The 56490-nt window shown below is 55.8% G+C and carries 56 protein-coding genes and 1 tRNA gene (1 of these 57 cut by a window edge); 22 read left to right on the top strand and 35 right to left on the bottom strand.

The genetic code is table 11. The features are described 5' to 3' along the window. Positions 1-126 carry the 3' portion of a peptide-methionine (S)-S-oxide reductase MsrA gene (gene msrA / locus L463_RS16070; RefSeq protein WP_006810351.1) on the top strand. 516 nt of this gene lie to the left of the window's left edge, so only the last 126 of its 642 coding nucleotides appear in the window; the start codon falls outside the window, past its left edge; it ends in the stop codon at positions 124-126. Here msrA and L463_RS16075 read toward each other — a convergent pair whose 3' ends face one another. Further along, on the bottom strand, positions 127-1185 hold the full coding sequence (locus tag L463_RS16075) for a LacI family DNA-binding transcriptional regulator (protein ID WP_023302973.1): 1059 nt from the start codon (positions 1183-1185) through the stop codon (positions 127-129). 192 nt (positions 1186-1377) lie between these two features. On the opposite strand from L463_RS16075, the gene L463_RS16080 reads away from it, so the two are divergent. From L463_RS16080 to L463_RS16105, 6 genes are all read left to right on the top strand, one after another. Next, positions 1378-2529 carry a Gfo/Idh/MocA family protein gene (locus L463_RS16080; protein ID WP_032103140.1) on the top strand — a complete coding sequence of 384 codons (1152 nt, stop codon included), beginning with the start codon at positions 1378-1380 and terminating at the stop codon, positions 2527-2529. A 15-nt stretch (positions 2530-2544) separates the two neighbouring features. After that, on the top strand, positions 2545-3723 hold the full coding sequence (locus tag L463_RS16085; protein WP_017383929.1) for a Gfo/Idh/MocA family protein: 1179 nt from the start codon (positions 2545-2547) through the stop codon (positions 3721-3723). A 2-nt stretch (positions 3724-3725) separates the two neighbouring features. Beyond that, positions 3726-4793 carry a Gfo/Idh/MocA family protein gene (locus L463_RS16090; protein ID WP_032103139.1) on the top strand — a complete coding sequence of 356 codons (1068 nt, stop codon included), beginning with the start codon at positions 3726-3728 and terminating at the stop codon, positions 4791-4793. A gap of 9 nt (positions 4794-4802) precedes the next feature. Next, a complete protein-coding gene (locus L463_RS16095) occupies positions 4803-5825 on the top strand; it encodes a Gfo/Idh/MocA family protein (protein ID WP_032103138.1) in 1023 nt (340 codons plus the stop codon). Positions 5826-5894: 69 nt separating this feature from the next. Further along, positions 5895-7439, top strand: a complete 1545-nt coding sequence (locus tag L463_RS16100) for an MFS transporter (RefSeq protein ID WP_017383932.1) — start codon at positions 5895-5897, stop codon at positions 7437-7439. A 193-nt stretch (positions 7440-7632) separates the two neighbouring features. Then, the gene (locus L463_RS16105) at positions 7633-8970 is read left to right on the top strand and encodes a polyamine export protein PaeA (RefSeq protein WP_006810357.1); all 1338 of its coding nucleotides are present in this window, start codon (positions 7633-7635) and stop codon (positions 8968-8970) included. A 76-nt stretch (positions 8971-9046) separates the two neighbouring features. Here L463_RS16105 and L463_RS16110 read toward each other — a convergent pair whose 3' ends face one another. Beyond that, on the bottom strand, positions 9047-9253 hold the full coding sequence (locus L463_RS16110) for a DUF1107 domain-containing protein (protein WP_003856054.1): 207 nt from the start codon (positions 9251-9253) through the stop codon (positions 9047-9049). A 324-nt stretch (positions 9254-9577) separates the two neighbouring features. Here L463_RS16110 and L463_RS16115 point away from each other — a divergent pair, with 324 nt between their 5' ends. Then, entirely contained in the window at positions 9578-10135 is a 558-nt protein-coding gene (locus L463_RS16115; RefSeq protein ID WP_017383934.1) for a YtfJ family protein, read from the top strand. Here L463_RS16115 and cysQ read toward each other — a convergent pair. Next, positions 10129-10869, bottom strand: a complete 741-nt coding sequence (gene cysQ, locus L463_RS16120; RefSeq protein ID WP_015572488.1) for a 3'(2'),5'-bisphosphate nucleotidase CysQ — start codon at positions 10867-10869, stop codon at positions 10129-10131. The genes L463_RS16115 and cysQ overlap by 7 nt on opposite strands. Before the next feature lie 190 nt (positions 10870-11059). Here cysQ and L463_RS16125 point away from each other — a divergent pair, with 190 nt between their 5' ends. Then, on the top strand, positions 11060-13003 hold the full coding sequence (locus L463_RS16125) for a bifunctional 2',3'-cyclic-nucleotide 2'-phosphodiesterase/3'-nucleotidase (RefSeq protein WP_032103137.1): 1944 nt from the start codon (positions 11060-11062) through the stop codon (positions 13001-13003). Positions 13004-13096: 93 nt separating this feature from the next. Here L463_RS16125 and L463_RS16130 read toward each other — a convergent pair whose 3' ends face one another. Next, complete coding sequence (locus L463_RS16130; RefSeq protein ID WP_023302966.1) at positions 13097-13483, bottom strand: winged helix-turn-helix transcriptional regulator; 387 nt, start codon at positions 13481-13483, stop codon at positions 13097-13099. Between the two features lie 84 nt (positions 13484-13567). On the opposite strand from L463_RS16130, the gene L463_RS16135 reads away from it, so the two are divergent. From L463_RS16135 to L463_RS16145, 3 genes are all read left to right on the top strand, one after another. Next, positions 13568-14416: an SDR family oxidoreductase gene (locus L463_RS16135; RefSeq protein ID WP_017383937.1), complete on the top strand. Its 849-nt coding sequence runs from the start codon at positions 13568-13570 to the stop codon at positions 14414-14416. An 81-nt stretch (positions 14417-14497) separates the two neighbouring features. After that, complete coding sequence (locus tag L463_RS16140; RefSeq protein ID WP_017694662.1) at positions 14498-15322, top strand: AraC family transcriptional regulator; 825 nt, start codon at positions 14498-14500, stop codon at positions 15320-15322. Between the two features lie 75 nt (positions 15323-15397). Continuing rightward, positions 15398-16363, top strand: a complete 966-nt coding sequence (locus tag L463_RS16145; RefSeq protein WP_032673103.1) for a DMT family transporter — start codon at positions 15398-15400, stop codon at positions 16361-16363. 87 nt (positions 16364-16450) lie between these two features. Here L463_RS16145 and L463_RS16150 read toward each other — a convergent pair whose 3' ends face one another. Beyond that, entirely contained in the window at positions 16451-18100 is a 1650-nt protein-coding gene (locus tag L463_RS16150; RefSeq protein WP_032103134.1) for a methyl-accepting chemotaxis protein, read from the bottom strand. Positions 18101-18345: 245 nt separating this feature from the next. Between L463_RS16150 and ytfE the strand changes: the two genes are divergently transcribed. After that, positions 18346-19008: an iron-sulfur cluster repair protein YtfE gene (gene ytfE, locus L463_RS16155; RefSeq protein ID WP_015572484.1), complete on the top strand. Its 663-nt coding sequence runs from the start codon at positions 18346-18348 to the stop codon at positions 19006-19008. A gap of 86 nt (positions 19009-19094) precedes the next feature. Here the strand turns inward: ytfE and cycA are convergent, their stop codons facing one another. Both cycA and fklB read right to left on the bottom strand, forming a co-directional pair. After that, entirely contained in the window at positions 19095-20504 is a 1410-nt protein-coding gene (gene cycA / locus L463_RS16160; protein ID WP_015572483.1) for a D-serine/D-alanine/glycine transporter, read from the bottom strand. Between the two features lie 314 nt (positions 20505-20818). Beyond that, positions 20819-21439 (bottom strand): FKBP-type peptidyl-prolyl cis-trans isomerase, encoded by a 621-nt coding sequence (fklB, locus tag L463_RS16165; RefSeq protein WP_008502892.1) that lies wholly within the window; start codon positions 21437-21439, stop codon positions 20819-20821. Positions 21440-21670: 231 nt separating this feature from the next. Here fklB and L463_RS16170 point away from each other — a divergent pair, with 231 nt between their 5' ends. After that, entirely contained in the window at positions 21671-22309 is a 639-nt protein-coding gene (locus tag L463_RS16170) for an OapA family protein (RefSeq protein WP_015572481.1), read from the top strand. 46 nt (positions 22310-22355) lie between these two features. Here L463_RS16170 and L463_RS16175 read toward each other — a convergent pair whose 3' ends face one another. From L463_RS16175 to rpsF, 5 genes are all read right to left on the bottom strand, one after another. Further along, positions 22356-23285: a DMT family transporter gene (locus tag L463_RS16175; protein WP_017383942.1), complete on the bottom strand. Its 930-nt coding sequence runs from the start codon at positions 23283-23285 to the stop codon at positions 22356-22358. A 152-nt stretch (positions 23286-23437) separates the two neighbouring features. Continuing rightward, positions 23438-23887 (bottom strand): 50S ribosomal protein L9, encoded by a 450-nt coding sequence (gene rplI / locus L463_RS0122630; RefSeq protein ID WP_006810372.1) that lies wholly within the window; start codon positions 23885-23887, stop codon positions 23438-23440. A 41-nt stretch (positions 23888-23928) separates the two neighbouring features. After that, complete coding sequence (gene rpsR / locus L463_RS16180; protein ID WP_000135199.1) at positions 23929-24156, bottom strand: 30S ribosomal protein S18; 228 nt, start codon at positions 24154-24156, stop codon at positions 23929-23931. Positions 24157-24160: 4 nt separating this feature from the next. Then, complete coding sequence (gene priB / locus L463_RS16185; protein ID WP_003856035.1) at positions 24161-24475, bottom strand: primosomal replication protein N; 315 nt, start codon at positions 24473-24475, stop codon at positions 24161-24163. Positions 24476-24481: 6 nt separating this feature from the next. Then, entirely contained in the window at positions 24482-24877 is a 396-nt protein-coding gene (gene rpsF, locus L463_RS16190; RefSeq protein WP_003856034.1) for a 30S ribosomal protein S6, read from the bottom strand. A 340-nt stretch (positions 24878-25217) separates the two neighbouring features. Here rpsF and yjfY point away from each other — a divergent pair, with 340 nt between their 5' ends. Further along, entirely contained in the window at positions 25218-25493 is a 276-nt protein-coding gene (yjfY, locus tag L463_RS16195) for a DUF1471 family protein YjfY (RefSeq protein WP_017383944.1), read from the top strand. A gap of 135 nt (positions 25494-25628) precedes the next feature. Here yjfY and L463_RS16200 read toward each other — a convergent pair whose 3' ends face one another. From L463_RS16200 to ulaA, 6 genes are read right to left on the bottom strand one after another with little or no spacing between them, the layout of a single operon-like run. Next, positions 25629-26315 carry an L-ribulose-5-phosphate 4-epimerase gene (locus tag L463_RS16200; RefSeq protein WP_032103133.1) on the bottom strand — a complete coding sequence of 229 codons (687 nt, stop codon included), beginning with the start codon at positions 26313-26315 and terminating at the stop codon, positions 25629-25631. Further along, positions 26308-27168 (bottom strand): L-ribulose-5-phosphate 3-epimerase, encoded by an 861-nt coding sequence (locus tag L463_RS16205; RefSeq protein WP_023295807.1) that lies wholly within the window; start codon positions 27166-27168, stop codon positions 26308-26310. Before L463_RS16205 ends, L463_RS16200 begins: the two co-directional genes overlap by 8 nt. A gap of 9 nt (positions 27169-27177) precedes the next feature. Continuing rightward, positions 27178-27828 (bottom strand): 3-keto-L-gulonate-6-phosphate decarboxylase UlaD, encoded by a 651-nt coding sequence (gene ulaD, locus L463_RS16210; RefSeq protein WP_017694667.1) that lies wholly within the window; start codon positions 27826-27828, stop codon positions 27178-27180. A gap of 12 nt (positions 27829-27840) precedes the next feature. Then, complete coding sequence (ulaC, locus tag L463_RS16215) at positions 27841-28308, bottom strand: PTS ascorbate transporter subunit IIA (protein WP_017694668.1); 468 nt, start codon at positions 28306-28308, stop codon at positions 27841-27843. A 9-nt stretch (positions 28309-28317) separates the two neighbouring features. Continuing rightward, the gene (gene ulaB, locus L463_RS16220) at positions 28318-28623 is read right to left on the bottom strand and encodes a PTS ascorbate transporter subunit IIB (protein ID WP_003856022.1); all 306 of its coding nucleotides are present in this window, start codon (positions 28621-28623) and stop codon (positions 28318-28320) included. A 12-nt stretch (positions 28624-28635) separates the two neighbouring features. Then, positions 28636-30036, bottom strand: a complete 1401-nt coding sequence (gene ulaA / locus L463_RS16225) for a PTS ascorbate transporter subunit IIC (RefSeq protein WP_015572475.1) — start codon at positions 30034-30036, stop codon at positions 28636-28638. A 359-nt stretch (positions 30037-30395) separates the two neighbouring features. On the opposite strand from ulaA, the gene ulaG reads away from it, so the two are divergent. Beyond that, positions 30396-31460: an L-ascorbate 6-phosphate lactonase gene (gene ulaG, locus L463_RS16230; RefSeq protein ID WP_006810379.1), complete on the top strand. Its 1065-nt coding sequence runs from the start codon at positions 30396-30398 to the stop codon at positions 31458-31460. 110 nt (positions 31461-31570) lie between these two features. Beyond that, positions 31571-32326, top strand: coding sequence for an HTH-type transcriptional regulator UlaR (gene ulaR, locus L463_RS16235; RefSeq protein ID WP_003856014.1), 756 nt, complete (start codon positions 31571-31573; stop codon positions 32324-32326). On the opposite strand, the gene yjfP is transcribed toward ulaR, so the two are convergent. Then, the gene (yjfP, locus tag L463_RS16240; protein ID WP_023302960.1) at positions 32323-33045 is read right to left on the bottom strand and encodes an esterase; all 723 of its coding nucleotides are present in this window, start codon (positions 33043-33045) and stop codon (positions 32323-32325) included. The two genes, ulaR and yjfP, sit on opposite strands and share 4 nt — an antisense overlap. Positions 33046-33182: 137 nt before the next feature. Between yjfP and bsmA the strand changes: the two genes are divergently transcribed. The 3 genes from bsmA to L463_RS16255 all read left to right on the top strand — a co-directional run bounded on the left by bsmA (position 33183) and on the right by L463_RS16255 (position 36038). After that, positions 33183-33512 (top strand): biofilm peroxide resistance protein BsmA, encoded by a 330-nt coding sequence (gene bsmA, locus L463_RS16245; RefSeq protein ID WP_017383949.1) that lies wholly within the window; start codon positions 33183-33185, stop codon positions 33510-33512. Positions 33513-33660: 148 nt separating this feature from the next. After that, the gene (gene yjfN, locus L463_RS16250; protein ID WP_017694671.1) at positions 33661-33936 is read left to right on the top strand and encodes a DUF1471 family protease activator YjfN; all 276 of its coding nucleotides are present in this window, start codon (positions 33661-33663) and stop codon (positions 33934-33936) included. Positions 33937-34106: 170 nt separating this feature from the next. Further along, positions 34107-36038 (top strand): methyl-accepting chemotaxis protein, encoded by a 1932-nt coding sequence (locus tag L463_RS16255; RefSeq protein WP_023302959.1) that lies wholly within the window; start codon positions 34107-34109, stop codon positions 36036-36038. On the opposite strand, the gene L463_RS16260 is transcribed toward L463_RS16255, so the two are convergent. Continuing rightward, a complete protein-coding gene (locus L463_RS16260; RefSeq protein ID WP_023302958.1) occupies positions 36035-37657 on the bottom strand; it encodes an isovaleryl-CoA dehydrogenase in 1623 nt (540 codons plus the stop codon). The genes L463_RS16255 and L463_RS16260 overlap by 4 nt on opposite strands. Before the next feature lie 195 nt (positions 37658-37852). Here L463_RS16260 and L463_RS16265 point away from each other — a divergent pair, with 195 nt between their 5' ends. Further along, a complete protein-coding gene (locus L463_RS16265) occupies positions 37853-39127 on the top strand; it encodes an MFS transporter (RefSeq protein ID WP_015572471.1) in 1275 nt (424 codons plus the stop codon). Between the two features lie 91 nt (positions 39128-39218). Here the strand turns inward: L463_RS16265 and rlmB are convergent, their stop codons facing one another. The 14 genes from rlmB to nnr form a co-directional block, all read right to left on the bottom strand. Next, positions 39219-39950 carry a 23S rRNA (guanosine(2251)-2'-O)-methyltransferase RlmB gene (gene rlmB, locus L463_RS16270; protein ID WP_015572470.1) on the bottom strand — a complete coding sequence of 244 codons (732 nt, stop codon included), beginning with the start codon at positions 39948-39950 and terminating at the stop codon, positions 39219-39221. A 63-nt stretch (positions 39951-40013) separates the two neighbouring features. Next, complete coding sequence (gene rnr, locus L463_RS16275) at positions 40014-42455, bottom strand: ribonuclease R (protein ID WP_032104769.1); 2442 nt, start codon at positions 42453-42455, stop codon at positions 40014-40016. A 38-nt stretch (positions 42456-42493) separates the two neighbouring features. Continuing rightward, positions 42494-42919: a nitric oxide-sensing transcriptional repressor NsrR gene (nsrR, locus tag L463_RS16280; protein ID WP_003855998.1), complete on the bottom strand. Its 426-nt coding sequence runs from the start codon at positions 42917-42919 to the stop codon at positions 42494-42496. Between the two features lie 192 nt (positions 42920-43111). Then, entirely contained in the window at positions 43112-44410 is a 1299-nt protein-coding gene (locus tag L463_RS16285) for an adenylosuccinate synthase (RefSeq protein WP_003855997.1), read from the bottom strand. 103 nt (positions 44411-44513) lie between these two features. Beyond that, positions 44514-44711, bottom strand: a complete 198-nt coding sequence (locus tag L463_RS16290; protein WP_003855996.1) for a DUF2065 domain-containing protein — start codon at positions 44709-44711, stop codon at positions 44514-44516. Positions 44712-44782: 71 nt separating this feature from the next. Then, complete coding sequence (hflC, locus tag L463_RS16295) at positions 44783-45787, bottom strand: protease modulator HflC (RefSeq protein WP_003855994.1); 1005 nt, start codon at positions 45785-45787, stop codon at positions 44783-44785. Positions 45788-45789: 2 nt separating this feature from the next. Continuing rightward, positions 45790-47049, bottom strand: a complete 1260-nt coding sequence (hflK, locus tag L463_RS16300) for an FtsH protease activity modulator HflK (protein WP_003855992.1) — start codon at positions 47047-47049, stop codon at positions 45790-45792. Between the two features lie 56 nt (positions 47050-47105). Beyond that, positions 47106-48386, bottom strand: coding sequence for a ribosome rescue GTPase HflX (gene hflX / locus L463_RS16305; RefSeq protein ID WP_003855991.1), 1281 nt, complete (start codon positions 48384-48386; stop codon positions 47106-47108). 74 nt (positions 48387-48460) lie between these two features. Next, positions 48461-48772: an RNA chaperone Hfq gene (gene hfq / locus L463_RS16310; protein WP_003855990.1), complete on the bottom strand. Its 312-nt coding sequence runs from the start codon at positions 48770-48772 to the stop codon at positions 48461-48463. A gap of 85 nt (positions 48773-48857) precedes the next feature. Continuing rightward, on the bottom strand, positions 48858-49808 hold the full coding sequence (gene miaA, locus L463_RS16315; RefSeq protein WP_032104770.1) for a tRNA (adenosine(37)-N6)-dimethylallyltransferase MiaA: 951 nt from the start codon (positions 49806-49808) through the stop codon (positions 48858-48860). Then, complete coding sequence (gene mutL, locus L463_RS16320) at positions 49801-51645, bottom strand: DNA mismatch repair endonuclease MutL (protein ID WP_032104771.1); 1845 nt, start codon at positions 51643-51645, stop codon at positions 49801-49803. The genes miaA and mutL overlap by 8 nt, the downstream gene beginning before the upstream one ends. Positions 51646-51654: 9 nt before the next feature. Next, positions 51655-52995, bottom strand: a complete 1341-nt coding sequence (gene amiB, locus L463_RS16325) for an N-acetylmuramoyl-L-alanine amidase AmiB (protein ID WP_023295800.1) — start codon at positions 52993-52995, stop codon at positions 51655-51657. Positions 52996-53011: 16 nt separating this feature from the next. Beyond that, positions 53012-53473: a tRNA (adenosine(37)-N6)-threonylcarbamoyltransferase complex ATPase subunit type 1 TsaE gene (tsaE, locus tag L463_RS16330; RefSeq protein ID WP_032104772.1), complete on the bottom strand. Its 462-nt coding sequence runs from the start codon at positions 53471-53473 to the stop codon at positions 53012-53014. After that, positions 53466-54989 (bottom strand): bifunctional ADP-dependent NAD(P)H-hydrate dehydratase/NAD(P)H-hydrate epimerase, encoded by a 1524-nt coding sequence (gene nnr, locus L463_RS16335; protein ID WP_032104773.1) that lies wholly within the window; start codon positions 54987-54989, stop codon positions 53466-53468. The genes tsaE and nnr overlap by 8 nt, the downstream gene beginning before the upstream one ends. On the opposite strand from nnr, the gene queG reads away from it, so the two are divergent. Further along, positions 54988-56127: a tRNA epoxyqueuosine(34) reductase QueG gene (queG, locus tag L463_RS16340; RefSeq protein ID WP_015572463.1), complete on the top strand. Its 1140-nt coding sequence runs from the start codon at positions 54988-54990 to the stop codon at positions 56125-56127. The two genes, nnr and queG, sit on opposite strands and share 2 nt — an antisense overlap. A gap of 270 nt (positions 56128-56397) precedes the next feature. On the opposite strand, the gene L463_RS16345 is transcribed toward queG, so the two are convergent. Continuing rightward, positions 56398-56473: transfer RNA gene (locus L463_RS16345), tRNA-Gly, on the bottom strand. Positions 56474-56490: the final 17 nt, after the last annotated feature.

Genomic DNA, 56490 nt, shown 5'->3' with positions numbered 1-56490 from the left:
GAAATCGCTACCGCGAAACCGTTCTACTATGCCGAAGACGACCACCAGCAGTACCTGCATAAAAATCCGTATGGCTACTGCGGCATTGGCGGCATCGGCGTTTGCCTGCCTCCACAGCAGGCCTGATTACTGCATCAGCGCCACGCGAGCCGCGTGGCGCGTGGCATTACTCACCGAGCCGTAATCAATGACTTTCCCCTGCAACAGCAGGTTAAACACTGGCGCCTGTGGTCGGTTGAGCCGCGTTTGCAGCAAATGCACCGCTTCTATGCCCAAATCCCGACAGGGCACCGTGATCCCCGTAATGGGCTTTTCAAGCCGGTTTGCTAAATTCCACGCAAAATCGGTGGTGATGATGGAGATGTCTTCCGGCACGCGCAGCCCATGCCGCTGTAACGCCTTCAGCACACCCTCGGTCATGCTGGTGCTGTTGGGAAAAATGACCTCAGGCCACTGCGCTCTGTCGTGACGTAACAGCCACGCATCCAGCTCGCGCTCAGCCTCTTCAGCGGTAAACCACTCCGTGACCAGTAAATCCCGCTGCGGCTCAAACGCCACATGAAAATGCCGGTACGCTTCTTTAATTCCATCCAGCCGGGCATAGAGCGTGTCCCGGCGTAAACAGGTGATGGTCAGCACCCGGCGATGCCCCTGCTCGAAAAGATATTGCATCGTGGTAAAGCCGATTGCGCGATGATCGGGCGAAACCGAATCCAGCACCCGGTCCCGGTCGACGGAATTAATTAATACACAGGGTTTATTCAGCGTGCTGGCCAGCTTAAATATGGTGGAATCATCCGTACCAATGATAATTATTGCGTTAATATTTTTATGGCTTGCCTTTTCCATAAATAATTTCACGTCCGCATTTTGTTCCTCTAATCCGCAATAACTGATCCAGACATTATGTGGCGCGCTGGCTTCCGCAATGCCTTTGGTCACTTCCAGATAAAAAATATCCCCACGCCCCTGAAACGTTCTTTCAGGCGCAAATACAGCGATTCCGTTAATTAAAAGCCGTCCGCTCGCCATCGACTCCAGCACGCCAAGCTCCCGTGCGATGCGGACAATGGCTTCCCGGGCCTTATCGCTGGTATAAGACTTGCCGCTCAACACCCTGGAAACCGTGCTCACGGAATATCCCGTCAGGGATGCGATCTCCTCCATTTTTAACTTGCCCGGCATAGTGTGACCTCGCTCTCAATCAGTTTTTGCAAATATTTGCAGAAACAGCGCTTTGATTTTAAAACCAAATTTCAAAATGGTTGGAGTTTACTTATTCACCTTGCGAGTATTCTCACAAAAACACATTGTCGCTACGTCTCGCCTTTCCTATTTTTCGGTCATCACGCTTTTTGGCTGAAATTAAGGTGAGACATGGAGAAGGTACGTTTTGGCATTATTGGTATAGGTAATATCGGTACGGCCCACGCACGCTATTTACTGGCCGGAACCGTCAGCGACGCCTGCCTTACGGCGGTGTGCGATAACGCGCCGGAAAAGCATCCGGCCATTCGGCAGCTGGTTGGCGGCATTCCGCTGTTCAGTGATGCGCAGGAAATGCTCCAGAGCGGGCTTATCGATGCGGTCATTGTCGCCACGCCGCATTACGATCACCCGCACCTGTCGATGCTGGCGATGCGCCACGGCATTCATACCCTGTGTGAGAAGCCAGCAGGCGTCTACACCGCGCAGGTCCAGGAGATGAACGCCTGCGCCCGGGAGTGCGACGTGGTGTTCGGCATCATGTATAACCAGCGGCCCAACCCGCTGTATCAGAAAGTGAAAGATCTGATCGACAGCGGCGAGCTGGGCGAGATCCGCCGCTCCAACTGGATCATCACCAACTGGTATCGCTCGCAGAGTTACTACAACTCCGGCGGCTGGCGCGCCACCAGGAAAGGGGAAGGCGGCGGCGTGCTGCTCAACCAGGACCCGCACCAGCTCGATCTCTGGCAGTGGCTGGTGGGCATGCCGGTTCGTCTGCGCGCGTTTTGCCAGTTCGGTAAGCATCGCGATATCGAAGTGGAAGACGAGGTGACAGCCTACGCCGAATATGCCAGTGGCGCGACCGGCGTGTTCATCACCACCGTCGCGGAAACACCAGGTACCAACCGCCTGGAGATTGTCGGCGATCGCGGCAAAGTGGTCGTCGACGAGGGCAAACTGCGCTACTGGCGGCTGCGCGAATCGGAAACCGAGTTTAACGCTCGCTGGCAGAATGGCTTCGGTGAGCCGGAATGCTGGGAGGTTTCTGTCCCTGTTGCCCCGGAATACAGCGAGCACCACGTCATCACCGCCAACTTCTGCGCCGCCGTGCTGCGCGGCGAGCCGTTGATTGCACCGGGTCTGGACGGCATTCGCGGTTTAACCCTCTCTAACGCCATGCACCTCTCCACCTGGACGGACGACTGGGTTGAGCTACCGCTAAACGAAAAGCAATACCTGCGCCTGCTTCAGCAGCGCATCAGCACCTCTGTAGATAAAGAGGCCACCAGCATCACGCTGGATGCCGCGGGTACCTGGTAACACCGGAGAAAATCGATGTTAAATGTCGCCATTGTGGGAACAGGAAATATCTCCCATAACCATATTCAGGGTTATTTGCAGTTTGGACAGCGCTGCCGGATCGTTGCGCTGGTTGATATCTATCCGGAGAAAGCGGAAGAGAAAAAAGCGCGTTACGGCCTGACGGACGCCCGCGTGTACGCCAGCCACCGGCAGTTGCTGGAGGATGCGCTTCCCATCGATATCGTTGACGTCTGCACCCCTCCCTATGTCCATGCGGAGATCAGCATTGATGCGCTTCATGCCGGCTGCCATGTGCTGTGTGAAAAACCGATGGCCGCCTCGCTGGAGGAGTGTGATGCGATGATCGCCGCCCAGCAGGCCAGCGGAAAAACGCTCTCCATTATTGCCCAGAATCGCTTTACCGATGCCTTCTGGCGCTTAAAAGCGGCGCTGGATTCCGGCCTCGCCGGAAAAATATGCCATGCGCAGGTGGATTCCTTCTGGTGGCGCGGACATTGCTACTACGACCTGTGGTGGCGCGGCACGTGGGAAAAGGAAGGGGGCGGCTGCACGCTGAACCACGCGGTGCACCATATTGACGCCATTCAGTGGATGCTCGGCTTCCCGTCTGAGGTGGTGGCGATGATGACTAACGTGGCCCATGACAACGCCGAAGTGGAAGACCTTAGCGCCGCGATATTCAAATACCCCAGCGGCGCACTCACCCAGCTTACCGCCTCGGTAGTACACCACGGGGAAGATCAGAAGATCATTATCCAGGGTGATAAAGCGCGCATCTCCGCCCCATGGCAGGCTTATGCCAGCGTGAGTGCTGACAACGGCTTCCCGCAGGAGACCAACGATATTGAGCGAGAAGCCCTGCTTGATGCCGTTTTCCAGGCGACGCCCAGGCTCGAATGGACTCTGCACACCGGGCAGATTAACGACCTGCTTCAGAGCATTGAGCGCGGTACGGCCCCGCTGGTGGACGGCGTGCAGGGTAAGCGCTCGCTGGAGCTGATTACTGCGATGTATAAATCAGCCATTACCCGCAGTGTCGTTTCCCTGCCTGTTGGCCGCGATGATCCGTTTTACCGTACCGGCGGGACGAACGCCCTCGCCCCCCGTTTTTATGAAAAATCCGCAAGCGTCGCCAACTTCAGCGAAGTGGGCGCTATCCCTCTGGGTAAAGATCTGGATCGAGGACTGTAACCATGAACAAGAATGACGGAATGAACTACGCGCCGGTGGGCAAACCGCAGCCGGTGGTGCAGGCGGGTGAATTTGTATTTGCCGCCGCCGCGCTCGACCACGGCCATATCTACGGAATGTGTAATGGCCTGATTGAAGCAGGTGCCACGCTGAAGTGGGTTTACGATCCCGATCCGGCGAAAGTGGACACGTTTGTTCAGCAGTACCCGCAGGTGAAGGTGGCTGATTCCCTGGACGTTATTCTCGCCGATGACGACGTGCGCCTGGTGGCCGGGGCGGCCATCCCCTCCGAACGCTGTGCGCTGGGGCTGAAGGCGATGACGGCTGGCAAAGACTACTTCACGGACAAAGCGCCGCTCACCACCCTTGAACAGCTGGCAGACGCCAAAGCGATGGTGGAGAAAACCGGGAAAAAATACGCGGTCTACTACAGCGAGCGTCTGCACGTGGAAAGCGCGGTCTTTGCCGGGCAGCTGGTACAGCAAGGCGCCATTGGTCGCGTGGTGCAAACCCTGGGCATGGGGCCGCACCGGGAAGGGACTGGCCGCCCGGACTGGTTCTACGATCGTCGCTATTTCGGCGGCATCCTTTGCGACATCGGCAGCCACCAGATCGAGCAGTTCCTGTTTTATACCGGCAACCGCGACGCCACCGTGGTCGCCAGCCAGGTGCGCAACGTTAACCACCCGCAGTATCCCGCATTCGAAGATTTTGGCGACGCCATGCTCAAAGGAGAAAACGGCGCCAGCGGCTATTTCCGTTGTGACTGGTTCACTCCTGACGGGCTCTCCACCTGGGGCGATGGTCGCCTGACGCTGCTCGGTACCGACGGGTATATCGAGATCCGTAAATATGTCGATCTCACCCGGGGTGAGCAGGATGTCGTCTACCTCGTCAATAACGAGGGCGAGTTCCGCTATCCTGTGGCCGGGCAGGTTGGGTTCCCGTACTTTGGCGAACTGATCCTCGACTGCCTGCACCGCACCGAAAATGCCATGACTCAGGCGCATGCTTTCAAAGCTGCCGAACTGTGCGTGAAAGCACAAATGCTCGCAAACGCAGCTGACTAAGGGGACGACATGAACATCCTGAACACGGCGATTATCGGTGCCGGGGCTATTCACAGTTGCCATGTGAATGCCCTGAGGCAAATCCCCAATGTCGCGCTGCGCGCGCTGGTCGATATCGACAGCGTCAAAGGACTGAAGCTGGCGATGAACTATCAGTGCCGCTTTTATCAGGATTACCGGGAAATGCTGCTGGATGACAGCATCGACGTGGTGCATATCTGCACGCCCCACTTCGAGCACAAAAACATGATTCTGGCGGCGCTGGCCGCCGGGAAACATGTCTTTTGCGAAAAACCGGTGGGCATGAACAGCAGCGAGCTTGCCGACATTGCCTCTGCCGCCGCTCAGGCACCCGGCAGGCTCGGCGTCTGCTACCAGAACCGGCTCAATCCGACCAGCCTGCGCATTCGCAAGGAGCTGGCGGAAGGCGTACTGGGAAAGATGTTAAGTATCAAAGCTGTGCTGACCTGGTCCCGCTCGGGGGCGTATTACACGGAAAGCCCGTGGCGCGGGCAGCTGGCAACGGAAGGTGGAAGCCTGCTAATCAACCAGGCGATCCATACCCTCGATCTGATGCAGTGGTTTGCGGGTGGCGTCACGCGGCTGAAGGGGGTAGTCGACAGCGGGGAACTGGCTGACGTCACGCAAGGGGAAGACAGCGCGATGGCCACGCTTCACTTTACCAACGGTGCGCGCGGTCTGTTTTATGCCAGCAACTGCCACACCACGGATTCCCCCCTCTGTCTGGAGATCCACTGTGAGCGCGGCTCACTGCTGCTCAACGACAACACGCTCTGGCGCATAACGCCCGGCGAACGATTTCGCCTGGAAAGCGATGCCTCTCCCGATGGCACCGCAAAAAGTTACTGGGGATTAGGACACCAGCAGGCGATCCGCCGTTTTTATCACGCTATTCATCACCCGGAGAGTACGGATTTTACCGATATTTGTACCGCCGGAAAATCACTCAAGATTGTGGAGGCTTTTTATCGGTCATCTCAGTTAAGACAATGGATAGATATTAATAATTAGAACGTCACGTGTAGTCCAGCAGTGCAATAAAAATACAACCTCTACATCTACCCTACACTGGATATTATTATGGTTAAACCAACTGAACGCAGAGTGGGTTATGGCGTGGCGCTTGGCTACGGCATAACCGACCTCTTTGGCGGAGGCGCTTTCGCCATTATCGGCACCTGGCTGTTATTTTTTTACACCACCTATTGCGGATTATCCGTCGTGGAAGCCGGCTCTATATTTGCTATTGCCCGCGTCATTGACGCGGTATTAAGCCCGATAATGGGTTACATCACCGACAATTTCGGCGACACCTGGCTTGGGCGTAAATTTGGCCGTCGCCGTTTCTTCTTATTACTCAGCTCTCCCTTAATGTTCCTCTATGCTCTGCTGTGGCTGACGGACATGGGTTACTGGTATTACCTGGGCACCTATCTTTCCATCGAACTGCTTTCAGCGATGGTGCTGGTGCCGTGGGAAACCCTCGCCGCGGAGATGACCAACCGCTATGAAGAGCGCAGCCGCCTGTCGGGCGTACGGATGATCTGCTCGCAATTGGGCGGTTTTCTTGCGGTGTCGGTTCCGGGCGTGATTATGCAATTTACCGGCAAAGATAATTCCTTTACCTACACGCTAACCGGACTGATATTTTCCTGCGTCTTTTGCATCGCGGTATTTATTACCTGGTACAGCACCTGGGAAGCAAAAGATGTGCATCAGGAGTATGACTTCAAAGTTGATACCCAGCGCAGCAGCGGAGTAATTAATCACCTCAAATATCTGGTGCTGGATCTCTTCTCTTCTTTTCGTATTCGCGCTTTCCGCCTGCATATTCTTATTTATATTTTCTCCTTCACCGCGATGGACGTATTTGGTTCAGTCTTTACCTATTACGTGGTGTATTGCCTGAGTCAGGATGCGGCAGCAGTGTCCGGCTGGCTAAGTATTGCGGCGTTTGCCTCCGTGCCGGGCACGTACGGATTTATGCTGTTACTCAACAGGCTGAACATGACCCCTTCCGCCGCACTGCGCCTTTCGTATAGCTGCATTTTCCTAGTGCTGGCATTCCTGTTTACGGTTTATCTCACCAAAACAGAGGTGCCAACGCTGCTGTTCTCCGCCGTCTTCATCCTGCTGGGTGCAGCCCGTTCCGGCCTCTATTACATTCCGTGGAATATTTATAGCTTTATTCCGGATATCGACGAGATCGTCACGCAGCAACGCCGGGAAGGCATTTTCGCTGGCGTAATGGTGTTGACCCGCAAAAGCACCGTCGCCATTGCGATTATGATTATCGGCCTGGTGTTGCAGGAGTCCGGTTTTGTGAAAGGCAGTGGCGCACAGCCTGAAAGCGCGCTGGGAGCAATAATTGGCCTGATGATTTTTGCCACCGCCGCGCTGCTGGCAGTGAGCTTCTTCGCGACCTACAAATTTAAGCTGACCCGCGAGACGCATAAGGTGCTGCTCAAGGAGATCGCGCGTCGGAAGCTCGGTGGCGACTATCGCGACTGCGACGCCAGCACCCGCGTGGTCATCAAACAGCTGACAGGCTATGAGTACGATCAGGTCTGGGGCGGCGATGCCACACGCCTGGCTGTGGGCGAAAACTTATCCACCGTGAAATAGCCCTTCTCGCCGGATCGGCCCCATGCCGGTCCGGCTTTTTTTGCCGAAAACGTGACCTCTGGCAGGTTTACACGTCTTTACGCTATACTACCGCTGAAATAATCGGCTCAACGCTACGAGCTGAGTTCAATGTGTCTTCACACGAATGGTATCAACTCCCCTTCTGAGGATCTGGCGAGAAGCCGGATAAACTATGTTAAACAGTATTTTAGTAATACTTTGTCTTATTGCCGTCAGTGCATTTTTCTCGATATCGGAGATCTCGCTGGCTGCCTCCCGTAAAATCAAACTGAAGCTGCTTGCCGACGAGGGCAACATCAACGCATCACGCATTCTGAAAATGCAGGAAAACCCCGGCATGTTCTTTACCGTGGTGCAGATTGGCCTGAACGCGGTCGCCATCCTTGGCGGTATCGTGGGCGATGCAGCGTTTTCTCCGGCGTTTTATAGCCTCTTTGTTAAGTACATGTCCGTAGAGCTGGCCGAGCAGTTGAGCTTCATCCTCTCCTTCTCCCTGGTCACCGGCTTGTTCATTTTATTCGCGGACCTGACCCCGAAACGCATCGGTATGATTGCGCCAGAAGCTGTGGCTTTGCGTATCATCAACCCGATGCGCTTCTGCCTGTATGTCTTCCGTCCGCTGGTGTGGTTCTTTAACGGCCTGGCGAACGTCATTTTCCGCATCTTCAAGCTGCCGATGGTGCGTAAAGACGACATCACCTCCGACGATATTTATGCGGTGGTGGAAGCCGGGGCGCTGGCAGGCGTGCTGCGTAAGCAGGAGCACGAGCTGATTGAGAACGTTTTCGAACTGGAATCCCGTACCGTGCCGTCCTCCATGACCGGCCGTGAAAACATCATCTGGTTCGATCTGCATGAAGACGAGCAGAGCCTGAAGACCAAAGTGGCGCAGCACCCGCACTCCAAGTTCCTGGTCTGTAACGAAGATATCGACCATATCATCGGCTATGTGGACTCCAAAGACCTGCTGAACCGCGTGCTGGCAAACCAGAGCCTGGCGCTGAACAGCGGCGTGCAGATCCGCAACACCCTGATAGTGCCGGACACCCTGACGCTCTCCGAAGCGCTGGAAAGTTTCAAAACCGCCGGGGAAGACTTCGCGGTGATCATGAACGAATACGCGCTGGTGGTGGGCATTATCACCCTCAACGACGTTATGACGACCCTGATGGGCGACCTGGTCGGCCAGGGGCTGGAAGAGCAGATTGTTCAGCGTGACGAAAATTCATGGCTCATCGATGGCGGTACGCCGATTGAAGACGTCATGCGCGTACTCGACATTGACGAGTTCCCGCAGTCCGGCAACTACGAGACCATCGGCGGCTTTATGATGTTTATGCTGCGTAAAATCCCGAAACGTACCGACTCGGTGAAGTTCTCCGGCTTCAAGTTTGAAGTGGTGGATATTGATAACTACCGCATCGACCAGCTGCTGGTAACGCGTATTGATAGCAAACCGACCGTGCTGGTGCCGAAACTGCCGGATGCGGAAGAGAAGGTGTCGGCGTAATCCTTTGTGTGCCCCACAAACATCAACGGCTCCCATCGGGAGCCGTCTTTTTAACTACTACTGCATAGCACGTTGGTTAAGCCATCTCAGTTTGCAGACGCATAACCTGACGGTTGACTTCGGACATCACAGACAAGTGCTGTTTGTCCTTCACTTTTGGGATAAGGATTTTGCCCTTATCGAACTCAAAAGCGCCAACATCCTTGATGTACAACCGTCCACGGAACAGGATCTTCACGTACTTCGCCACCTGAAGCGGGTTGTAGCGTTGGAAAATTTTCATTCTTGTATCTCCTGCGAATCATACGCTCTTGCGGTGCCACAATCGGCCCGACTGTCCTGAGCGCAAATTTTGATGCCCAATGACTATAGACCAGAACCTCGTACTTACCCAGTGTGCATAAGTTTATTTACCGTTTGATTACAATTATTCAGAATAATCTTTGCAAAGCGTGATACAGCGCAGTATATGCCGTCGTTTTTGCATGGATATGTGCGTTCGCCCGCAAACTGGCATCGGGATTGCGGGAAAAGCCTATTGATCGCACTTATGATTAAAAGCGCATGACCAAGTGGTCGGATCACCTGCTAACAATAAGGAAACACCATGACCCTACGTAACCTCCTGGCAGCAGCTTGCCTGTTGCTGCCGCTGATGGCTTCCGCACACAACATTGAAAAAGGACAACGTGTCCCGCCGGTCGGGATTGCTGACCGGGGAGAATTGATTCTCGACAATGATAAGTTTAGCTATAAAGCCTGGAATAGCGCGCAGCTTGCGGGCAAAGTGAGAGTTGTACAACATATTGCCGGACGTACATCCGCTAAAGAGAAAAATGCCACCCTCGTGGAAGCGATCAAAGCCGCAAAACTCCCGCACGATCGCTACCAGACCACCACCATCGTGAACACCGACGACGCGATTCCCGGCTCCGGGATGTTTGTGCGCTCAAGCCTCGAGAGCAATAAGAAGCTCTATCCCTGGTCGCAGTTTATTGTCGACAGCAACGGCGTGACGCGTAAGGCGTGGCAGCTGGAAGAAGAGAGTTCAGCGATTGTCGTGCTGGACAAAAACGGTCGCGTACAGTGGGTTAAAGACGGCGCGCTGACGCAGGATGAGGTGCAGCAGGTGGTTGCCCTGCTGCATAAGCTACTGACTCAGTAAAGTGATACCCGGAAGCCCGGATTCAGGAATGACTCGCGCGGGGTGTAGTCCAGTGGCTTACCCTGCCAGTCATGCACATGCGCGCCAGCGGCCGCCGCCACCGCATGCCCTGCCGCCGTATCCCAGACGTTCGTCGGCCCGAAACGGGGGTACAGCTGCGCCTGCCCTTCCGCCACCAGACAGAACTTCAGCGACGAGCCAATCGACGTCGTCTGGTGTTCACCCAGCTGTTGCAGATACTCCTCCAGCTCGCTGTCACTGTGCGAGCGGCTGATCACCACCAGCGGAGGACGGGCATCACGCACCTGGATCTGCTTACGCACGCCGCACTCTTCCTTCCAGGCTTTACCTTCCGCCGCGCTGTACATTACTTTCATCACCGGGGCGTAAACCACGCCAAGCACCGCTTTTCCTTTTTCAATCAGGGCGATGTTGACGGTGAATTCACCGTTACGCTTGATAAACTCTTTCGTGCCATCCAGCGGGTCGACAAGCCAGTAACGCTGCCAGTGCTGACGTTCATCCCAGCTCTGGGGCGCTTCTTCAGAAAGGACCGGAATATCCGGCGTCAGGGCCTGCAAACCTTTCAGGATCACCGCATGCGCCGCGATATCCGCCGCCGTCACCGGGGAGTCATCCGCTTTGCTGACAACATCCATCGGTTTCGCACCGTCGTACACCTGCATAATGGCATCACCCGCATCCCGTGCGAGCTGACAAATTTTATCTAACATTCTCCACCTCTTCGTTAACGCAGTGGGCATAACTTATTGTTTTAGTTATATCGTAATGTGAACAATTCCGCTATCTGTGAAGCAATTCTGGTTTCAGCGCCCTTTTTTCTGGCAGCATTCACACTTCTGTAAGCAACAAATACTACATACATATTCTTTTGTGGCTTGGATCGAAAAAAGGACTCCTCAGATGATTAAGTTTAGCGCAACGCTCCTGGCAACGCTGATTGCGGCAAGCGTTCAGGCAGCGACGGTGGATCTCCGTATTCTGGAAACCACCGATCTGCACAGCAATATGATGGACTTCGATTACTACAAAGATACCCCTACGGAAAAATTCGGACTGGTACGCACGGCAAGTTTGATCAACGCCGCCCGCGGTGAAGTGAAAAACAGCGTGCTGGTCGATAACGGGGACTTAATTCAGGGCAGCCCGCTCGGAGACTACATGGCGGCGAAGGGGCTGAAAAAAGGCGAGATCCATCCTGTTTATAAGGCAATGAATACGCTGGACTATACCGTCGGCAACCTGGGCAACCACGAATTTAACTACGGCCTGAAATACCTGCACGACGCGCTGGCAGGTGCAAAATTCCCGTACGTTAACGCCAATATCATCGACGTTAAGACGAAGAAGCCGCTCTTCACCCCTTATCTGATTAAAGAGACCGAGGTTGTCGACCAGGACGGTAAAAAACAGACGCTGAAAATCGGCTATATCGGTTTTGTGCCGCCGCAGATCATGACGTGGGATAAAGCCAACCTCGACGGGAAAGTGACCGTCAACGACATTACCGAAACCGCGCGCAAATACGTGCCGGAGATGCGTGCGAAAGGGGCGGATGTGGTCGTCGTCGTGGCGCACTCTGGCCTCTCGGCCGACCCGTATCAGGTGATGGCTGAGAACTCCGTGTACTATCTCAGCCAGGTGCCGGGCGTGGATGCGATCCTGTTCGGTCACGCCCACGCCGTCTTCCCGGGTAAAGATTTCGCTGATATCAAAGGCGCGGACATCGAAAAAGGGACGCTCAACGGTGTGCCATCGGTAATGCCGGGCATGTGGGGCGACCACCTTGGCGTGGTGGATCTGGTGCTGAATAACGACAGCGGAAGCTGGAAAGTCACGCAGTCGAAAGCGGAAGCGCGTCCGATCTACGACGCAGCGGCCAAAAAATCTCTGGCAGGGGAAGATAAAAAGCTGGTCGACATCCTGAAGCATGACCACGACGCGACGCGTGAATTTGTCAGCAAGCCGATCGGTAAATCGGCTGATAACATGTACAGCTTCCTCGCGCTGGTACAGGATGACCCGACCGTGCAGGTCGTCAACATGGCGCAGAAAGCCTATGCGGAGCACTATATTCAGGGCGATCCGGATCTGGCAAATCTGCCGGTACTGTCTGCCGCGGCGCCATTCAAAGTGGGCGGGCGGAAGAACGATCCGGCCAGCTACGTTGAGGTGGAAAAAGGCCAGCTGACCTTCCGTAATGCCGCCGATCTCTACCTCTATCCCAACACCCTCGTGGTGGTGAAAGCCACCGGGAAAGAGGTGAAGGAGTGGCTGGAGTGCTCTGCCGGGCAGTTCAACCAGATCGTTCCGCACAGCAGCAAACCGCAGTCGCTGATTAACTGGGACGGTTTCCGCACCTACAACTTCGACGTGATCGACGGCGTGGAATATCAGATTGACGTTACCCAGCCCGCGAAATATGACGGCGAATGTCAGGCCATTAATCCGCAGGCAGAACGCATCAAAAACCTGACCTTCAACGGCAAAGCGATTGATCCGAATGCCACTTTCCTGGTGGTGACCAACAACTACCGCGCCTATGGCGGTAAGTTTGCCGGTACGGGTGACAGCCACATCGCCTTTGCCTCGCCGGATGAGAACCGTTCGGTGCTGGCGGCGTGGATCAGCGCGGAGTCGAAAAAGACGGGTGAAATTCATCCGGCGGTGGATAACAACTGGCGACTTGCGCCGATCCACAGCGACACTAAGCTGGATATTCGCTTTGAGACATCTCCGTCCGATAAAGCAGCCGCGTTTATCAAGGATAAGGCGCAGTATCCGATGCAAAAGGTCGCGACGGATGATATTGGGTTCGCGATTTATCAGGTGGATTTGAGCAGGTAGCGATGATTGTGCCGGGTGGCGGCTTCGCCTTACCCGGCCTACCCGCAATCCTCGATCCCGTAGGCCGGGTAAGCGCAAGCGCCACCCGGCATTTCACGCCGCACGCTCGTCCCTATTCGCCATCACCTGCGGCGTATTGACCTCAATCCAGTCGGCCAGCGCGGCCACCTTCTCGCTTACCTCCTGCCCCATCGGCGTCAGGCTATACTCCACATGCGGCGGCACGACCGGATACGACACGCGATCGACAAACCCGTCATGCTCCAGCGCCTGTAAAGACTGAGCCAGCATCTTCTCGCTGACGCCGCCCATCTTGCGGCGCAGATCGCTGAAGCGATGCGTCCCCTGACGTAACGCCACCAGGATCAGCACGCCCCAACGGCTGGTTACGTGTTTGAGCACCTCCCGTGACGGGCACTGTTCCGCAAAGAGGTTGCCATCGCGCATTTGCTCGCTGAGCGTTGGTATTGTTGTTTTCATACTTACCTTTTTGTACGTACTTACTAAAAGTTAGTTATGGTGATAGTGTGCCACAACACCAGACAAACACGAAGGAGATTCATCATGATCGCGATTACCGGCGCAACCGGCCAGCTTGGCCAACACGTTATTGAAGAACTGCTGAAAACCGTTCCGGCCAGCCAGATCGTGGCTATTGTGCGTAACCCGGCGAAAGCCGAAGCGTTGCGTCAGCAAGGGGTCGTTGTGCGTCAGGCGGATTACACCGATGAAGCCGCATTTACCACCGCGCTGAACGGCGTGGATAAACTGCTGCTCATCTCCTCCAGCGAAGTGGGCCAGCGTGCCGTACAGCACCAGAACGTGATAAACGCCGCCAAAGCCGCCGGGGTGAAATTCATCGCCTATACCAGCCTGCTGCATGCTGACAAATCTCCGCTGGGTCTGCACGTTGAGCACGTCGAAACCGAAAATGCCCTGGCGGCCTCTGGCGTGCCTTACGCTCTGCTGCGCAACGGCTGGTACACCGAAAACTATCTGGCAAGCGCGCCGCCAGCGCTGGAACACGGCGTATTTATGGGTGCCGCAGGCGAAGGCAAAATTGCCTCTGCGACCCGTGCGGATTACGCGGCGGCGGCAGCGAAAGTGATTTCTGAAGAGGGTCATGCCGGCAAGGTGTATGAACTGGCGGGTGATAATGCCTGGACGCTGAGCGAACTGGCTGCGGAACTGAGCAAGCAGAGCGGTAAGCCGGTAACGTATCAGAACCTCAGCGAAGCCGATTTCGCCGCTGCGCTGAAAGGCGTTGGTCTGCCTGCCGGGCTGGCGGAGATGCTGGCGGACTCCGACACCGGCGCGTCCAAAGGCGGCCTATTCGACGACAGCCGTACCCTGAGCAAACTGATCGGCCGCCCAACCACATCACTGGCGGAAAGTGTCAAAGCCATCCTGTAGTTGTTAAAAATTGGTTATTTTTTGTGGCATCCCCTCGGGTCATCTCTGATAATGAAGCGATGACCCACAAGGAGGCTTACCGTGCAAGGCGTACCGGAACAGTTCACTGATGAGAGAGACAGCGCGCGCTTTCGCCATCTGGCGCAGTTGCCGGGCCTGGAGCTTTATCACGCCCATATCTCTGACTACGCCTTTGAGCCTCACACTCATGAAGCCTTCGGTATCGGCACCATCGAAACCGGTGCCGAACGCTTCCGCTATCGCGGTACCCAGCATCTTGCCGCGGAAAAATCCGTCGTGACCATGAACCCGGACGAGATCCACACCGGGGAATCCGCCACCGAAGGCGGCTGGCGCTACCGAATGGTCTACATCGAACCCGACCTGCTGGAAGAGGTCACCGGCCTGCGTCACTGGTGGTTTAATGACGTCACGCGCCACGACCCTTTGCGCTCGCAGCAGATTGGCCGGTTAATTTACGGCCTGTGGCACACCAACGATCCGCTGGCGCAGAAGGGGCTGCTACTGGATTTGATTCAGACTTTTCAGCCACTGGCCCATCATGCGCCGGTGGTGCAGGAGGCCGCGCACCGCTTCGAACGCGTTCGCGACTATCTGCACGACAACTATATGCGCTCGCTGACCCTGGACGAGCTGGCTAACGTTGTCTCGCTCAGCCCGTACCATTTTCAGCGCCAGTTCAAAGCCCATTTCCACGTTACGCCCCACCAGATGCTGATGGCCATCCGGCTGTGGCGCGCAAAAGCATTCCTCACCCACGGCATGCCTGCCGCCGAGGTGGCCGCCGCGACCGGGCTGACCGATCAGTCGCATTTAACCCGCGCCTTCACCCGTCGCTACGGCATCACGCCCGTGCGCTACCAGAAACAGGTTATGCCGCGCTAATGCGCAACCTCATACAATACGCGCGCGTTTTGCCCTCCTACACTGATCGCAAAGTGAATCAAGATGGATGGAAAAATGATTAGCGGCGTGTTGTATGCCCTGCTTGCGGGTTTGATGTGGGGGCTGATTTTTGTCGGCCCGCTGATTGTGCCGGAGTACCCGGCAATATTGCAGTCGACCGGACGTTACCTGGCGCTGGGGCTGATTGCCGTGCCGCTGGCATGGCTGGGGCGCGCGCGTCTGCGTCAGCTGGGCCGCCAGGACTGGCTCACCGCGCTGGCGCTGACCATGATGGGTAATCTGATCTACTACGTCTGTCTGGCGAGCGCCATTCAGCGCACCGGTGCGCCGGTGTCGACCATGATTATCGGCACGCTGCCGGTGGTCATCCCGGTTTTCGCGAACCTGCTTTACAGCCAGCGTGACGGCAAACTGGCGTGGTCAAAAATGGCGCCCGCTCTGGTCTGCATCGCCGTGGGGCTGGTGTGCGTGAATATTGCCGAGCTTCGCCACGGCCTTGAAAACTTCAGCTTATGGCGTTACGGCTCAGGGATCTTTCTGGCGTTTATTTCGGTTGTCTGTTGGGCATGGTATGCCCTGCGCAATGCACGCTGGCTGCGGGAAAACCCGGATAAACATCCGATGATGTGGGCGACGACGCAGGCGCTGGTCACCCTCCCTGTCTCGTTGCTGGGTTATGTGGGCGCGTGTGTCTGGCTGGGTAGCCAGCAACCGGCATTTACCCTGCCCTTCGGACCGCGCCCGTGGATATTCGTCGGGTTAATGGTCGCCATTGCCGTGCTCTGTTCGTGGGTGGGCGCGCTGTGCTGGAACATTGCCAGCCAGAAGCTGCCGACGGTGATACTGGGGCCGCTGATTGTCTTTGAGACACTGGCAGGGCTGCTCTATACCTTCCTGATGCGTCAGAGCGTGCCGCCGCTGCTAACGGCCTGCGGGATCGCGCTGCTGGTCGTTGGGGTGGTGATTGCGGTGAGAGCGAAGCCGGAAAAACCGATGGTCGTTCCGGCGTCGGAGGGGTGATTTTTGCCGGGTGGCGCTGACGCTTACCCGGCCTACAAAATAACGCCTCGTAGGCCCGGTAAGGCGTAGCCGCCACCGGGCAAGCCTTTAGAACGTTTCCCAGTTCGCTTCAGACGCCGCCGCGACGGGCTGCGCTTTAGGGGCATAGGTCTTTACCGGCGCGGCTTTCACCGCCTGGTTGCGGGTGATCTTAAACACCGCCACCGCATCGTTCAGGCGTGCAGCCTGATCTTCCAGCGCCGCAGCTGCCGCCGCAGACTCTTCCACCAGCGAGGCGTTCTGCTGGGTGACGCGATCCATCTCCGCCACCGCCTGACCCACCTGGTCGATACCGCGGCTCTGTTCGTCGGAGGCCGACGCAATCTCACCCATGATGTCCGTCACGCGCGTAACCGCATTGACGATCTCCGCCATCGTCGCGCCCGCTTCATTTACCAGCTGAGAACCCGCGTTGACGCGTTCGCCGGAATCATCGATCAGCGCTTTGATCTCTTTCGCCGCCTGCGCGCTGCGCTGGGCAAGGGTACGCACCTCGCCCGCGACAACCGCGAAGCCACGTCCCTGCTCGCCCGCGCGCGCCGCTTCTACCGCCGCGTTCAGCGCCAGAATATTGGTCTGGAAAGCAATGCCGTCGATCACGTTAGTAATTTGCGCGATTTTGCTGGAACTGGTGGCGATTTCGTCCATGGTGCGCACAACGCCCTCGACCACGTTACCGCCCTTCTTCGCGGTGGAGGAGGCGTCCAGCGCCAGACGCGACGCCTGACGCGCGTTATCGGCGTTTTGCTTCACGGTGGCGGTTAACTGTTCCATGCTGGCTGCCGTCTCTTCCAGAGAAGCGGCCTGTTGCTCGGTACGAGAGGAGAGATCGTTGCTGCCCGCCGAGATTTCACCCGCGCCGGTGTAGATGGTATCTGCGCCTTCACGCACCACGCCCACCGTGTTGGCCAGCGCAGTCTGCATCTCCTGAACGTTGCGCGCCAGGATCGCCATTTCATTTTTACCCTCAGCCTGAATCGGCTGGGTTAAATCCCCTGCGGCAATGGCGCGGATATGGTTGATCACCTCTTCCAGCGGCAGCAGCAGCACGCGGCGCATCGCAATCCAGCTGGAAATAATCACCGCGATCACCAGCAGCATCACCGCAGAAAGGATCCACAGAATGCGTTTGTAGTCGCTTTCATTGTCCCGGATCCCTTTGGCGGTCAGCGCGGCCTGCGCCTCACGCCACTCGCGATAAACCTTTTGCATCGCGGTCTGCTTCTGTTCGGCATTTTGTTTGAACATATCTTCCAGATTGCCCTGCCCCAGCAGAACGTTCATTTGCGTCAGCGTGGCGGAGTAGACGCGGTATTGCTCTTCCAGACGATCGGCCAGGTGCTCGTCCATACCCGGCGTTTCCGGCAGCGCGTAGTATTTATCGTAATGGGTCTGGGCATCGGCCAGCAGGTTTTTCGCGGTATTGACCAGCTCGTTCAGCTGCCCGCCGTTAATCTGCGACGCCATGCTGCTTTGCAGGCGCAGCATACCGCGGTTGAGAGTGACGCGCGCCTGGTTCAGGCTGATCCAGGCGTCGGTAAACTCCGCGACGTTCTGGCTGGAAAGCTGAGAAACGGTGAAGTTCTCTTTATCGTTATTGAGTGCGTTAATGAAAATGCCAGCGGAGATCAGCTGCATGATGCCGAGCACAAGCAGCACCGAAATCAAAAGAGTAATGACTTTTATACGTTTAAACATGCGTTGCCTTTTTTATATACAGGTATTGTCTGACCTGTATCTATCGGCACGCGCGGCAGGTTGTTTACTGTTTCTCCACCTTTAAAAACTTTCGAAAGCCCTTTTCTGCATTCAATCAGCAAGTTAAAAGCACGCTTTTTTTTGTGATCCCCTTCTCATTTCACCCTTGCCTCTAAAGGGTTATAGTATCCACTTAAAGATGCATTTAAAATGCATCTTATATTCCTGATGATGAGGTAACTGCTATGGCCTTCCGCGACCAACCCTTAGGCGAGCTGGCGCTCTCTATCCCTCGCGCTTCTGCGCTGTTCCGTAAATACGATATGGATTACTGCTGCGGTGGTAAGCAAACGCTGGCGCGCGCAGCGTCGCGTAAAGAGCTGGATGTGGAGGCTATCGAAGCGGAGCTGGCTCAGCTGGCTGAACAGCCTGTCGACAAAGACTGGCGCACCGCGCCGCTGGCTGAAATCATCGACCACATCATTGTGCGTTACCACGATCGTCACCGCGAGCAGCTGCCGGAGCTGATTTTACAGGCGACCAAAGTTGAACGCGTTCATGCCGATAAACCTTCCGTACCGCGCGGCCTGGCGAAATATCTGACCATGCTGCACGAAGAACTTTCCAGCCACATGATGAAAGAGGAGCAGATCCTCTTCCCGATGATCAAACAGGGCATGGGCAGCCAGGCTATGGGGCCCATCAGCGTGATGGAAAGCGAACATGATGACGCCGGCGAACTGCTGGAAGTGATCAAACACACCACCAACAACGTCACACCGCCGCCAGAAGCGTGCACCACCTGGAAAGCCATGTACAACGGCATTAACGAGATGATCGACGATCTGATGGAACACATTAGTCTTGAGAATAACGTTCTGTTCCCGCGTGCATTATCGGGTAAATAAAAAAGCCCGGTGGCGCTAGCGCCTACCGGGCCTACAACATCCGCGAACGTAGGCCGGGTAAGCGTCAGCGCCACCCGGCAACATGCTTAGCGCATGCCCGCCATACGTTTCTTACCGATAAACAGCCAGCCAAGCCCCAGCGCGATAAACCACAGCGGCGTGACCATCAGCGCCTGTCGGGTATCTTCTTCCAGCGTCAGCAGCACCAGCACGAAGACAAAGAACGCCATGCACACCCAGCACATCAGCTTGCCCAGCGGCATCTTGTAGATCGACTTCTCGTGCAGGTGTGGACGCTGCTTGCGGTACACCAGGTACGAGCAGAGGATGATGGTCCAGACGAACATAAACAGGATCGCCGACACCGTGGTGATCATGGTGAACGCGCCGATTACGCTCGGGTTGACGTAGAGCATCACCACACCACCCAGCAGACAGATGCAGGAGAAGGTCAGCCCTTTCGCCGGTACCGCGCGTTTAGACAGTTTGGCAAACGCGCTCGGAGCAACGCCCTCCTGCGCCAGGCCGAACAGCATACGGCTGGTGGAGAAGACGCCGCTGTTCGCGGAAGAGGCCGCAGAGGTCAGCACCACGAAGTTAATCAGGCTCGCGGCAGCAGGCAGCCCCACCAGCACGAACAGCTCGACGAACGGGCTCTTGGTTGGCACCACCGAGCTCCATGGCGTCACGGACATAATGACGATCAGCGCGAACACGTAGAACATGATGATACGCAGCGGAATGGAGTTGATCGCGCGCGGCAGGGATTTCTCCGGATCTTTGGTTTCCGCCGCCGTGGTACCGACCAGCTCAATCCCGACAAACGCAAACACCGCAATCTGGAAGCCGGCAAAGAAGCCGCTGATACCTTTCGGGAACCAGCCGCCGTCATTCCACAGATGGGCAAACGAGGCCTGTACGCCGGTTGGCGACTGGAAGTGCGTCAGCACCATCACCAGCCCGACGACAATCAGCGCGATGATGGCGACGATTTTGATCATCGCGAACCAGAACTCCATCTCACCGAACATTTTAACGGTGGCGAGGTTCAGGCTCAGCAGCAGAACAATCACCGCCAGCGAAGCCACCCAGTCCGACAGGCCGGGGAACCAGAATTGGGCGTAGGCCGTAATAGCGACAACATCCGCCATGCCGGTAACCACCCAGCAGAACCAGTAGGTCCAGCCGGTAAAATAGCCCGCCCACGGGCCGAGCAGGTCTGACGCGAAGTCGCTGAAGGATTTGTATTCGAGATTCGAGAGCAGCAATTCACCCATTGCACGCATCACGAAAAAGAGCATAAAACCGATGATCATATAAACGAAGATGATCGACGGGCCGGCAAGACTGATGGTTTTGCCCGAGCCCATAAACAGCCCGGTGCCGATGGCTCCACCAATGGCAATAAGCTGAATGTGACGGTTCGTGAGATTTCGCCGTAGCGACTGTTCAGACGTCGCCTCTTCTGCGGCGGCGACTTTGACCTGATCTACCATGTGATATTTTCCTGTTTATGCCTGTCTGTGTTGTTAAGGCTCTTCTGGCCTTTATATACGCCAAATAAATGACGGACCCTGTGTAAGGACTAATCGATAGTAGGTAAGAATCGGCGGGATGAATACTATGATTTGAATATTATGTTAATAATATGTTGAAAGTGAGTGTCATATCACTCATACAGCGCGAAACAGCTCACAAAAATACACGTAACAGTTTCGTTTGCAATACAAAATGTTGATTTCGTCGTAACTCCGGGTTTTATCGCTATTTTCCTCTCCCCGATCGGAGAGAGGAAAATAAGAAAAACCGATTACAGGATTTCCAGCAGCTCGACTTCAAACACCAGGGTGCTGAATGGCGGAATGGACGCGCCAGCGCCACGCTCGCCGTAAGCCAGGTTGTGCGGGATAGTGAGTTCCCATTTGGAACCTACTGGCATCAGGGTCAGGGCTTCGATCCAGCCTGCGATAACGCCGTTAACCGGGAATTCAGCCGGTTCGCCACGCGCGACGGAGCTGTCGAAGACGGTACCGTCGATCAGCTTACCGGTGTAGTGTACGCGAACGTGGTCGGTACGCGCCGGGATTGCGCCATCACCCTGATTAATTACGCGGAACTGCAAGCCGGACTCGGTGCTGTTCACGCCTTCACGCTCACGGTTCTCTTCCAGATATTTCACGCCTTCTGCCGCCATCTCTTCGAAACGCGCGCGACGTACGGCGTCAGCACGTTCGTGGATTTCACGCAGCGCACGGTGCACAACGTCAACCGGCACAGCGGGCTGCTTGCCTTCCAGCGCGTCAGCGATACCCGCCACCAGCGCTTCCGGTAACAGACCTTCCAGGCCGGATTCGCTCAGCTGCTGTCCTACCTGCAAGCCGATGCCGTAGCTTGCCTGCGCTTCGATAGTGTCAAAAGTCGGGGTGGTCATGGGTTTTCCTTCCATCACATTTAAAGTAGCGGGCAGCATATCAGCCATGCCCTTATGGGTAAAACTTTGTCTTAAGTAAAGGTGACAAACTGCGACGAAACGGAAACAATAGTAGCCGTCAGGATTTTCCCTAATATATGTCACGAAAGCTGGCTTTGTTACGCCCATCAGGCAGTTAGCAAACTACACTTCTCAGGACAGGATAAAAAGACGCGGAGCAGGAGGAGAGCCATGCCCGGGCGATTTGAACTGAAACCTACCCTGGCGAAAATCTGGCATGCGCCGGATAACTTTCGCATCATGGACCCGCTGCCGCCTTTGCACCGCAGAGGCATTATTATCGGCGCGTTGCTGATCGTCATCGGCTTCCTGCTTCCTTCCGGCAGTGACAACGTTGATACCGCGCCGGTCAGCCGGAATGCTGAGCTGGATATCCAGTCGCAAAGCCAGCCGCAGCCTGATTCACAGCCGATGCAGACGCAGCTGGTCACACCGTCTAACGATCCGGGCCAGGTTGCGCCGGTTGAACCTGAACCGGTTCAGGAAGATCAGGAGCAGGCCGCCGCCCCTTCAGAGCCACAGGCGCAACAGCCCACCGGCATTGAGCAGCAGTGGCGTTCGTATCGCGTAGAGCCTGGGAAAACTCTTGCCCAGCTGTTCCGCGACCACAATCTGCCAGCAACGGATGTGTATGCCATGGCGCAAGTCGAGGGGGCAGGCAAACCGCTCAGCAACCTGCAAAATGGTCAGATGGTGCAGATCCGCCAGAATGCCAGCGGGGTGGTGACCGGGTTAACGATCGATACCGGAAACGGGCAGCAGGTACTGTTTACCCGTCAGCCGGACGGCAGTTTCATCAGAGCACGTTAATGGCCCAGGCCGGGTAAGGCGATGCCGCCACCCGGCACTTTTGTTCTCAGGCACGCCGTTTATTCACCCACCAGATCCCCGAGCAGACCAGCACCAGCGCAATCGCGTATTTGATGTCCAGAATGTTTTCGCCGAGGAAGATGGCGGAGAGCACCGTCCCTGCTACAGGTATGACAAAGTTGAACGGGGCAATCATACTCACGCGGTTTACTTTCAGCAGCGCGCTCCACAGGGCGAACGCCACGGATGAGAGCAGCGTCAGATACCCCAGCACGGCGACGGCTTTCATGCTGTGCACCTCCAGCGTCCCGCCCGTGGCATAGCCTCCCGCAACCAGTGCCGCCCCGCCTATCCCCAGCTGCCAGCCAGTCATCACCGTCGGGTCAACGGTCTGGGAAATGCGTTTCCCGTAAAGCGTGGCCGCAGAGAGAATAAAGGCGGCCAGCACCACAAATCCGTCACCTTTCCAGACAAACTGGAACTCACTTAACCCGCTGTGGAAGTTCACCAGCATCACCCCGGCAAAGCCCAGAACACACCCCAGCGTTTTGTTATAGCTGAGTTTGTCGTTGTGGTAGATAAAGTGCGCCAGCAGCACGCTGAAGAAGGTCCCGGTGGCATTCATGATGGAGCCGTTCACCCCGGTCGTGTAGGCCAGGCCGATATAAAAGAAGGTGTACTGGAGGGAGGTCTGGGTCAGTCCGAGGATCGTGAGCTGGCCAAACTGCGTGGGCGTGAGCCTGCCAATCGGTTTTCGCTGGGCCAGGGCAAAAAGCAGCAGCAACGCGCCGGCAAACAGAAAACGGTATCCGGCAAAGACGACTTTGGAGGGGATATCATCGGTCGCGATCTGAAAGAGTTCGTAGCCACTTTTAATGGCCGGGTACGAGCTTCCCCAAAGCAGACAGCAGAGCGTGGCGCAGGCATAGGCCACATTGCGACGGGCAAAGACGGGCGTGGGCAGAGCAGTATCCATGACAAATCTCATAAATAAAATTGCGTTTCAATTTATTATCAGAGAATGCGTCAGGAATAGCGACCTTACAAGAGCAAAAGATGACGCAGGGTCACGCTAAAAAGCAAAACGCCGGCACAAGGCCGGCGCTTCGACGCGAGCAGAGTAAAAAATTACTCAGCTACTACGTTAACAACCAGTTTAGCGAACACTTCGCTGTGAACCTGGAAGTCAACTTCGTGCTCACCAGTGGTACGCAGAACGCCGTTCGGCATACGAACTTCGCTCTTAGCCACTTTAACGCCTGCCGCAGTTACTGCATCAGCGATATCGCGGGTACCGATGGAACCGAACAGTTTACCTTCGTCGCCAGCTTTAGACGCGATAGTAACGGTGCCCAGTGCGTTGATTGCTTCAGCGCGAGCGTTAGCAGCCGCCAGAACGTCAGCCAGTTTGGCTTCCAGTTCAGCACGACGTGCTTCGAAAAACTCTACGTTTTTCTTAGTAGCTGGAACAGCTTTACCCTGTGGAACCAGGAAGTTACGAGCGTAACCCGCTTTAACGTTTACCTGATCACCCAGGCTGCCCAGGTTTGCTACTTTATCAAGCAGAATAACTTGCATTACCTTATCCTCTTAAAGTCGTATTAATGGACCGTGCCCGATTACTGATGACGATCAGTGTACGGCAGCAGAGACAGGTAGCGAGCGCGTTTGATAGCGCGAGCCAGCTGACGCTGATATTTTGCACGAGTACCGGTGATACGGCTTGGGACAATCTTACCGCTTTCGGTGATGTAGTTTTTCAGCGTTGCGATATCTTTATAGTCGATCTCTTGAACGCCTTCCGCGGTGAAACGGCAGAACTTGCGACGACGGAAATAACGTGCCATATGGCTAGTCTCCAGAATCTATCAAATCAATCTGCTCGGCATGCAGAACCATTTTGCTCAGGCCGTTCTTTGCCTTGTGGCAAGAAATGAACCCCTGAACGATTACTGCACTACCGACCGTTAAACTGTGAGTAATGGCCTGGTTTTCGTGTCCGCTAATAATTACGGGCATTTGGCACCACGCCTGCCGGTGAAACCCGGCTTCCTCTTGCACAGAACGATGCTCAAGCACGAACTGGCAATGCGGAATTCCTGATGGGCTGACCTTTCGAAGGGGGGTCCTGCACACGGTGCCGGACAACACCAGACGGTTGGTCATCAGAAATTACTCTTCAGAATCCCCAGCATCAGAATCATCTGCGGTTTCGTTTGCGAAATCATCGCGACGCTCACGGCGCTCGTCTTTCGCTTTAACCATCGGAGATGCTTCGGTCACTGCGTGTTTGGTACGCATAACCATGCTGCGGATAACGGCATCGTTGAAGCGGAAGGTAGTTTCCAGCTCATCGATCACTTCCTGCGGAGCTTCAACGTTCATCAGAACGTAGTGTGCTTTGTGCAGTTTGTTGATCGGGTAAGCCAGCTGACGGCGGCCCCAGTCTTCCAGACGGTGGATCGTGCCTTCTGCACCAGTGATGGCAGCAGAGTAACGCTCGATCATGCCCGGAACCTGTTCGCTCTGGTCAGGGTGGACCATAAAAACGATTTCGTAATGACGCATCGAATTGCTCCTTACGGATTATTCAGCCTCCTGTCTGGGTCAGCCGAGGCCCGGGGAGGCAAGGAACGTGTTAAAGGTCGGCTGAAAAATTGACGCGTCATAATACTTGCGCCCCCCAGGAAACTCAAGCTGATTGCACAAATAATTCGCACAAAGGGTAAAGCTGTTCTAAGTGGGTGATTTAAAATCGCACTCATCAGAAGCGCTGTTTTTTTGAACAACACCATCAGAAATGGTCACCCATCGCAACCCGGGTAGCGATTACACTTTAATCAGAGACACTGAACAGAGAAGGAGAACATTACCCCGTATCACAGCACGCAGTCGTGGAGCGCATATCATGAAAAGAATCGCAATCGCCATTTTGGCTGCACTTTTGCTCAGTGCAAACGCGATGGCAGCCATCAGAATAGACAGCCAACAGGCCAGAAACATGGATGATGTGCAGAGCTTAGGCGTTATTTACATCAATCATAACTTCGCCACTGAAAGTGAAGCAGATCAGGCGCTTAATGAAGAAACCGATGCGCAGGGCGCAAAATACTATCACGTCATGCTGACACGTGAGCCCGGCAGCAACGGTAATATGCACGCCAGTGCAGATATTTATCAGTAACGCTTTATCGCTAGCACCAGGAAAGCCAACGAAAATCAAAGCCATATATAATTTGCCCCCTGCCCGGGGGCTTTTTTTATGAATGGCTCCGGAATACCACCGGTTACAACTGTTTCGGTATTCCAGAGCACTTATTCACTTCTGCCCGTAATAAGCATTCGGGCCGTGCTTACGCATGAAATGCTTGTTCATCAGGTAATCATCAATGCCCTGAAGCTGTGGGTTAATGCCGCGCGCAATCCACGCCATTCTGGCCACCTCTTCCATCACCACCGCGTTATGCACGGCGTCATGCGCATCTTTACCCCAGGAGAACGGACCATGCTGGTACACCACAATACCCGGCGTATGCAGTGGTTCCGTCTCACCCAGCGTTTCGATAATGACCCTGCCGGTGTTAAGTTCGTACTCGCCTTCGACCTCAGCCTGCGTTAACGCTCGCGTGCAGGGAATATCGCCGAAGAAGTAATCTGCGTGCGTCGTACCCAAAGCATGGATCGCCAGCCCGGCCTGTGCCCAGGCGGTGGCGTGCGTGGAATGGGTATGCACAACCCCCCCCAGAGACGGGTAACGCTGATACAGCGCCAGGTGGGTTGCCGTATCTGAAGAAGGGCGCCATTTGCCTTCAACGACGTGTCCTTCCAGGTCAACCACCACCATATCGTCCGCTTTCATGGCGTCATAGGCCACGCCGCTCGGCTTAATCACCACCAGCCCCTGCTCGCGATCGATGGCGCTTACGTTGCCCCAGGTAAACGTCACCAGTCCATAGCGCGGGAGATCCATATTGGCTTCAAAGACCTGCTGTTTCAGCTTAAGCATGTTCCGCCTCCATCAGCCCTGCCCGCGCCATGCGCTCGCGCACCCAGTCCCGGGCTTTCGCCACTTCTGCCGCCGGGTCGTCCGCGGTTTCGCTCCACATCTCAATCAGGTAAGGCCCGCAATAACCTGTCTGTTTGAGCGTCTGGAAGCACCGTTCGAAATCCACCACCCCGGTGCCGAACGGTACGTTTTTAAACACGCCAGGACGGGTATCTTTAACGTGCACCGCCACGATATGCCCGATGCCCGCCTGAAGCTCCATCTGTACGTCGTTATCCCATGCCGACAGGTTTCCGATATCCGGATAAAGCTGGAACCATGGGTTGTTCAGATAGTGCGCATAGCCCAGCGCCTTGCTGATGGAGTTCATCAACGGATAATCCATGATCTCCATCGCCAGCGTCACCTGCGCACGGCTTGCCATCTCAACGCTCTCTTTCAGGCCCTCCCGGAAACGACGGCGCGTTTCATCGTTGGCTTCCTGATAGTAAACATCGTAACCCGCCAGTTGGATCACGCGGATGCCGACATCCTGTGCAAAGCGAATGGCTTTACGCATGATCTCCAGCCCTTCGGCGCGTACAGCATCATCTTCGCTGCCAAGCGGAAAACGACGATGAGCGCTCAGGCACATGGATGGCACGCGCACGCCGGTTTCGGCAATGGCGCTCACCAGCGCCAGACGCTGGTCGCGGCGCCAGTCCAGGCGAGAAAGACGCTCGTCCGTCTCATCCACAGACATTTCGACAAAATCGAAACCCAGCTGCTTCGCCAGCTGCAACCGCACCAGCCAGCACTCCCCCGCAGGGAGTGCCTTTTCATAGATGCCAAGCGGGACCTGTTTTGACAACATACCCGCTCCTTAACCCCAAAGCTGAGCGATTGAGCGTTTGAACTGACGCGCCGCTTCCACCGGAGACGCAGCATCACGAATGCTACGACCGGCAATAAAGACGTGAATCGGGATACCCTGGAACAGCGGCAGATCCTCCAGCGCCAGGCCACCGGTGACGGTCACTTTGAAGCCCATATCGGCCAGACGTTTGATCGCGCTGATATCGGCTTCGCCCCACGCCACGCCTGCGGCCTGCGCATCACGGCTACGGTGATAAACCACCTGCTGGATACCCGCTTCGCGCCACTCCTGCGCCTGCTCCCAGGTCCAGAAACCAGTCAGTTCAATCTGCACGTCGCCGTTGAACTCTTTCGCCACGTCCAGCGCGCCTTTCGCGGTGTTGATATCCGCACAGCAGATCACGGTGACCCAGTCGGCATTGGCTTCAAAGCACATGCGAGAGAGGATTTTGCCCGCGTCGGCGATTTTGGCATCCGCCAGCACGATTTTATGCGGATAGAGCGCCTTCAGGTCACGAACCGCACGAACGCCTTCGCCCACGCACAGAATGGTGCCGACTTCGATGATGTCCACTTCTTCCGCAATCAGACGGGTGGTTTCGTAAGCGTGAGACAGAGTCTGGTTATCCAGCGCGACCTGCAACATTGGTAATGACATTTTCAATTCCTCTTAAACGGCCGCCGCAGTGGCGTTATCAATTAAATCCAGCACGTCCTGCGCGGTACGACAGGCGCGTAAACGGTCAAAATTAGCTTCATCATCAAACAGATTGACGATCTGCATGATCCCCACCTCCTGGTGGGTGTTGGCATCGACAGCCGCCATGGTGATCAGAATGTCGACCGGGTCGTTATCTTCGTGGTTGAACACCAGTGGTTTTTTCAACGTCACCAGCGCAAAACCGGTTTTCTTGACGCCCTCTTCGGGACGGCCATGCGGCATTGCCAGCCCCGGGGCAATCACAAAATAGGGTCCAAACTGCGCCACGCCATCCAGAATGGCCTGGTAATAATGCGGCTCGACAACGTCCGCCTTAACCAGCAGGTCCACGCCCAGCTTCACCGCTTCCTGCCAGGTGCTGGCTTCGGCCTGTAAAAGGATGGAGTTATTCTCTGCCAGCGAATCACGTAGTTTCATGTGGCATCCTTACTTCACGTCTTGTGGGAAGTGTTCTTTGATCACTTCCAGCAGCTTTGGCCCGAAATCCGCAGGCGACAGCATGTTGCGTACGCCTACCACGTATTTGTTGCCCGACACGCTAATCTCGCCGGCAATGTGCGTTGAGGCGATGATGATGTCCGCGCCGTTCAGTTCACTTTTGTATTCACCCACTGCGCAGCTGTTCACCGTGTGGTCAATGTTTGACTGGGTTAAAAACTGGTCCACTTTCATCTTCATGATCATGGAGCTACCTTGCCCATTGCCACACACAGCCAGGATACGTACGGTCATAATCGAAACTCCTTAATGAGCAGACACTTCTGCTGTTTGTTTTTCTGCATCTTCTTCAGCCCGCAGCGAACGGCCAGCGAAGAACATATAAGCCAGGGCAATCAGGATGATGACGGCCATAAAGACCAGCCCGACGGACGCAAAGCCCTGCATCATCGGCGGCGCCAGAATTGACCAGTCCGCCATGCCCATCCAGGCGCTCATGCCGGTGAGCTTGACCGCCCACACGCACCCGAAGATTTCAACCATGCCCATCACCAGGCAGATCTTGAGCGCTGCGCGCCATCCGCCGAAGTGGTTAGCAAACACGCCGATAGTGGCGTTGGAGAAGAACATCGGGATAAAGCCAGGAATAATCAGGATTGAGGAGCCACAGCCCACCAGGATGCCGACCGCAATCAGCTGGCCGATGGTGCCCCACATAAAGCCCCAGACGACGGCGTTTGGCGCAAAGCTATAGATAGCCGCACAGTCAATCGCCAGCACCGCGCCAGGGATCAGGCGCTGGGAGATGCCGTTAAACGCTTCCGACAGTTCGGCGACGAACATACGCACGCCCTGGGTGATGATGAAAATGGCCACCGCGAAGGAGAAACCGGTTTGCAGGATATAGACCGTCCAGTGGGTTTTACCCGCCATCGCCTGCACCACGTCAATGCCAAAGGAGAGCAGGATGGCACCGAAGAAGATGGTCATCACAATTGCCGTGGAGACGATGTTGTCGTGGAAGATATTCAGCCAGCCAGGCAATTTGAGGTCTTCAACACTCTCCTCTTTTTTGCCCAGGTACGGCGCAACTTTGTAAGCAATCCAGGAGGCGAACTGCTGCTGGTGACCGATGGAGAAGCCGCAGCCGTCCGTAACGTCCTGCGTTGGCTTATACATCATGTTGGAGGTGATGCCCCAGTAAAGCGAGACCAGTATTGCCGTGCAGATGACGGTGGTCCACATTGGGTAGCCGAAGATATAGAGAGAAACCGCAATCAGCCCCGCCTGCTGGAACATGATGTGCCCGGTGAGCATGATGGTGCGAATACCGGTGATGCGGCGCAGGAGCACGTAAATGATGTTCAGCGCCAGCGCGAGCAGTACCGCATACCCAACCCAGCTGTACGCATCCCCCATACGATCGATGGTGGCCATCATGGACGCGTAAGTGTCAGAGATGGCGCCGTTAATGCCGTACACCTCTGACATTTTGGCAACAACCGGCTTAAACGTGCTGGTCAGAATGCCAGACCCCGCCTGCAACAGCATAAAACCAATGATGGTTTTGATGGTGCCTTTGATAATCACGCTGACGCTTTTGCGCAGCAGGATGTACCCCAGGCACGTCACGATACCCAGCAACAGCGGGGCGTTGGTCATTACCTGATTAAAGAACACGGTAAAGACGTTGTAGAGGATCTCCATAACTCTCTCCAGAAAATGAGAACACGAGGGGCAATCCCTGTGTGGTTGGTGTCATCACTCTATTAATCACAAATAATCATCACAAGATTGCATTTGATTATTTGTGACGGATCACGCAATTTATTTCCATGGTATTAGTAATGATTTTCACTACCAATCCAAACAAATAAATAAATTCTTAAATTTCAATATATTAATCATTTATAATGGTTATCTTAACAACGTCATGAAGTTTTTTCTGTGAGGTGGCGAGGGGAATTTTCCGCAAATCAGCCATTGCAAATCGATTAAAACAGTGCCAGCATTAATCACAACAAGTCATATAGTGATTACTTTTGATTAAAACCAGGAGTCAAACGATGAGTAAAGTGAAAACCATCACCCGTGAATCATGGATTCTGAGTACCTTTCCGGAGTGGGGTAGCTGGCTGAACGAAGAGATCGAGCAGGAACAGGTTGCTCCTGGCACATTTGCGATGTGGTGGCTGGGCTGCACCGGGATCTGGCTGAAATCAGAAGGCGGCGCCAACATTTGTGTTGATTTCTGGTGCGGCACCGGCAAACAGAGCCACGGCAATCCACTGATGAAAAAAGGCCACCAGATGCAGCGTATGGCCGGCGTTGAAAAGCTCCAGCCGAACCTGCGCACCACGCCTTTCGTGCTGGATCCTTTTGCCATTCGTCAGATCGACGCCGTACTCTCTACCCACGATCACAACGATCATATCGACGTGAACGTGGCGGCAGCGGTAATGCAAAACTGCGCGGACGACGTACCGTTTATTGGGCCGCAGACCTGCGTGGATTTGTGGATTGGCTGGGGCGTGCCAAAAGAGCGCTGCATCGTGATGAAGCCGGGCGACGTAGTGAAAATCAAAGACATTGAAATTCACGCGCTGGATGCCTTTGACCGTACCGCGCTGATCACCCTGCCTGCCGACCAGAAAGCCGCAGGCGTACTGCCAGACGGGATGGATGAGCGCGCGGTGAACTACCTGTTCAAAACGCCCGGCGGTTCCCTGTATCACAGCGGTGACTCCCACTACTCCAACTATTACGCGAAGCACGGTAACGAGCATCAGATTGACGTGGCGCTTGGCTCTTACGGTGAAAACCCGCGCGGGATCACCGACAAAATGACCAGCGCAGACATGCTGCGTATGGCCGAAGCGCTGAACACCAAAGTGGTGATCCCGTTCCACCACGATATCTGGTCAAACTTCCAGGCCGATCCGCAAGAGATCCGCGTCCTGTGGGAGATGAAAAAAGACCGCCTCAAGTATGGCTTCAAGCCGTTCATCTGGCAGGTTGGCGGCAAGTTCACCTGGCCGCTGGATAAAGACAATCTTGAGTACCACTACCCGCGTGGTTTCGATGATTGCTTTACGATTGAACCCGATCTGCCGTTCAAATCCTTCCTCTGATTCTGAGGCCCAATCGCCAGACCTTGCGTCTGGCGATGTCATATTTATCTTAGTAATTTCACGCTATTTCAAATATCATCTTTTCAAATCAATTCTTATCGGAATAGCTCATGACGGAAGCGCAACGGCATCAAATTTTACTGGAACTCCTGGCGCAAACAGGGTTTATCACCGTCGAGAAAGTGATCGAACGTTTAGGGATCTCCCCCGCTACCGCGCGGCGGGACATTAACAAGCTGGATGAGAGCGGCAAGCTGAAAAAAGTCCGCAACGGTGCAGAGGCCATCAGCCAGCAGCGTCCACGCTGGACGCCGATGAACATCCACCAGGCGCAGAATCACGATGAAAAGGTGCGGATTGCCAGAGCGGCATCACAGCTGGTAAATCCTGGAGAAAGCGTGGTGATCAACTGCGGTTCGACGGCGTTTCTGCTGGGCCGTGAGATGTGCGGCAAGCCGGTGCAAATCATCACCAACTATTTGCCGCTGGCCAACTATCTCATTGACCAGGAACATGAAAGCGTGGTGATCATGGGCGGCCAGTATAACAAGAGCCAGTCCATCACCCTTAGCCCGCAGGACAGTGAAAACAGCCTCTACGCCGGGCACTGGATGTTTACCAGCGGCAAAGGTCTGACGGCGGATGGCCTGTATAAAACCGATATGCTCACCGCAATGGCAGAACAGAACATGCTTAACGTAGTGGGCAAACTGGTGGTGCTGGTCGACAGCAGCAAGGTCGGTGAACGCGCCGGCATGCTTTTCAGCCGCGCCGAGCAAATCAGCATGGTGATCACCGGCAAAAACGCCAACCCCGAGATCCTCAGCAAGCTGGAGGATCAGGGTGTCACAGTGCTGCGCGTTTAAAGGTGCTGACGGAAGAATTCCACGGTTGACTCCAGCGCGGCCGGGGTAATACGGTGCCGGACACCTGCTCCCCACAGGCAGGTCAGATTGCTGTCCAGCCCTTCACGCTGTAGCGCCTGTTGCAGGCGGAACGTTTCACCGGGCGGTACGACGTCATCGGCGTCCCCATGCCACAGAAGCAGCGGACGATCGGCCAGCTGCGAAAGCGCATGGCTGACGTCCCATTCAGACAACAGGGCCTCAATCTCCTGAGGGGCCTGCGGCGGGAACAGCGTCTTTGCCAGTGACGTAAAGTAGCCCGATCCCATCAGGCAAGCCACGGACGTCACCTCCGGATGCCTGGCCATGATCCCCAGCGCCGTCATTCCGCCCATTGATGCGCCTGCGACCGCCAGCCGTTTCCCCTCCACCAGCCCGGCCTGCAAGAGCGCGTCACGCAGCCCGGCGAACTCGGTCAGATTGCCGTGCAGCGTTTGCCAGAACAGCCCCAGCCGCGCCTGCTCATCGCCCGTAAAGCGTGCCCCATGATTCGGCGCATCAGGCATGACCACCCGGAAACCGGCCTGCGCCAGCGCGACGGCAAAATAGCTGTAGACCAGCTTCGAGGAGAGAAAGCCATGATAGAAAACTACCGTCGGCAGCGGCTGTTCACCTTTACCAGCCGAAAAAGCATGGATGATTTCATGCCCACTCAGCTGGCGAGTTTCAATTTCAATCATTGTCGATCCTGTGCTGATGAATGATTCATAATGTTGAGAGCTGGATTACGGTTTCACGATATTTTCATTCGAAATCTACGTCCCAGATAACACTTCGGGAACATTCCCCCAAAACTAAATTCGCAGACAACTACACTATGGCTATCAGGAAAAGAGACAGGTTTATGCGCAGGCTTACGGCTTTATTGCTGGTCTCACTGCTCAGCGGATGTTCCATATTGCAGGGTACGCCAGAACCGGCGCCGCCGGTTACCGATCATCCTCAGGAAATTCGTCGTAATCAGACGGAAGGATTACAACGCCTGGGTACCGTATCCGCGATGGTTCGTGGTTCCCCGGATGATGCAGAAGACGCAATTGAAGCACAGGCAGTTGCCGCAAAAGCAGATTATTACGTCATCACGATGATTGATGAAACCATTATTACGGGACAGTGGTACGCCCAGGGAATTTTGTACCGTAAGTAAGCATCATCATTTGAACGACTTTTACACTGCTTTGCGTCCGTAGACATTTTCCTGTCCACAATAAACTCCATGCCAGCAACAATGGAAATGAGTTTATTCGCGAAGGATTGCCCGGCGGATACCGGAGACACGTGAAAAGGAGCTGACGATGAAACGAACCCTTGCTTTAACGACGCTATTGCTTTCAGCGGGCCTGCTGAGCACCACGGCGCAGTCGGCCGAATTTGCCAGCGCGGATTGCGTCACGGGCCTGAACGAGATTGGTCAGATCTCCGTCAATAATATCACGGGAAGTCCGCAAGACGTTGAACGTGTCGTCGCCCTGAAGGCCGATGAACAGGGCGCATCCTGGTATCGCATCGTCCAGATGCAGGAAGATAACCATGTTAATCACTGGCGCGTGCAGGCCATTCTTTATGCATAATCCCTTCCGATAAAAGCCACTTAATTTTAGTGGCTTTTCACTTTTGCAAATTTTTTATCCCTCCCGAAACTTAATAAAAACAAATAGGTAACATTCAGTTACATTAAACAGATAAACGTTCTCTTCGCTCTGCCGTTGAACAGCCATCACTTTTCAATAATGAGCAATTTATGATCACCTTTTTCCGCCGGGCAGGTCTGGGCACGAAGCTATCGCTGCTAACAGGTGCAAGTGTCGCCACGCTTTTTTTGCTGTTCACTTTTCTGTTGAGCCACAACGCCAGCCAGCAGCTTGAAGATCTTGCGGTTGAAGACCTGCATAACCAGTCCACCGGCATGGTGGATATGGTAGAGATGTTCAACACCAGCCTGAGCGAAGAGGTTGAAAGCTATACCCGTCTGTTCACCACCTTTTTGCCACAGCCGCTGAACAGCGACAGCAGCCAGAGCCGGACCATAAACGGGCTTACCGTTCCTCTGCTGAAAGGCGGCGAAACGGAGTTGCATGAAAACAATACGCTTTCTGATGACTTCCTGAGCCGAACGGGCGCCATCTCGACGCTGTTTGTCCGCAGCGGTAACGATTTTATCCGCGTGGCCACGTCGCTGCGCAAAGAGAATGGCGACCGCGCCATCGGAACCGTTCTTGATACCACCAGCCCGGCATTTGCGGCTGTCACCAAAGGGGAGGTCTATCGTGGCCTCGCGCTGCTGTTCGGCAAGCGCTATATCACGCAGTACCAGCCTGTTAAAAATGCGGAAGGCCAGGTTATCGGGATTATCTTTGTCGGCGTGGACATCACCCATTCGTGGAACGTCATGCGCGAGAAAATCCTTAACCGTCGTCTGGGCGAGAGCGGCCACTTCTTTGTACTGGATCGCAGCAGCGGCAAAACGCGCGGACAGTATCTGTTCCATGCCAGCGATGAGGGCAAACTGCCCAACTGGGACACGGCGACACAGCAGCAGCTTCTGAGTGATAAAGCCGGCACGCTGGAGCGCGTGAGCGCAGATGGCCGTACGCTCAAAGTTGCCTACACGCCGCTGCCGGGCTGGAACTGGACCATCGTGGGTGAAGTGGATAAAGCCGTACTGCTTTCAAGCGTCACCACGCTGCGCGATCGCTTCCTGATCGCGGGCGTGGTGCTATCCGCGCTCTTCGCGGGCCTGTTCGTTATCCTCATTCGCCGGATGCTAACCCGCCCACTGCGCGCAGTGATCGCGCTTGCACGGCAGTATGCCGCAGGCGATCTGCGCGCCAGCCTGCCGGTAACCCGCCAGGATGAGGTCGGCCAGCTGATTGATGCCATCAACGGGATCGGGGGCGGCCTGCAAAAAATTGTGTTGCAGGTCCGCGAGGCCGCAAGCGAAATCCATCTGGGGACTAACGCGCTGGCTTCAGATACCGGCGAGATCTCTGAACAGATCAACAAGCAGGCCAGCAGCGTTGAGGAGACCTCCGCCAGCATGGAGCAATTAGCCGCCACCGTGCAGCAAAATGCCGCCAACATGGAGCAAACGCAGCAGCTGGTGGGTGAAACCTCGCGCGCGGTGCATCAGGGTGGAGAGACGGTGACCCACGCAGTCTCCACCATGGATGATATTCGTGATGCATCGAAACGCATTGAAGACATCACCCGCGTGATTGAGTCCATCGCTTTCCAGACCAATATCCTGGCGCTCAATGCGGCGGTTGAAGCGGCGCGGGCGGGCGAGCACGGGAAAGGTTTCGCAGTGGTGGCGCAAGAGGTGCGCGCCCTGGCCGCACGCAGCGCCAATGCGGTAAAAGAGATTGAACAGTTGATTGGCGACACGCTGAACAAGGTGAGCGAAGGCCATGCGCTGTCTGAGCAGACGCGTCTGGCGATGGATGCCATCATTGTTCATATCGATAACATCAGCCAGCTTGTCACCGAGATCAACCACGCCTCCCGCGAGCAGTCTGCGGGGATTGGTCAGGTGAATCTGGCGATGACGCACATCGGTGAGGCATCGCACATCAATGCCGATCGCATCTCACGCAGCGAGCAGACGGCACAGACGCTGCGCGAGAAGGGTTCACATCTCACCCGGCTGGTGAGCCTGTTCCAGCTGAAAGCTTAACCGACCCGGCCCGTGGCACGCAGCAGCAGGTCGGTTTGCACTTGTTCGCTCATCAGCGTGCCGCCTCGGGTATCCAGCATCATGCGGCACCACGCCTGCGCCACGGGCGGCGATGCGTGCCGCAGCATCTGACTTCCGGCCCCGAGTAAAAAGAGCTGCCGCGCGATCTCCCTGCCCTGCGCTTCCTGCGGTTTACGCAGCTTCTGCTGTAGCTGCCGCCAGCTGCGATCGAAATGCCTGTCCTGGCCTTTGACCTGCGCGAAATCATCGGCGAGCAGGTCGAGAATACCCGACTGCTTCGCCAGCACGCGCAGTACATCCAGGCACATAATATTGCCAGAGCCTTCCCAGATGCTGTTGACGGGCATTTCACGGTACAACCGTGGAAGCTCACTCTCTTCGCAATAGCCTGCGCCGCCCAGCACCTCCATTGCCTCTGCCACAAACGGTATGCCCGCTTTGCAGACGCTGTATTTTGCCGCCGGAGTGAAAAGCCGCGCCCATGCGACCTCCTGCGGGTCGGTGCGGTTGTCCCACGCCCGGGCGAGTCGGAACAGCAGTGCCGTGTGTCCCTCCAGCACCAGCGCCATACGGCTTAGCACGTCGCGCATTAACGGCTGGTCGATCAGATTTTTGCCGAAGGTCTGCCGCTGATGGGCATGATAAAGCGCCACCGAGAGCGCACGGCGCATCAATCCGTGGCTGCCAAGCGCACAGTCAAAGCGCGTCAGCCCGCCCATCTTCAGAATTTGCCGGACACCTTCACCCTCTTCGCCCAGCAGCCAGCCGTAAGCATCAAGGAACTCAGCCTCACTGCTGGCATTTGAACGGTTACCGAGCTTGTCCTTCAGACGCTCAAGGCGCACGGCATTACGTTGCCCGTCGGGTAAAAAACGCGGAACAAAAAAGCAGGAAAGCCCGCCCTTCGCCTGCGCCAGCACCAGATGCGCATCGCTCTGCGGCACGGAGAAAAACCATTTGTGCCCCACCAGCCGGTAACTGCCATCACTGCATTTCTCTGCTTTGGTGGTATTACTGAGTACGTCCGAACCGCCCTGCTTTTCCGTCATCCCCATGCCGATCAGCAGGCCGCGCTTTTGCGCCCCCGGTGCGAGATGGGGATCGTAGCGATCGCTCATCAGCGGCGTTAACCAGTCGTGAAACGGTTTGGGCAGCGACTGTAGCAACAGCGGCGTGGCGGCGAAGGTCATGGTCACCGGGCATAGCGTTCCCGCCTCCACCTGTGCATGAAGCACAAAACGCGCGGCCCGGGCGACGAACGATCCTTTCCGCGCCTCCTCCTCCCACGCCAGGTTGTGCACCCGGTTGGCGCAAAGCCCCTGCATCAGAAGATGCCATGCCGGATGAAAGCGGACGTCATCCAGCCTCGCTCCCGTGGCGTCATAACGCAGCAGTTCCGGCGGATTAACGTTCGCCAGCCTGCCCAGCTCCAGCGACTCCGCCGTACCCAACTGCTGTCCGATGCTGGCAAGAAGATCCACATCCCACTCAGCCCCTTCGCGCGCTACCGCATCGCGCAGGGCGCAATCAGAGAGAAAAAGGTTGCTGTTCGATAGCGGTGCAGGTTGATTAAAAACGGTATGTGTCTGCCAGTGCATGCTGTCTCCCTCCTTTCATTGGCAATAAAGGTAAGTATGGACAGAGGGCATGCACGCTGCATGGGAGGGGGGTCACACGATGACGATCGTGTTGATATCATTCGTGAAATAGCTCACAGAACATAAGAATAAACTATTTCATTACTTCACCAATGCTGAATAATTTATTCTTACCCCGTTTATGTGAGGATCGTTATGCAACAGGATGCGCACAAGCGTGCATTAATTGCAGGCTCCATCGGTAATTTCATCGAGTGGTATGAATTTGCGGTCTACGGTTTTCTGGCAACGGTGATTGCCAGAAACTTCTTCCAGCTTGAGGGGGAAGCGGAGCTCACCAGCCTGATCCTCACCTGGGCCTCGTTCGCCATCGCTTTCTTCTTCCGTCCGCTGGGTGCGGTGGTCTTTGGCCGCATTGGCGACAGGATTGGCCGCAAACCGACGCTGATTATAGTGCTGGTATTGATGACGCTCGCCACCGCTGCCATCGGTATTGTGCCGGTCTACGCCAGTATCGGGATTGCCGCGCCGCTGATCGTTACGCTCCTGCGTATTCTGCAAGGACTGTTCGCGGGCGGTGAGTATGGCGGTGCGGTCTCATTGATGACGGAGTTCGCCCCGCGCGGCAAGCGCGGTCTTTACGGGGCATGGCAGTCCTTTACCGTGGCGCTCGGGCTGTTAGCGGGCGCAGGCATTGTCGCGTTGCTCTCTGCCCTGCTCTCCCCTGAAGCCTTGCACGACTGGGGCTGGCGCATTCCGTTCTTCCTGGCGCTGCCGATGGGTGCGGTCGCGCTATGGCTGCGGGTGAGCATGGAAGAGACGCCGAGCTTTGTGCAGCAACGGGAAAAACCGGTTGTTACTCAGGCCAGCACCGCCGCCACGTTCAAAACCATCCTGATGGGCATTGGCCGCGTGATGGTCTGGTCTGCGGCGGGTTATACCTATCTGGTGATTATGCCGACCTATCTGCAATCTGCGCTGCACACCGGTTTTAACCAGGCGTTACTGATTGCGGTGATTTCTAACATTGGGTTTGCGCTCACGATCATTCCGTCGGGCATGCTGAGCGACAGGATCGGGCGGCGCACGGTGATGATTATCGCCACCGTGCTCCTGCTGATCCTCGCCCTGCCGCTGCTGAAAATTTTGCAGGCGGAATCCAGTACGCTGGCAGTCAAAGCGATTGTGGTGCTGATTGCGGGGGGTCTGGTTGGGATGCTGGCAGGGCCGGGGCCGGCAATGCTGTCTGAGATGTTCCCGACGCGCGTGCGTTATACCGGGCTGGGGCTGGCCTATTCTCTGTCGAATGCGATCTTCTCGGGCTGTGCGGGGCTGATCATTACCGGGCTGATTAAAGAGACGGGCAATCTGGATATTCCGGCGTACTACGTGATGGCAACGGCGGTGGTGAGTATTTTCGCGCTGATGACGCTGAGAAAGGATGACCATTTACGGTCGTTAGAGGAGTGAGATTGTTGCCCGGTGGCGCTACGCTTACCGGGCCTACGGTACCATGCTTTTGTAGGCCGGGTAAGGCGAAGCCGCCACCCGGCACAACAGGCTACCCGCGCTGACGCACCGCTTCAAACAGGCAGATACCCGTCGCAACGGAAACGTTCAGGGACGATACGCTGCCCGCCATTGGGATGCTGATCAGCTCATCGCAGTGCTCGCGCGTCAGACGACGCATACCTTCGCCTTCCGCTCCCATCACCAGCGCCATACGGCCGGTCATTTTGCTCTGGTACAGGGTGTGATCCGCTTCACCGGCTGTTCCTACGATCCAGATATTTTCTTCCTGCAACAGACGCATGGTGCGCGCCAGGTTAGTCACGCGGATTAACGGGACGTTTTCCGCCGCGCCGCAGGCGACTTTTTTAGCGGTAGCGTTAAGCTGCGCGGAGCGATCTTTTGGCACAATCACCGCATGCACGCCTGCTGCATCGGCGCTACGCAGGCACGCGCCCAGGTTATGTGGGTCGGTTACGCCATCGAGGATCAGGAAGAACGGGTTCTCCAGCCCGGCGATCAGATCCGGCAGATCGTTCTCCTGATACTGACGGCCTGGCTTCACGCGCGCGATAATACCCTGGTGTACAGCACCTTCGCTTTTTTCATCCAGATACTGGCGGTTCGCCAGCTGGATCACTACGCCCTGCGCTTCCAGCGCGTGGATCAGCGGCATCAGACGTTTATCTTCACGCCCTTTCAGAATAAAAACTTCCTGAAAACGCTCCGGCGCGCGCTCCAGCAGGGCCTGCACCGCGTGGATGCCGTAAATCATTTCACTCATTGATGGTTCTCGTAATAAATATTTTCCCTCTCCCGTTGGGGAGAGGGTCAGGGTGAGGGGAAATTACTCCGCCTGCTGTTTCTTCGCCGCGCGCTTCGCTTTGGTCGCGGCCGCTATTTTTTGGGTCTTGGTCGACGGTTTTTTCGCTTTACGAGCGTCTTTTTTCGCCGCCTTGGGCTTCTGTTTCTTCTCACCACGGAAAGCGCTGTCTGGCTCAAAGTTTACTCTTTTACCTGCCTGACGTCGCTTACCGCCCGCTTTACCGTTACCGCCTTTTTTCGCTTTCTCACGCTCGGTTTTCCCGACGTTACGCGGAGCACGCTCGCTGGAGATGAGGCTGAAGTCGATTTTACGGTCGTCCATATTCACGGCTTCAACCTTCACTTCCACCCGATCGCCAAGACGGTAGGTCTGACCACCGGATTCGCCGATCAGACGTTGTCCGACCTGGTCGAAGCGGTAGTAATCGTTATCGAGGCTGGAAACGTGCACCAGACCGTCGATAAACAGCTCATCCAGACGCACGAAGAAGCCAAAGCCGGTGACGCTGGCAATCACGCCTTTAAAGACGTTACCCACCTGATCCAGCATAAAGTCACACTTCAGCCAGTCCGCCACGTCGCGCGTCGCTTCATCCGCACGACGCTCGGTCATGGAACAATGCTGGCCCAGTTGCAGCATCTCTTCCATGGAGTAGTGATACCCTCCGGTTTCGGTCGTGTTGCCTTTATGACCCTGCTCGTGCGCCAGCAGATACTTGATCGCACGGTGCAGGGACAGATCCGGATAACGGCGGATCGGCGAGGTAAAGTGCGCGTACGACTGTAACGCCAGACCAAAGTGGCCCCGGTTTTCAGGATCGTAAATCGCCTGCTTCATGGAGCGCAGCAGCATGGTTTGCAGCATTTCCGCGTCAGGACGATCGCTGATGGATTCCAGCAGCTCGGCGTAATCGCGTGGCTCAGGCTTATTACCGCCAGGCAGCTCCAGACCGAGTTCAGCCAGCACGGAGCGGAACGAGGTTACGGCCTCCGTGGTTGGCTTGTCGTGAATACGGAACAGCGCAGGCTCTTTGGCTTTCTCAACGAAACGTGCCGCCGAGATGTTCGCCAGGATCATACACTCTTCAATCAGCTTGTGCGCATCGTTACGCTGAGTCTGTTCGATACGCTCGATACGACGCTCAGCGTTAAAGATAAACTTCGCCTCTTCACTCTCAAACGAGATCCCACCGCGCTCTTCGCGCGCCTGATCCAGCGTTTTGTAGAGGTTGTGCAGCTCTTCGATGTGTTTGACCAGCGGCGCGTACTGTTCGCGAAGATCCTGATCGCCCTGCAACATATGCCAGACCTTGGTATAGGTCAGGCGCGCATGAGAACTCATCACCGCTTCGTAGAACTTATAGCCCGTCAGACGTCCCTTGCTGGAGATGGTCATTTCGCAGACCATACACAGGCGGTCCACCTGCGGGTTGAGGGAACACAGGCCGTTGGAGAGCACTTCTGGCAGCATCGGTACAACCTGCGACGGGAAGTAGACCGACGTACCGCGGCTGCGCGCTTCGTTATCCAGCGGCGTGTGCGGACGCACGTAATAGCTCACATCCGCGATAGCCACCCACAGACGCCAGCCGCCACCGCGTTTTTTCTCGCAATATACGGCATCATCGAAGTCACGGGCGTCTTCACCATCAATGGTGACCAGCGGCAGATCGCGCAGATCCACGCGGCCTGCTTTGGACTCTTCCGGCACTTCTTCACGCAGGTTTTCAATCTGATCTTCAACCGCTTTCGGCCAGACATACGGAATTTCATGGGTACGCAGCGCCATATCGACGGCCATGCCGGTGCCCATGTTATCGCCCAGCACTTCGACGATTTTACCCACCGCTTTGGTGCGACGGGTTGGGCGCTGGGTGAGTTCCACCACCACCACAAAGCCCATGCGTGCGCCCATCACCTCTTCAGGCGGGATGAGAATGTCGAAGCTCAGACGGCTGTCGTCCGGCACCACAAAGCCTACGCCCGCATCGGTAAAGTAACGGCCTACAATCTGGCTGGTTTTCGGCACCAGCACGCGGACCACGCGCGCTTCGCGGCGGCCTTTACGGTCTGCACCCAGCGGCTGCGCCAGGATCTGGTCGCCGTGAATACACATCTTCATCTGTTCGGATGAGAGGTACAGGTCGTCTTTACGGCCTTCCACGCGCAGGAAGCCGAAGCCATCGCGATGACCAATAACGGTGCCTTTCAGCAGGTCGAGGCGTTCTGGCAGCGCGTAGCACTGGCGACGAGTAAAGACAAGTTGCCCGTCACGTTCCATGGCGCGCAGGCGGCGGCGAAGGGCTTCAATTTGCTCTTCACCTTCAATGTTCAGTTCAACGGCAAGTTCTTCACGATTGGCGGGTTTTTCGCGTTTTGTTAAGTGTTCAATGATGAACTCGCGGCTGGGGATAGGATTCGCGTATTTTTCGGCTTCGCGTTCCTGGAAAGGATCTTGTGACATGTCGGTTCCTCCGTTGTCAGCTCCGGTGGAAATTTTCTTCATTCCACCAGCAATAATTTATAAAGCGGTTGATTCTCTTCAACCAAATCGGCCAGCGTGTAGTTATCCAGTTCCTTGAGAAAACTTTGCACGGCCTTTGAAAGCGCCTGTTTCAGGCGGCAAGCGGGCGTAATGTGGCAGAACGCGCTGCTACAGTTCACCAGAGAGAGCGGCTCCAGTTCACGTACCACATCGCCAATACGGATACTCTGCGCCGGTTTACCGAGACGGATCCCTCCATTCTTCCCGCGGACGGCAGCAACGTATCCGGCACGACTAAGTTGATTGATTATTTTGACCATATGATTACGGGACACACCGTACACCTCTGTGACTTCAGAGATGCTGGTCATCTTCCCATCGGGTAACGACGCCATGTAAATCAGCGCGCGTAAGCCGTAATCGGTGAAACTTGTTAACTGCACATCAACCTCAGGAAAAAGGGAAAACGCGGTCAAACCGCAGAGATATTCATTAATGATGATAAACCAGCCAGATAGTTAGCGGCTAATTTATTTGACAGACGGGGCGAAAAAGCGGAGATCCAGGAGCGGTCGCCGGATGGCGCTGCGCTTATCCGGCCTACGGGTTTCCCCGCAGGCCAGCAGTCACGAAGATTATGCGTCGAACGGGTCGCGCAGGATCATCGTTTCAGTACGATCCGGGCCGGTAGAAATAATATCGATCGGCACTTCGGTCAGTTCTTCAATGCGCTTGATGTAGTCCAGCGCGGCTTTAGGCAGGCCACTACGCTCTTTCACACCAAAGGTAGTCTCAGACCAGCCCGGCATGGTTTCGTAGATTGGCTCAATGCCTTCCCAGTCGTCAGCAGCCAGCGGAGTGGTGGTCACTTCGCGGCCATCAGGCATACGGTAGCCTACGCAGATTTTCACTTCTTTCAGGCCGTCCAGTACGTCCAGCTTAGTCAGGCAGAAGCCAGACAGGGAGTTGATCTGCACTGCGCGACGTACGGCAACGGCGTCCAGCCAGCCGGTACGACGACGACGACCGGTGGTCGCTCCAAACTCGTTACCCTGCTTGCAGAGGAACTCGCCGGTCTCATCAAACAGTTCGGTCGGGAATGGACCCGCACCCACGCGAGTGGAGTACGCTTTAATGATGCCCAGAACGTAATCGACATAACGCGGGCCCAGACCGGAGCCGGTTGCCACGCCACCCGCGGTGGTGTTAGAGGACGTTACGTACGGATAGGTACCGTGGTCGATGTCCAGCAGCGTACCCTGCGCACCTTCAAACATGACGAAATCGCCACGCTTGCGCGCCTGGTCCAGCAGATCGGACACATCAACAACCATACCGGTCAGAATATCAGCAATCGCCATGACGTCATCCAGCACTTTCTGGTAGTCAACGGCTTCGGCTTTGTAGAAGTTCACCAGCTGGAAGTTGTGATATTCCATCACTTCTTTCAGTTTTTCAGCGAAGGTCGCTTTGTCGAAGAGGTCACCCACGCGCAGACCGCGACGAGCCACTTTATCTTCGTAAGCCGGGCCGATACCACGACCGGTGGTGCCGATCGCTTTCGCGCCACGCGCTTTTTCACGCGCCACGTCCAGCGCCACATGATAATCCAGGATCAGCGGGCAGGCTTCGGAGAGCAGCAGACGCTCACGAACAGGGATACCACGGTCTTCCAGACCTTTCATCTCTTTCATCAGCGCAGCGGGAGACAGCACAACGCCGTTACCGATGATGCTGGTGACGTTTTCGCGAAGAATGCCTGATGGAATAAGATGGAGGACGGTTTTTTCACCGTTGATTACGAGAGTATGGCCTGCGTTGTGACCGCCCTGGTAGCGTACAACATATTTAGCCCGTTCAGTCAGAAGATCAACAATCTTCCCTTTACCTTCGTCACCCCATTGGGTGCCCAGTACGACGACGTTGTTACCCATTTTTTCAAAATCACCGTTTGCTTAAAAATGGATTCTACCATCGCTTTTTCAGATATACAGCACTTTTTGACCCTAAAATATGCCAATTGCGGTTAGTTTTTGATCAGCCAATCGTTTTCCTCAACATGTAGTAGATAACGATACCGGCAACCACAAGACCACCGCCAAAACGACGCAAAATATTGTCCGGGAGTTGGCTCATTGTCGCGATCATCCGGCGCCATGCGCGCGGATAGAGCATCGGGCCGAGGCCTTCCAGCACCAAAACCAGGGCCAGTGCGAGCCAGATCGTGGAGTTCATTTTTCATCCTTATAAAAGAAAACCACCGCTCCGTGAAGAGCGGTGGTTTGAATACTCAAACGAGCCTGAGTTTATCGCGTTGCGTTGGTCGGCGTCTTCATATAACGGAAGAAATCGCTGTCCGGGCTGAGCACCATCACATCCTGGTTGCTCTTGAAGCTATTCTCGTAAGCGCGAAGACTACGGATGAAGGCGTAGAAGTCTGGATCCTGGCTGAATGCATCAGCAAACAGTTTCGCCGCTTCGGCATCACCTTCACCGCGCAGGATACGACCCTGGCGCTCAGATTCCGCCAGCGTCTTGGTGACTTCATAGTCCGCTGCGGCGCGCAGTTTTTCCGCTTCTTCCTGACCCTGTGAACGGTGACGACGGGCTACCGCTTCACGCTCGGCGCGCATACGGTTGTAGATCGCCTCGGACACTTCCGCTGGCAGGTTGATCTGCTTGATGCGCACATCAACCACTTCGATGCCCAGCGCCGCCATGCTGTTCGGGTTGATCACCGGCACTTTACCGTTGGTTTCAGCCTGAACACGTTCAGCCGCTTTGGCAATCGCATCGTCTGCCGCCGGGGTTTCAACTTCATCCTCGGTGCCCGCAGAGCCGGAGTTCAGCGCATCACGCACTTCCAGCGTCAGACGGCCACGGGAGTCGGTCACGATGTCTTTCACATCCAGACGACCAATTTCAGAACGCAGACGGTCAGAGAACTTACGTTTCAGCAGCACTTCTGCCTGAGAAACGTCGCCACCCCCGGTTGCCAGGAAGTAGCGGCTGAAATCGCTGATGCGCCATTTGATATAGGAATCAACGATCAGGTCTTTCTTCTCTTTGGTCACGAAACGATCGGCCTGGTTATCCATGGTCTGGATACGCGCATCGAGCGTTTTCACTGACTGAATGAACGGGATCTTGAAGTGCAGACCCGGCTCATAAATCACCGGACGCTTGTCGCCGTCACGCACGACGCTGCTGAACTGGAACTTGATCCCACGTTCGCCCTCTTTCACCACAAAGATGGAGGTGTAGAGCACGACCAGTACGATGATGATGATCGCAATAACTGACTTACGCATCCTTATTCCCCCTGACGCTGGTAGTCGTTACGCTGCGCGTTAGCACGGCGTTGGTCCATAATGTCACCATCGTTCGAAGAAGGCGTTGTGTTCGCGCTGGCGCTGCCAGACGAGGCCGGTGGCAGACGCAGCAGGTTGTTCGCACCGCTGTTGTCTTTTGCTGCCGGTGCAGAACCGCCTTTCAGCATCTGATCCAGCGGCAGGACCATCAGGTTTCCGCCTTTGTTGTCGTTAACCAGCACTTTACGCGTATGGCTCAGCACTTTTTCCATGGTCTCGATATAGAGACGCTCACGGGTAATTTCCGGCGCGGCTTTATATTCCGGCAGGATCTTCGCGAAGCGAGCCACTTCACCCTGTGCTTCCAGGATGGTCTGGGTCTTATACGCACGCGCTTCTTCCAGAATACGCTGCGCCTGACCGTTTGCACGCGGCTGAACTTCGTTGGTGTACGCTTCCGCTTCACGGATGTACTGCTGTTCGTTTTCACGCGCGGCAATCGCATCGTCAAACGCCGCTTTCACCTCTTCCGGCGGACGTGCAGCCTGGAAGTTGACGTCCAGCAGGGTGATACCCATGTTGTACGGACGGATGGTCTCTTCCAGCTCACGCTGGGTATCGCTACGAATAACGGTACGACCTTCGGTCAGGATACGGTCCATGGTGTATTTACCGATCACGCCACGCAGGGCGCTGTCGGTCGCCTGACGCAGGCTGTCATCGGCGCTGGTCACGCTAAACAGATAACGTTCAGGATCGGTCACGCGGTACTGCACGTTCATCTCAACGCGCACCACGTTCTCGTCAGAGGTCAGCATCACGCCAGAGGCCGCCAGTTCACGGACGGACTCTACGTTGACCGCGGTCACATCATCGATGAAGGTCGGCTTCCAGTTCAGGCCCGGCTCAACCAGATGGCTGAACTTACCGAAACGGGTGACCACGCCGCGTTCTGCTTCTTTAATGGTGTAGAACCCGCTGGCTGCCCAGATGATTACCACCGCAGCGGCGACAATGCCCACCACGCGGCCACCCATTGGCGGGCGCGGACTCTGAGTGGAATTGCCACCCGAGCCAGAACCTTTTCCTCCGCCAAGGCCACCAAGCTTTTTGCTCAGTTTGCGGAAGATATCATCCAGATCCGGCGGCCCCTGCTCGCGACCACCTTTGTTGCCATTTCCCCCAGAGTTGCCGCCTTGATTATTGCTGCTTCCCCACGGGTCGCGGTCTTGTCCGTTATTACCGGGCTGATTCCACGCCATGTATATGCTCCATATTTGTTATGCAAGGGCGAATTTTTCAGGCTTCCCCTTTCTGATCAGACGATATAGTCCGCCAGCGCAGGTTCTTGTTTACAGAGGCGACGCCAGTCAACGATCGGCATACGCACCTGCATCCCCACGCTGCCGTCATCCTCCATCCACTCTTTTTCTATCGCCTGAAGCTGATAAAACCGGCTGCGCAGCCTGCCTTCCTGTGGCGGCAGTCGCAGCGTGTGCTGAGCTACCTCACCGGAAAGACGTTCTGTCAAAGCCTGGAAAAGCAGTGGCACACCAATCCCGGCCTGAGCAGACAGCCAGACCCGAATCGGTTTGTTCTCTTCGTCTCGGTCAATACGCGGTTCGAAATCGTCCAGCATATCGATCTTGTTCATCACCAACAGGGTGGGAATTTCGTGGGCGTCGATCTCTTCGAGCACCACGTTCACCGCGTCGATGTTCTCCTGCACGCGTACGTCCGCCGCATCAATGACGTGCAGCAGCAGGGTCGCCTGACGCGTCTCCTGCAACGTCGCTTTAAACGCCGCGACCAGATCGTGCGGCAGATGGCGGATAAACCCTACGGTATCCGCCAGCACCGTTTCACCCACGTCTGCGACGTCAATACGGCGCAGGGTTGGGTCCAGGGTCGCAAACAGCTGGTCTGCGGCATACACCTGGGCCTCGGTTATCTGGTTAAACAGGGTGGATTTACCGGCGTTGGTATAACCCACCAGCGACACCGTTGGGATATCGGCTTTCGTTCGCGCCCGACGCCCCTGTTCGCGCTGTTTCTCTACACGTTCCAGACGTGAAAGGATCTGGGTTATACGCCCACGCAGCAAACGGCGGTCGGTTTCGAGCTGGGTTTCACCCGGGCCGCGCAAACCAATCCCGCCTTTTTGTCTTTCAAGGTGTGTCCAGCCACGCACCAGACGCGTCGCCAGATGGCGCAACTGCGCCAGCTCAACCTGCAACTTACCCTCGTGGGTACGCGCACGCTGAGCAAAAATATCTAAGATCAACCCCGTGCGATCGATTACACGGCATTCGCAGAGAGCTTCCAGGTTACGTTCCTGAGCCGGAGACAGCGCATGATCAAACAGCACAACGGATGCGCCGGTTGCTTTTACGGCATCCGCAATTTCAACTGCTTTACCTTCACCAACAAAGTACTTCGGGTGCGGCGCTTTACGGCTACCGGTAATCACCTGCATTGCTTCGACACCGGCGGAAGAGACCAGAGATTCAAACTCCTGGAGGTCTTCCATATCTTTGTCTTGCGAAAAATAGATGTGTACCAGCACCGCCTGCTCACCGGCGTCATAACGGTCAAACAAGCGTAAACCTCTCTAAAAAGATCAGCGGGGAACGCAGGATCCCTGGCTCCCCGTGTGGATAACAGCCCAAAACCTTATTCGGTTTCTTCGCTGTCCTGCGCTGGTGTTGAAGAACCCTGCGCGTTGCTGCCGTGATGGTAGTTACTGCCAGTGCCGCCGCCAGCGTTATTGCTGTGATGAGATACCGGACGGGACGGAACAACAGTAGAAATCGCGTGCTTATAGACCATCTGGCTGACCGTGTTTTTCAACAGGATCACGAACTGATCGAAAGACTCAATCTGACCTTGCAGCTTAATACCATTCACCAAATAAATAGAAACTGGAACACGCTCCCGACGCAATGCGTTCAGGAACGGATCTTGTAAAGATTGCCCCTTAGCCATTCTATCTTTTCCTTATATGCTTGTTTTGTACTTAGAACCTTGCGATTCTGAAAAATTGCGCACGATACGGCTTAATTGTACACATTCAGTCAGCGATATCACCAATAACCTCAATCACTTCGTTTAACGCCTGTTGTGGTTTTTCACTGTCTAACCAGTGAACACCCTCCCAACCGCGTAACCAGGTGATCTGGCGCTTCGCTAACTGTCTCGTGGCGCAAACACCTCGATAAACCATTTCATCGTATGAAATCTCACCTTCAAGATACGACCACATCTGGCGGTATCCCACACAACGAATGGAAGGCATGTCCGTATGCAAATCTCCACGGGCAAAAAGCGCCCGCACTTCTGCTTCAAAATCTGAAGCCAACATCTGATGAAAACGCTGCTCAATTCGTTGATGGAGCAGTTCACGGCTCGCCGGGGCGATGGCGAACTGATGCACCTGATACGGCAGAGCGTCTCCTGACGTTTGCGTCAGTTCCGTTAAAGTTTTACCCGAAATGAAAAAAACTTCCAGTGCCCGGGAAAGCCTTTGCGGATCGTTTGGGTGGATCCGCGCTGCGGCAACCGGGTCAATCTCTTCCAGTTGCCTGTGCAAAGCGTCCCACCCCTGCTCTGCCGCCTGCCGCTCAATCTTCACTCTCACTTCCGGATCGGCCGATGGCAGAGGCGATAACCCCTCCAGCAGCGCCTTAAAGTAGAGCATCGTGCCGCCAACTAACAGCGGTATGCGTCCCGCGGCGGTAATCTCGGCCATCTCGGCTAAGGCGTCGCGGCGAAAATCTGCCGCGGAGTAAGCCTGTGCCGGGTCGAGAATATCCAGTAAACGGTGCGGTGCCGCACGCAGTTCGTCTGCGTTGGGCTTCGCCGTGCCAATGTCCATCCCTCGGTAGATGAGGGCTGAATCAACGCTAATCAACTCTACTGGCAAAACTTTACGTAACTCAATGGCTAACGCCGTTTTACCGGAGGCCGTTGGCCCCATTAAAAAAATCGCCTTTGGCAGGCTCGCCTTACTTACATCAGTCATGTTTCAGGGCGGTCATCGCCGTTTGTAAATCAACAGGTTGTAACAAACCACCTGGAGGCGCTTTCACCAGCTGTGGACAGAGGCGCTCCACCTCCGCCAGAACGGTAATCGCCTGCGCCATACTCCACGGTGCATGCTCGCTGGCCAGATGGCGGGCGATCCACTGCGCGGTATCGGCGGCATCAAACGTCGTTTGCTGCGCCAGGTAGCCTATCAGTTCAGGAATCAAGTTTTGTAAATTTTGTTGGCGTAAGGGTAAAGGCACTGCGCGAATTGTCACATGCTGCGCGTCCAGTACGATTTCAATCCCCATTTCGGCCAGTTGCGTCTGCACGCGCCGCAAAACCCCTGTTTCTTCAGAGGATATTTTCAGGCGAACGGGGATCAACAGCGGCTGCGCGCAGGCGGCATTCACCCCCGGGGTTAACTGCGCCTGTTTGAGCCAGCGCTCCGCCACGGAAAGCGCCAGCAACAGCAGTTTACCTTCGCGTTCAAGCAACGCCATGTCGGGAGCAATAATGGTCAATACCCGACCAAAACTCTGGCTATGCCCATCCAGAGAGGGGGTTGAAACCGTGATGTGCTCTTTATGCTCCACCGCCGGCGTATCCAGCAGTTTGCGGTACAGCGCCCCCTGCTGTTTGTGGTAGCCCGGCTGAGCGTTGGGATAGTTGGCACCGGTTGGTCGCGGCGCGTTGCCCGCCGGGGATAAACGTGGAGCAGCAGGCTCGCGCGCGACCGCCGGTTCGGCAAAATGGTTACGCCCGGCCGCCACGCGGTTTTCCGGCAGTGGGCGCGGCGCGGGCTCTTCTTTTGCCAGCGGCAACTCTGGCTCTGCCTGCTGCTGCAATACAGCGGCAACGCCCTGGTAGATGAAATCATGCACCAGGCGCGACTGGTGGAAACGCACCTCGTGCTTGGCGGGGTGCACGTTAACGTCAACCTGGTGCGGGTCGATCTCCAGATAAAGCACAAAGGCGGGCTGTTGATCGGCGCCGAGCTTATCTTCGCAGGCCTGTCGAATAGCGTGGTTAATCAGGCGGTCGCGCATCATGCGGCCGTTGACGTAGCAATACTGAATTTCTGCGAACGCGGCGCTGCTGGCGTTCGGATCGGCAACCCAGCCGCACAGGGCCAGATCGCCATGCTGCCACTCAATGGACAGCGCTTTTTCCAGAAACGGTGTGCCGCAGATGGCGCCCAACCGACGCTCCTTTTGTGCACCCTCCGCCACCGCGCGGTACTGGCGCATCACCTTACCGTTATGGCTGAGGTTGATGGTGACATCAAAGCGCGCCAGCGCGATGCGGCGGATGATCTCGTCGATATGTCCGAATTCGGTCTTCTCGGTTCGCATAAACTTGCGCCGGGCGGGCGTGTTATAGAAGAGATCCAGCACTTCAAGCGTGGTGCCTACCGGGTGCGCCGCAGGTTTAACCGTGACGTCCATATCACGCCCTTCGGCGTAGGCCTGCCAGGCTTCCTGCTGGTCGGCCGTGCGGGAGGTCAACGTTAAGCGGGAAACGGAGCTGATACTGGCCAGCGCTTCGCCGCGAAAACCCAGGCTGATAATCGCTTCCAGATCGTCAAGTGAGGCAATTTTACTGGTGGCATGACGCGCCAGCGCCAGCGCCAGCTCGTTTTTTTTGATGCCACAGCCGTTATCACGAATGCGGATAAGCTTTGCGCCCCCGCGTTCGATATCAATATCAATGCGGGTCGCCCCTGCATCGAGGCTGTTTTCCACCAGTTCCTTCACCACCGACGCAGGGCGTTCCACCACCTCACCGGCGGCGATTTGGTTCGCGAGCTGCGGCGGTAGAACCTGAATCGGCATGAACTCTCCTTAATTAGTCGCGGTCATCTCACCCGGCAGCGCGGCGCTTGCCGTCTGGGCGGCCCCGCCCTGCGGCGCAGACTGAAGCGGATGCGCGTCAAAGTATTTACGCAGACCGTTATAAATCGCTTCGGCAATTTGCTGCTGATAGCTGTCGCTGCCCAACAGGCGCTCTTCGCCGTTGTTACTGATAAAGCCCGTCTCTACCAGAATCGACGGAATATCCGGCGAACGCAGGACACCGAGGCTTGCATGCTCAGGGCGACGCTTATGCAGCGATCCAATGCTTTGCAGCTGACTCAGTACGTTAGTGGCGACATCATACCCGACGCGCTGAGAATGACCGAACTGTAAATCCAGCACCGCCTGGCTGAGATACGGATCGGCCTGGCTGTTTGCCAGCACATCGCCTGCCCCGCCTAACAGTTCAGACTGCTTCTCGTGCTCTTCAAGCCAGTTCGCCATTTCACTGTTGGCGCGACGGTTCGACAGCACCCATACCGACGCGCCGGTGGCGTTACGGTTCGGCGCAGCATCCGCGTGAATCGACACCAGGAAGTTGGCGTTTTGCTTACGCGCCACATCCGAGCGTCCCATCACTGAAATAAAGTAATCTCCGTCGCGGGTCATGACCCCTTTAAACATCGGATCGTCATTCAGAAGCGCACGCAGCTTACGGGCAATGGCGATAGTGACGTTTTTCTCCCGCGTGCCGCCCGGGCCAATCGCGCCAGGATCTTGCCCGCCGTGTCCGGCGTCGATGGCGATAATCACTTTGTCGCCACTGACCGGCGTACGCCGCGCGCTGACCGCCGGACGCGTCACCGTGTTGCTGCTGGTCACGGCGGTAAGTCGGTCATTTTGTGATTTAAACGGATTACGGGCTGGCTCAGACGGCCTTGGGGTATAAACCGGCGCCTCCACGCGTTTTGCTACAACAGGTGCAGGCGGTGGCGGGGGCGGAACATCAGCATTAATGGTAAAGACCACCGTATAATTGGCGCCGTTTTGCTGCTTAACCGCCTTCGTCTTGCCCTTTTCGGTGAGATCGACCACCAGACGCAGAGACTGCGCATCCTTCGGCGTCCCCGAACGGATGCTTTTCACCAGATTGTTGCCGCTGAACTGGAGCGGCAGCCCCTGGATCACCCCGGTCTGTTTAATATCGAGCGCCACGCTGCGGCTGTCGATTTGTGAGAAAGCATATTCAGGATCGCCCATAAAGCTGAACGTAATACGGGCCTGGCTATCGCCATTCGACACCTGAATATCCGAGAGGCTGGCCGCCCCGGCCTGCGCGCACAGCAGGACCGTGGCAGCCAGCACCCAACCTTTAACGCGATTAATCATCCCGTTATCCCTACGCTCAACTGGCTAAACGCGCCAGTAAGGAACAGCCTGATGAGGAAACCGCACTGATGCGCGCCTCACGCCCTTGTGCCTGGTAATCTAAGTGAATTTCGACATCCGGGTCAGGCAGCACACCCGCACCTTGTTGCGGCCACTCCACCAGGCAGATGGCGTCGTTGGCAAAATAATCGCGGATCCCCATAAATTCCAGCTCCTCAGGATCCGCAAGACGATATAAATCAAAGTGGTACACCATGATATTTTCAAGCGTGTACGGTTCTACCAGCGTATAGGTCGGGCTTTTTACGTTCCCGTTATGGCCTAACGCCTGCAAAAAGCCACGGCTGAAGGTTGTTTTACCCGCGCCTAAATCACCATACAGATAAATGACGGTCGCCCCCTGACAGGCCTGCGCCACGCGCTTGCCGAGATCTAAAGTGGCTTGTTCATCAGGTAAAGGAATCGCTCGATTAGTCATTTTCTACGTCAATCACATCCGGGTTAACAACACGCCGCAGCGTGCAAAAAAGATCGGTGGCCAGCATACCGCGCGTTCCGTAACAAGCAGCCAGCCTGTCAGCCGCCACACCGTGGGCCACGCAGCCCGCACAGGCTGCATCATAAAGGGGAAGTTTCTGTCCGAGCAATGCGCCAATGATGCCAGAGAGCACATCGCCCATGCCGCCGCTCGCCATGCCTGCATTACCGGCATCAACGATGCCCATCGCACCATCGCTGGCGATAACGGTCCCCGCCCCTTTCAAAACGGCAACACCTCCGTAACGTTTTACCAGACGTTGGGCTGAAAGTAAGCGATCGCTTTCAATTTCTGCCACGCTACAGTTAAGCAGCCGTGCGGCTTCGCCGGGGTGCGGCGTTAGAATGCGATTGTGACGCTTATCCGGGTTTATTGCCAGAAGGTTAAGCGCGTCGGCATCCCAGAGCATCGGTTTACGAAAATTCTCGGCCTTTTGCAGGGCCTGTTTACCCCACTCCTGCTGACCCAGGCCCGGACCAATGACCACCACGTCCGCCCACTCAAGACCCTCTTCAATCGCCTGCGGGGTAAGCTCGTGGACCATCAGCTCCGGCCGCGCGGTAATAATGGGCGGGATGTTTCCGCTGCGGGTCAGCACGCGTATTAATCCGGCGCCGCTGCGCAACGCGGCCTCTCCGGTCATACGAATCGCACCTGCCGTGCCGCGATCGCCGCCGATAATCAGCAGTCGGCCATGGTCGCCCTTATGGGACGTGGGACGGCGCGGCGGCAGCCACTGTGCAAGCAGGGAGGCATCAAAGCGGGTGATGTGGGTATCCTGTCCGGCCAGCCAGTTTTCCAGCCCCAGGGCGTTGTGGTGTAACGTGCCCACGACATCCCGCGCTTTACCGGTAAGCAAACCCGGCTTCAGGGCGATAAAAGTCACGGTGCGCGCCGCCTCAATCGACACGCCCGGCGTCACGCCGGTTTGTGCCATCAGGCCGGAGGGAATATCCAGCGCTACCACCGGGGCGGGGTGCGCATTAGCGCGCGTAATCAGCGCGGCGACGTCATCGCGAGGCGCGCGCATCAGTCCCGTCCCCAGCAGACCGTCAACAATCACGTCGACATCCTCGGGCCAGACGATATCAGGCGCATGAATAATGCCCCCCGCATTCAGCCAAGCCTCTCTCGCCATGCCCGCTTCTTCCGGTAACGGCTTGTCGCTCTCCAGCGCCAGCAGGGTGACGCGCAGCCCCGCCGCCACCGCAAGACGAGCCACCACATAACCATCGCCACCGTTATTGCCGTGTCCGCACAGGATCAGATAGTGCGAAGCCTCCGGATAAGCCGTACGCGCCACGTTAAACGCCGCCTCGCCCGCGCGCTGCATCAGTTCGTAAAGGGTAATGCCCAGGCTATCTGCGGCCTCTTTCTCGGCCCGACGGAGGTCATCCGCATGCCAGATGGAATGTGGTATACTTGCGGGGTTTTTCTTCACAGTATGGTCCGTCATGTCACAGCCCCTCGATCTCAATGAATTAGCGCAAAAAATAAAACAGTGGGGTGCTGAACTGGGCTTCCAGAAGGTCGGTATTACTGACACCGACCTCTCTGCCAGCGAGCCTAAGCTCCAGGCATGGCTGGATAAACAATACCACGGCGAGATGGAGTGGATGGCGCGTCACGGTATGATGCGTGCCCGCCCCCACGAGCTGTTGCCGGGTACGCTGCGCGTTATTAGCGTACGCATGAACTATCTGCCTGCTAACGCGGCCTTTGCGCGCACGCTAAAAAATCCTTCGCTGGGTTACGTCAGCCGATACGCTCTGGGACGTGACTACCATAAACTTCTGCGCAACCGTCTAAAAAAGCTCGGGGAAACCATTCAGCAGCACTGTGTTTCGCTGAATTTTAGACCCTTTGTCGATTCTGCGCCTATTCTTGAGCGCCCGATCGCCGAAAAAGCCGGGCTCGGCTGGACAGGTAAGCACTCACTTATCTTAAGCCGCGACGCGGGCTCATTCTTTTTCCTGGGTGAACTGCTGATTGATTTACCCCTGCCGGTAGACGGTCCGGTGGAAGAAGGCTGTGGTCGCTGTGTGGCCTGTATGACCATCTGCCCAACGGGCGCTATTGTCGAACCGTATACCGTTGATGCGCGCCGCTGTATCTCTTATCTCACTATCGAGCTGGAAGGCGCCATTCCAGAGGAATTTCGTCCGCTTATCGGCAACCGCATCTACGGCTGTGATGACTGTCAGCTGATTTGTCCGTGGAACCGTTATTCACAGTTGACGGACGAAGAAGACTTCAGTCCGCGCAAGGCGTTACATGCCCCGCAGTTGATCGAACTGTTCGCCTGGAGCGAAGCCTGGTTCCTGAAGGTGACGGAAGGTTCCGCCATACGTCGTATCGGCCACCTGCGCTGGCTGCGTAATGTGGCCGTTGCGCTGGGGAATGCCCCGTGGGATGAGGCAAATCTTCAGGCGCTCGAAAGCCGCAGAGGTGAGCACCCACTTCTTGATGAGCACATAGAATGGGCGATTGCGCAGCAAATTGAGAAGCGAAATGCCGGCGTGGTTGAAGTGCAGTTACCGAAGAAACAGCGCCTGGTCAGGGTGATTGAAAAAGGGCTGCCGCGGGATGTGTGATATATTCACAGGCTGTGAATAAAAATAAGAATTCAGGCGCCATCAGCTCTGGCAAACAGGTCAAGTGATCTAAATAACATTTTGAAATCAAATTTTCTTCATAAATTACAAGGAATTACGAAGATATTATTCACCCTGCTAACATTTCGTACAGACTGGTTTTATCACGGTTTCTGTGGATAACTCTGTTCACAAGAGTATTTCAGACATAATAGAAAACGTCCCCAACGAAGCACTTCGCTGTGGATAATATGGAGATGAAGAAGAATTTGGAGCGGGAAACGAGACTCGAACTCGCGACCCCGACCTTGGCAAGGTCGTGCTCTACCAACTGAGCTATTCCCGCTTGGGTGTTCTGGTGCT

The sequence above is a fragment of the Enterobacter sp. BIDMC 27 genome (assembly GCF_000534415.1).
Classification (GTDB): domain Bacteria; phylum Pseudomonadota; class Gammaproteobacteria; order Enterobacterales; family Enterobacteriaceae; genus Enterobacter; species Enterobacter hormaechei_C.
Note: the sequence above shows the minus strand (reverse complement) of the source record. Positions and strands in the feature narration are given on the sequence as shown.

What these genes read in the sequence shown, in the direction of transcription:
- L463_RS16075 (WP_023302973.1), bottom strand. Translation starts at nt 1,185, where the DNA reads ATGCCGGGCAAGTTAAAAATGGAGGAGATCGCATCCCTGACGGGATAT.
- L463_RS16080 (WP_032103140.1), top strand. Translation starts at nt 1,378, where the DNA reads ATGGAGAAGGTACGTTTTGGCATTATTGGTATAGGTAATATCGGTACG.
- L463_RS16085 (WP_017383929.1), top strand. Translation starts at nt 2,545, where the DNA reads ATGTTAAATGTCGCCATTGTGGGAACAGGAAATATCTCCCATAACCAT.
- L463_RS16090 (WP_032103139.1), top strand. Translation starts at nt 3,726, where the DNA reads ATGAACAAGAATGACGGAATGAACTACGCGCCGGTGGGCAAACCGCAG.
- L463_RS16095 (WP_032103138.1), top strand. Translation starts at nt 4,803, where the DNA reads ATGAACATCCTGAACACGGCGATTATCGGTGCCGGGGCTATTCACAGT.
- L463_RS16100 (WP_017383932.1), top strand. Translation starts at nt 5,895, where the DNA reads ATGGTTAAACCAACTGAACGCAGAGTGGGTTATGGCGTGGCGCTTGGC.
- L463_RS16105 (WP_006810357.1), top strand. Translation starts at nt 7,633, where the DNA reads ATGTTAAACAGTATTTTAGTAATACTTTGTCTTATTGCCGTCAGTGCA.
- L463_RS16110 (WP_003856054.1), bottom strand. Translation starts at nt 9,253, where the DNA reads ATGAAAATTTTCCAACGCTACAACCCGCTTCAGGTGGCGAAGTACGTG.
- L463_RS16115 (WP_017383934.1), top strand. Translation starts at nt 9,578, where the DNA reads ATGACCCTACGTAACCTCCTGGCAGCAGCTTGCCTGTTGCTGCCGCTG.
- cysQ (WP_015572488.1), bottom strand. Translation starts at nt 10,869, where the DNA reads ATGTTAGATAAAATTTGTCAGCTCGCACGGGATGCGGGTGATGCCATT.
- L463_RS16125 (WP_032103137.1), top strand. Translation starts at nt 11,060, where the DNA reads ATGATTAAGTTTAGCGCAACGCTCCTGGCAACGCTGATTGCGGCAAGC.
- L463_RS16130 (WP_023302966.1), bottom strand. Translation starts at nt 13,483, where the DNA reads ATGAAAACAACAATACCAACGCTCAGCGAGCAAATGCGCGATGGCAAC.
- L463_RS16135 (WP_017383937.1), top strand. Translation starts at nt 13,568, where the DNA reads ATGATCGCGATTACCGGCGCAACCGGCCAGCTTGGCCAACACGTTATT.
- L463_RS16145 (WP_032673103.1), top strand. Translation starts at nt 15,398, where the DNA reads ATGATTAGCGGCGTGTTGTATGCCCTGCTTGCGGGTTTGATGTGGGGG.
- L463_RS16150 (WP_032103134.1), bottom strand. Translation starts at nt 18,100, where the DNA reads ATGTTTAAACGTATAAAAGTCATTACTCTTTTGATTTCGGTGCTGCTT.
- ytfE (WP_015572484.1), top strand. Translation starts at nt 18,346, where the DNA reads ATGGCCTTCCGCGACCAACCCTTAGGCGAGCTGGCGCTCTCTATCCCT.
- cycA (WP_015572483.1), bottom strand. Translation starts at nt 20,504, where the DNA reads ATGGTAGATCAGGTCAAAGTCGCCGCCGCAGAAGAGGCGACGTCTGAA.
- fklB (WP_008502892.1), bottom strand. Translation starts at nt 21,439, where the DNA reads ATGACCACCCCGACTTTTGACACTATCGAAGCGCAGGCAAGCTACGGC.
- L463_RS16170 (WP_015572481.1), top strand. Translation starts at nt 21,671, where the DNA reads ATGCCCGGGCGATTTGAACTGAAACCTACCCTGGCGAAAATCTGGCAT.
- L463_RS16175 (WP_017383942.1), bottom strand. Translation starts at nt 23,285, where the DNA reads ATGGATACTGCTCTGCCCACGCCCGTCTTTGCCCGTCGCAATGTGGCC.
- rplI (WP_006810372.1), bottom strand. Translation starts at nt 23,887, where the DNA reads ATGCAAGTTATTCTGCTTGATAAAGTAGCAAACCTGGGCAGCCTGGGT.
- rpsR (WP_000135199.1), bottom strand. Translation starts at nt 24,156, where the DNA reads ATGGCACGTTATTTCCGTCGTCGCAAGTTCTGCCGTTTCACCGCGGAA.
- priB (WP_003856035.1), bottom strand. Translation starts at nt 24,475, where the DNA reads ATGACCAACCGTCTGGTGTTGTCCGGCACCGTGTGCAGGACCCCCCTT.
- rpsF (WP_003856034.1), bottom strand. Translation starts at nt 24,877, where the DNA reads ATGCGTCATTACGAAATCGTTTTTATGGTCCACCCTGACCAGAGCGAA.
- yjfY (WP_017383944.1), top strand. Translation starts at nt 25,218, where the DNA reads ATGAAAAGAATCGCAATCGCCATTTTGGCTGCACTTTTGCTCAGTGCA.
- L463_RS16200 (WP_032103133.1), bottom strand. Translation starts at nt 26,315, where the DNA reads ATGCTTAAGCTGAAACAGCAGGTCTTTGAAGCCAATATGGATCTCCCG.
- L463_RS16205 (WP_023295807.1), bottom strand. Translation starts at nt 27,168, where the DNA reads ATGTTGTCAAAACAGGTCCCGCTTGGCATCTATGAAAAGGCACTCCCT.
- ulaD (WP_017694667.1), bottom strand. Translation starts at nt 27,828, where the DNA reads ATGTCATTACCAATGTTGCAGGTCGCGCTGGATAACCAGACTCTGTCT.
- ulaC (WP_017694668.1), bottom strand. Translation starts at nt 28,308, where the DNA reads ATGAAACTACGTGATTCGCTGGCAGAGAATAACTCCATCCTTTTACAG.
- ulaB (WP_003856022.1), bottom strand. Translation starts at nt 28,623, where the DNA reads ATGACCGTACGTATCCTGGCTGTGTGTGGCAATGGGCAAGGTAGCTCC.
- ulaA (WP_015572475.1), bottom strand. Translation starts at nt 30,036, where the DNA reads ATGGAGATCCTCTACAACGTCTTTACCGTGTTCTTTAATCAGGTAATG.
- ulaG (WP_006810379.1), top strand. Translation starts at nt 30,396, where the DNA reads ATGAGTAAAGTGAAAACCATCACCCGTGAATCATGGATTCTGAGTACC.
- ulaR (WP_003856014.1), top strand. Translation starts at nt 31,571, where the DNA reads ATGACGGAAGCGCAACGGCATCAAATTTTACTGGAACTCCTGGCGCAA.
- yjfP (WP_023302960.1), bottom strand. Translation starts at nt 33,045, where the DNA reads ATGATTGAAATTGAAACTCGCCAGCTGAGTGGGCATGAAATCATCCAT.
- bsmA (WP_017383949.1), top strand. Translation starts at nt 33,183, where the DNA reads ATGGCTATCAGGAAAAGAGACAGGTTTATGCGCAGGCTTACGGCTTTA.
- yjfN (WP_017694671.1), top strand. Translation starts at nt 33,661, where the DNA reads ATGAAACGAACCCTTGCTTTAACGACGCTATTGCTTTCAGCGGGCCTG.
- L463_RS16255 (WP_023302959.1), top strand. Translation starts at nt 34,107, where the DNA reads ATGATCACCTTTTTCCGCCGGGCAGGTCTGGGCACGAAGCTATCGCTG.
- L463_RS16260 (WP_023302958.1), bottom strand. Translation starts at nt 37,657, where the DNA reads ATGCACTGGCAGACACATACCGTTTTTAATCAACCTGCACCGCTATCG.
- L463_RS16265 (WP_015572471.1), top strand. Translation starts at nt 37,853, where the DNA reads ATGCAACAGGATGCGCACAAGCGTGCATTAATTGCAGGCTCCATCGGT.
- rlmB (WP_015572470.1), bottom strand. Translation starts at nt 39,950, where the DNA reads ATGAGTGAAATGATTTACGGCATCCACGCGGTGCAGGCCCTGCTGGAG.
- rnr (WP_032104769.1), bottom strand. Translation starts at nt 42,455, where the DNA reads ATGTCACAAGATCCTTTCCAGGAACGCGAAGCCGAAAAATACGCGAAT.
- L463_RS16285 (WP_003855997.1), bottom strand. Translation starts at nt 44,410, where the DNA reads ATGGGTAACAACGTCGTCGTACTGGGCACCCAATGGGGTGACGAAGGT.
- L463_RS16290 (WP_003855996.1), bottom strand. Translation starts at nt 44,711, where the DNA reads ATGAACTCCACGATCTGGCTCGCACTGGCCCTGGTTTTGGTGCTGGAA.
- hflC (WP_003855994.1), bottom strand. Translation starts at nt 45,787, where the DNA reads ATGCGTAAGTCAGTTATTGCGATCATCATCATCGTACTGGTCGTGCTC.
- hflK (WP_003855992.1), bottom strand. Translation starts at nt 47,049, where the DNA reads ATGGCGTGGAATCAGCCCGGTAATAACGGACAAGACCGCGACCCGTGG.
- hfq (WP_003855990.1), bottom strand. Translation starts at nt 48,772, where the DNA reads ATGGCTAAGGGGCAATCTTTACAAGATCCGTTCCTGAACGCATTGCGT.
- miaA (WP_032104770.1), bottom strand. Translation starts at nt 49,808, where the DNA reads ATGACTGATGTAAGTAAGGCGAGCCTGCCAAAGGCGATTTTTTTAATG.
- mutL (WP_032104771.1), bottom strand. Translation starts at nt 51,645, where the DNA reads ATGCCGATTCAGGTTCTACCGCCGCAGCTCGCGAACCAAATCGCCGCC.
- amiB (WP_023295800.1), bottom strand. Translation starts at nt 52,995, where the DNA reads ATGATTAATCGCGTTAAAGGTTGGGTGCTGGCTGCCACGGTCCTGCTG.
- tsaE (WP_032104772.1), bottom strand. Translation starts at nt 53,473, where the DNA reads ATGACTAATCGAGCGATTCCTTTACCTGATGAACAAGCCACTTTAGAT.
- queG (WP_015572463.1), top strand. Translation starts at nt 54,988, where the DNA reads ATGTCACAGCCCCTCGATCTCAATGAATTAGCGCAAAAAATAAAACAG.
- nnr (WP_032104773.1), bottom strand. Translation starts at nt 54,989, where the DNA reads ATGACGGACCATACTGTGAAGAAAAACCCCGCAAGTATACCACATTCC.